This window comes from Bartonella vinsonii subsp. berkhoffii ATCC 51672, assembly GCF_902825225.1.
GTDB classification, from domain to species: Bacteria; Pseudomonadota; Alphaproteobacteria; order Rhizobiales; family Rhizobiaceae; genus Bartonella; species Bartonella berkhoffii.
In genome coordinates, this window is record NZ_CADEAK010000001.1 from 115344 (window position 1) to 173014 (window position 57671).

Sequence of the window (57671 nt, forward strand, 5' to 3'; positions counted from 1 at the left end):
CTATTTCTGCTGTTGAAAAAGGACGCGTTGAGATGATTACGGGTGTTAATTTGCCTATGCTCATTAAACTCATTTCTATTCGGAAATGTCCTGATATTTCATTATCAGAAGCTTTAAAAATAGCGCAAGAAGCAGGGCGTAAATATATTAATGTACCAGTATGATTTTATAGCGGATAATTAACACTGATGCTTTCTAAAAACCCTCTCCCATCTAAACTAAGTCGTCATTTTAATATTTGTAATAAACGTGGGTTGCATGCACGTGCTTCTGCCAAATTTGTCCAAACTGTTGACAATTTCAATGCCACTGTTGAAGTCGAAAAAGATGGAAAAATTGTTGGTGGTTCATCGATTATGGGACTTATGATGTTAGCAGCTTCATCCGGTTGCAACCTTACCATTCGTGTTTCAGGACCAGAAGCAACTGATGCTCTTGATGCTCTTGAAAAACTCATCAATAATAAATTTGGTGAAGAGAATTAGAGTTTCTCACCCAAAAGACGTATGATCATCCTTGTAATGAGGAAAAACGGCTTACCGTTTTATCAGAGTGGACTTTCCTGTTTTCCTTTTTAAAACACCAAAGTTCATATCTGTTACGGCTATAATTGTCATAGACGTCAACACTTGTAGCAATCCTGTTGAGCACAATACTTGCATTTGCTTTTTGTCTCAGCACTCTTTGAATCATTTGAGTGTTGGTTGCATATTATGGATGTACCACTTAACATGTATCGTTAAATATTTACAGAAAGAAAAAATTTTTACCTTTTACTGAATGTTAGTTTTTAAGTTACCTTAGAGAAATATGAAAATGAGCTTGAGAAATCTATCAATTTTCCACTCTTAGGCTTTATTTTTAGTGTTTATAATGAAAATACAAATTACCCTTTACTGCACATATTTTTTTGATGAAACTCACAAAAATACGGCTTTTGTTGGTTTATAACCATTTTCTTAAGATAAATAAGCGTTATGAATTTAAATGTTGTAAACATTTTTTAGCCATTTTTTTTCTACACCATTGTCTTATCCTCAAGGGTGCATGCTTGCCTCTTGTTAGCTGCCATTGTACTTACGGTGGCGTTTTTTGACTGTAAGGAGATACCCATGCAACGCCTGTTTAGTGCTCTCCAGATTCCTCAACAAACAACAGAAGCACTCATATCACTGCAAAATGGCTTGCCAAACGCGCAGTGGATTAATTCGCAAAATTTTCATATCACTTTGTCTTTTTTTGGCGAAGTTGAGAGCTCCGTAGCAGATGCACTTATTCGTGCCTTTGATACAATAAAGCTCCCTCCTTTTGTACTACAACCAAGGGGATTTGACGTTTTTGGTTCAGAAAATGCTCCACATTCTCTTGTTGTTCGTATTGCGCCTTGTGAGACTCTCAGCCTTTTACATGAAAAAATGCAATGCATTCGCAGCAATTTGAATTTAACACCTGATGAAAAACAATTTATCCCACATATTACTCTTGCGCGATTGCTCGATATTAAACCTGAAGATCTTCCTTCTTATTTGTCTTCTCGAAGTGATTTCTCGTTTCCACCTTTTGAGGTTAATCACTTTGTTTTATTATTATCGCCGTCTCCTTTAAGCGATGCCCCATATATTGTGGAAAAAAGTTGGTCACTTAGAGGATAAAAGGGTGTTTTAACACCCTTTAGAGCTCTCTTTGATAAAATATTTCTGAATATGATGAACTACACATAAGAGCACATTCTTGCGCAGAAGGTGTTACTGCTGATGTGTTTTAAGCTGAATCAGATTCCACAGAGGCTTCTTTTGCTCCTCCTTTGGCTACACCCACTATAGCGGGACGTAGAACACGCTCACCAATAATATAACCGGCCTGAACAACTTGCTGAACAGTGTTTTCTGGAACATCAGAGTTAGGAATTTCAAACATCGCTTGGTGAAAGTGAGGATCAAATTTTTGTCCCTCTGGATGAATTTTCTGCACACCATAACGTTCTAACGCTGCCATCATTGCCCGCTCAGTCATTTCTACACCCTCCGCTAATGTCTTCAAACCCGCATCATTCTCCTTTGCTCCTTCTGGAATAGCCTCCAAAGCCCGATTGAGGTTATCAGAAACAGATAACATATCACGTGCAAAATTCGCAATTGAATAAGCCTTCGCATCCGCTATATCCCGTGCGGTACGGCGTCGAAGGTTTTCCATATCTGCAGCAAGACGTAAAATCTGATCTTTCAGCTCTTTATTTTCGCCCTGTAAAGCAGCTAATGGATCGGCAAACTCATTTTCTCCCTCTTCAACCTCCGCACGCGCCTCTGCTTTACGTGTTTTTAAAAACGCATCCGCTGCTTTTTTAAGTGCATCGCGATCAGCTGGATTTTTCAAATCGCAATTTTCAGATGAAGCGTCAGTAAATTTGTTTTTTTCATCAGACATAAAAATTCCATTCCTTCATAAGATTTCTTATCCTCGATATCGAAATTTTACAGACAAAAATCAAGGGGTATTTATGCATCTTCAATATAATAAGCATTTATAATACAAATATTGCCTCTCATCATTTAACGCAACAGTTGCGATACAAGTTGAGCTGTATAATCAACCATAGGTACAATTCTTGCATAATTAAGCCGTGTAGGCCCAATAACGCCTAAAGCGCCAATGACTCTTTGTTTTGAATCACGATAAGGTGCCACCACTAAAGAAGAACCAGAAAGCGAAAACAACTTATTTTCTGAACCAATAAAAATACGAACCCCTGAGCCTTCATCCGTTAAATCAAGTAGTTGCGCCATACTTTCACGCGTTTCAAGGTCATCAAAAAGATGTCGTAACCGCTCTAAATCTTCTTCGGCCTTCACATCTTCAAGCAAATTGCTACGCCCGCGAACAATAAGGTGTATTTTATGATCAGCATCTTCCCCTCCCCACAGCGCTAACCCCGTTTCAACAAGATGATGAGACAAGTGATCAAGCGCAGCCCGTGTTTCTGAACATAAACGGGCAATTTCTTCTTTAGCTTCACTCAATGTGAGCCCCTGAATATGCGCATTGAGAAAATTCGTTGCTTCTGTCAATTGTGCATGGGTAACCCCTTCTGGTAAACGAACAATACGATTTTCAACTTCACCTTGTTGAGTCACTAAAACAGCAAGAGCATGCTCCCCATCAAGGCGCACAAATTCAATATGCTTCAATGTTCCCTCATATTTTGTTGCTAAAACGAGCCCTGCCCCACGTGAGAGATCTGAAAGAATACGGCTCGCTTGGACAAGAAAATGTTCAACGGATTGTGCATGCCCCGCCTCCTTAACTTGCATTTCAATGCTTTCACGCTCCTCGTTTGGCAAATCACCTGCTTCCATAAATGCATCAACAAAAAATCGTAATCCTGATTGTGTTGGCATCCGACCTGCAGAAATATGAGGTGCATAAATCAAACCAAGATGTTCAAGATCACTCATCACATTGCGAATCGTTGCAGGAGATAATGTTTGCCGCAAAAGCCGCGAAAGATTCCGTGATCCTACAGGTTCACCATCATTAAGATAGGCTTCCACAATATGGCGAAAGATATCACGCGAACGTTCATCAAGATATTTTAGTTCATCATCAATAGGTTTGTGCTTCATCACAAATTTTTCACTACTTTAAAAACACTACTTTCCTATATAAGTTTTACCAAGTTTTGGTCAAATAGTCCAAAGTATTGAAGAAGCATATTATATCTTTTACCATAAAAAAAATGCTATCATCAAAAAAAGGGATCTACTATATATCTTTCCAATTATTGCCCACTCAAAATACAAAAGATTTCCTTTGCATGAACTATCATGAATATACAAAACATATCGCGTAAAACCGGAAAAACTCGCATATATGAGTGTTTAAACTGATCTTTAGAGCAACATACCCCTTTTATTTCTGGAGAAATTTCTATGAGAAGTCTAGAATCCAAGAAACTTGTCATTGCAACACATAACGCTGGCAAATTGCATGAAATTACCACTTTGTTTGCTCCCTTCGGTTTTACAATACAATCAGCAAAAGAGCTTGGATTGCCGGAACCAAAAGAAACAGGAACCACATTTGAAGAAAATGCCTACATAAAAGCCTTCGCCGCAGCAAAAAAAACAGGTCTTCCTGCTCTCTCGGATGATTCAGGCTTGGAAGTAGATACATTAGGCGGTGCACCAGGCGTTTATACAGCGGACCTCGCTCTTGAACCCGATGGCACACGTAATTTTCCAAAAGCGATGCAAAGAATAGAAGATGAACTCCAAAAAATTGGAGCACATGAAAAAAAACAACGGAAAAGCCGATTTATATCGGTCATATGCATTGCATGGCCCGATGGCTATTCCGACTATTTCCAAGGCAGTGTTGAAGGCACATTCATTTGGCCACCACGAGGAAATAAAGGTTTTGGTTTTGATCCCATTTTTTTACCAGATGGATATGAAAATACCTTTGGGGAAATGTCAACAGAGCAAAAACATGGCTGGAAACTCAATAATAAAACACCTCTCTCGCATCGCGCACGTGCTTTTAAACTTTTAGCCGAAAACCTTTTGACCCTCCCATGAATGAACCTTTTGGCATTTACATTCATTGGCCCTTTTGTGCAACAAAATGTCCCTATTGTGATTTCAATTCACATGTGCGCGTTCATGGTGTTGATCAACCACGTTTTGTCACCGCCTTTGAACGCGAAATAGAAACGCAGTACCATAAAATAGGTCCACGTCGCATTACGAGTATTTTTATTGGCGGCGGAACACCTTCTCTTATGACGCCTCAGACTGTCGATGCCTTGCTGCAAGCACTTGCAAAAAAATGGACTGTTGATGATAAAGTTGAAATCACATTAGAAGCTAATCCATCAAGTGTAGAAGCAGAACGCTTTCGTGGATATCGTGCAGCAGGCGTTAACCGCTTGTCCTTAGGTGTACAAGCACTCAATAACAAAGCGTTGCGACAACTTGGCCGTCTCCATGACGTGAAACAGGCTCTTCATGCTATTGCTCTCGCGCGGGAAATCTTCCCACGTTTATCTTTTGACCTCATTTATGCCCGCCCCGAACAAACATGCGAACAATGGAAATATGAACTTTCCCAAGCTCTTGATTTGGCAGCAGATCATCTTTCTCTTTACCAATTGACTATCGAAGAAGGAACCGCCTTTAAACGGCTTCATGACGCAGGAAGACTGGTCCTCCCCGCTTCAGAACTCGCAGCAGACTTGTATCATCTCACCCAAGAAATAACGGCACAGCACGGACTTCTAGCCTATGAGATTTCAAATCATGCAATCCCCGGCGCTGAATCGGCGCACAATCTTCTCTATTGGCGTTATCATGAATATGCAGGCTTTGGTCCAGGAGCCCATGGTCGCTTTATTGAGCGCCTACCAAATAATTTTTCTGCCTCTTCAAAAGCCCCTTGCTCTCAAATTGAAAACCGTGAACGTTATGTTACAATAAATGAAAAATATCCTGAGCATTGGCTTGAATTGGTAGAAACGACAGGACATGGCTGTATTGAGACAGAACAATTGACCCCATTACAACAAGCAAATGAAATGCTTCTTATGGGCTTGCGCCTTTCAGAAGGTTTGGATCTTGCGCGTTATGAAACCTTAAATCCCAAAAGTTTACCAATGGAAAAGCTTATTGATTTACAACAACAAGAACTCATAGAAATATTAGGAAACCAACGCTTAAAGGCAACAAGCAAAGGACGTATCCTTCTTGACCACATCATCAGCCAATTAGCAACCTAGAATCTCATGATTTGAACTCGTAATCCTGTCACTTAGAGCATAACATTCACTGTTTTCAATTTAAGAAGCAGGTGCTTAAAAATAAGCTTTTCATTATGCAAAAAAATCAATAATGAAACGTTCATAAATAGCAGTGAGGGTTTCCAATGCATCAAGAGTTACACACTCATCCACCATATGCATGGTTTGCCCCGGTAAACCAAATTCAACCACTGGGCAATAATCCTTAATAAATCGCGCATCCGAAGTTCCCCCCGAAGTAGAACATTCTGGTATATTCCCTGTTATACTTTCAATAGCATTTGATAAAGTCGCAACGAGTTTATCATTTTTGGTTAAAAAAACATCTCCCAAACTTGGAATCCATTCAAGCTGATAATAGGGATATTGATTACTGTTGTTTTTTGATTGCACTAAAGCAAGACGCTTTTCAATTTCTGTCATAAGCGTTTCTTTTGTCCAAAGATCATTGTAGCGTATATTAAAACGAATTATCGCCTGCTCAGGAATAACATTCACTGCACAATTACCCGTATCAATGGATGTCAATTCTAAATGACTTGGTTGAAAATTTTCTGTTCCTTGATCTAAAGTCGTTTGTGTCAACGCTTGAATAAGCTTACTTACTAAAGGTAATGGATTGGCTGCTCGCTCAGGAAAAGCAACATGACCTTGGCGCCCTTTAACTGTAATGCTACCAGAAAGTGATCCTCGACGTCCAATCTTTATCACATCCCCAACAAGCTTTACGCTTGTTGGTTCCCCCACAAGAGCCGCAGTCCATTTTTCATCTTTTTGTGCTGCCCATTTGAGAAGTTTCACTGTACCGTTAAGTGCAGGACCTTCTTCATCACCAGTAATTAAAAGGCTTACCGTTCCTTTAATGGATTGTTTCTTAAGGACTCGCGCCAACGCTGCAATAAAACAAGCAATCCCGCCCTTCATATCAACAGCGCCTCGCCCATATAATTTTCCTTGATTTACAACAGCTTCAAAAGGAGGGTACGTCCAATTTTCCAACGCACCTGGTGGCACAACATCAGTATGACCCGCGAAAATAAGATGCGGTCTACCCTCCCCCATCTTCGCATAAAGATTTTCAATATCTTCTGTATTTTTATCCGTAAAAACAGGGCGTTCAACACAAAACCCCATCTTCTTTAAAAATTGCTCCAAAGTTGATAAAGCACCTGCTTCATGCGGTGTCACAGAAGGACAACGAATAAGTGCCTGTAAGAGCTGAAGTGGATCTGTAAGGACCGGCATAAATGCTTTTCCAATCTGAACTTAAGAATGATGAAAGATTATTAAGCTGAATGACAAAAAAGATAAAGCAAAAACATTGAAGACACTCAGCAAGCCAAGTAGGGGAAGACAATCTTGCTGAAGCTTCAATGCATTGCTTATCATGTGATGAAGCACATACATAATGGAAAGGGAAATAAGAAGTTCCATTGAATATTGTCTTTTTCAAGGTTTTTTTTTTCATATTTCTAACTTATCCAACTCATAAGAATGAAAATTGATCGCTTGCAACGTGTGACCATTTTCTTTCAACCAAGCGCAATGGGTTTTACTCCCTGGGCAAAGTTTTTCACAAAGAGCCCAAAATTTTGGTCCATGATTCATTTCAATAAGATGGGCAACCTCATGCGCAACAACATATTCAACAATTTCTTTTGGTGCCATAATAAGACGCCAAGAAAAAGAAAGGCGTCTGTCTATCGAACAAGATCCCCAACGGCTCTTAGTATCTTTATAGCAAACTGATTTCACTTTACGTTCTACTTTCTCTGCATAATATGCAACCAAGGGTGTTATAACAAGCGCAGCCTGTTTTTTTAAAACATCCGCAACACGCCTTGGCAAATATTCTAATTGACCATAAACGATAATTTGAGGTTCTCGTCCCGCATTCCTTGCAATAATTTCCGTCACCCCACGTCCTTCTTTATGCCTGATAGTATGTGCAACACCTAATAAAGGAATCGTAGTACCTTCTTTGAGATAAGGACTCTTTTGAGAAACGCACACACGAGTAAGACGCGTTTCAATCCAAGAGCGGTTTTTTTCAATAAAAGCTTGAACCGAACAGAGGCTTATCGCTGGTGGTGTTATTACGCAAATTCCCTGCCCATTCGCATCAAAACGTAATGTGAGACGACGCGCATATTTATGCGTGCGTACTTTTAGAGGGACAACACGACCAGAAAAAATAAAAAGCTGTTCATAAATGATCATACATTATGTCTTCATTATCAATGAATGTGACTCTCACCCCGCATTAATTTGTTCAATCAATGATTTCAATACCCTTTCGAGGCAATCCAAATCTTGCGGACGCGAAAAACGATGATCTGCATCACGTACAAGTGTCAATGTTACATCATGTAAAGGCAAATGATTCAGTAAAGTCATTGTATGCTGATAGGGTATCTCCACATCTTCCATCCCTTGTAGGATATGGATAGGACATCCAACATCTATGCATCCCTTCATGACGCAGTTGTCTCGTCCATCTTCAATTAACGCTTTTGTAAAGGGCATCGGTTCCGTATCACCAACTGCAATTCGTTCAATATACTCTTTTTCCTCCAAAATTTTCCATTCTTCTGGACCTAACGCTGGTTCCACCAATGTTTGTGTAAAATCAGGAGCTGGCGCAATCAAGACCATACCAGCAAGCCTCTTGTTTTTTTGCGCTAGCATCAAAGCAAGCTTTAAAGCAATCCATCCCCCCATAGAAGAACCAATCAAAATCTGTGGTCCCTCACAATAAGCTTCAAAAATCGATAAACTTTCTTTAACCCAACGTGAAATCGTTCCTTGAAAAAAATCCCCTTTAGACTCTCCATGGCCAGAATAATCAAAACGTAAACAAGACAAATCATTCTTCTGAGCAAAACTATCAACCAACATCGCTTTGCTTCCCAACATATCAGATTGATAGCCAGGAAGCCAAACTAAACCTGGAGAACGACTGCCTTTGCGATAACGTACTGCGAGAGCAATATCTTCAAATGAAAAAAATTGGCACGGAATATTTTGATCCATTGTTCTTGTCCTCTACAAAACAGTTTACTCATAAAAGAAAAATTTCTCCTCTCAAAATTAAACCTTAAAGTCATCATCAAATAATGAAAAAAGCACGAATTCTAGTTGTTTTTCTGTATATAATTGTATATTAATTTTATGCTGTAGATGAATCAAAATTAAAGGAGCGTAAACCATTCGCAGACCATTTAAAATGACAACTACCCAGAAAGATGGGCCACGTTCAAATCAGGATATTCGAGTTCCTCGTGTTCAACTTATCAATGATGAGGGACAGCATCAGGGAATAGTTGCAATACAAGAAGCGCTTGCTATGGCCGCAGATGCAGGGCTTGATTTGGTTGAAATTGTACCAAATGCCGAACCACCGGTATGTAAAATTATTGATTTGGGCAAATTAAAATACCAGACTCAAAAAAAAGCTGCTGAAACGCGTAAAAAACAAAAGGTCATCGAAATCAAAGAGATTAAGATGCGTCCAAATGTTGATGTCCATGATTATGGTGTCAAGCTTAAAGCTATTCATCGATTTATTGGTAATGGCGATAAAGTAAAGATTACTTTGCGTTTTCGTGGTCGTGAAATGGCACACCAAGATCTTGGATTGAAGCTTCTTAACCGTGTTAAAGAAGATACAAGTGAAATTGCCAAAATCGAGTCTGAACCAAAACTCGAAGGCCGTCAAATGATGATGGTCATAGCGGCTAAATGATTTCTCATTGAGATGATGTACAGAATGCAATTCATTTAGAGTTGAATATGTGGATATGGTTTAAAAGCGCTATGACATCTCTCATGGTGCTTTTAAATGCGTGGCATGTGCATTAATCTCTTTCTTAAGTAACTGCTCTTTTTATCAAAAAAACTAACTGTCTTTTAATAATGCTTCAATCTTGCATAAAACAACGATAGAATATAGAAGCACTTTATGATCAAAAAACAAATTTCCGCTTTTGATAAACATCTTATCATTCGTCTTTTGCGAGAAAATTTTCATAAACATGCACGTTGGTACAGTGCAGCTGTTTTTGCAATGATCATTATTTCTTGCACAACAGCAGCGAGTGCATGGATTATGCGTGATGTTGTCAACTCTATTGTTGATGCGCAGAATTTTGGTATGATTGTTTTGATCTCTAGCATTATTGCTTTTATTTTTATTCTTAAAGGGATTGCAACTTTTGCCCAAACTTACTTTTTAAGCAAAGCAGGTAACAGTATTGTTGCTGAACAACAACGCAAAATTTATGCACGCCTGATGGAACAGGGTGTTTCTTTTTATCACAACAATACTTCCTCTGATCTCCTTGTTCGCGTAACCTATAACGCTACAGCGGTGCGTAATATTATTGATACAATTATCACAACTTTTGTGCGTGATTTGCTATCTGTTAGTGGCTTATTATTGGTCATGTTTATTCAAAATTTTACGTTAATCGCTATCACTTTAGTAGTAGGACCACTAGCTTTTTTAGGGGTACGAATGGCTTTAAAACGTGTTCGCAGTCTTGTGGAAAAAGAACTCCTTTCACTTGGTGAAATTATCAAAATTGTGCAAGAAAGTTCTATTGGTATTCGAGTCATCAAAGCTTTTTCATTAGAAGAACTGATGAAAAAACGGATGAATAAAGCCATTTGTGATGTTGAAAAACAAGCAAACACTATTGCAACACTTCAAGCCATTACAAATCCGATTATGGAAACGCTTTCTGGAGTTGCCATTGCAGGTATTATCTGCTTTTCTGGCTACCTTGCGACCCAACGTGCAGGCGTTCAAGGTGAATTCATGTCCTTTATTGTCGCTTTGCTTCTAGCTTATGAACCAGCAAAAAGACTAGCAAATGTACGTGTCAAAATTGAATCTGGCTTGGTTAATATTCGCACCATGTATGAAATACTTGACCATCCCATTACGCTCATAGAACATGAGCAAGCCAAAGATCTAGATAAAACACAAGGAATTATCCGCTTTGAAGATGTTTCTTTTTCATATGCGGATAACCAAATGGTGTTGAAAAATATCAATCTGGAAATAGAACCCAGAAAAATGACCGCATTGGTAGGACCTTCAGGATCAGGCAAATCAACCCTTATTAATCTGATTATGCGCCTTTATGACCCAACAAAGGGACGCATATTGATTAATGATCAAGACATCAAATATGCTACTTTCCGCTCTCTTCGAAACTTGATAGCCTATGTAGGTCAGGATACTTTTCTCTTTCAGGGAACCGTTAAATATAATATTGGTCTTGGAAAAGAAGGAGCCAGTGATGATGATATTATCAAAGCAGCGAAAACGGCCAATGCTCATGACTTTATTATCAATCTACCAAATGGCTATGATACACAGATAGGTGGTAATGGCCTTAATCTTTCAGGGGGACAAAAACAACGACTGGCTATCGCCAGAGCAATGCTTCATGATAGTGAAATCCTGATTTTTGATGAAGCAACAAGCGCTTTAGACTCACACACTGAAGCACAAATTAATGAAGCCCTTCATCATCTTACCAAGGGACGTACAACAATCGTCATCGCCCATCGCCTTTCAACGATTGCTCGCGCCCACAAAATTGTTGTTATAAAAAATGGAAACTTGATTGAACAAGGGACCCCAAAAGAACTGCTAGCAAAAGAAAATAGTTTTTATAAAAAACTTCATAATATCCAATTTAAAAAGCAAGTATCTTAAATTCTATGTATCTAAGTAAAATTTATAGGGAATCATATTCCTTTACAAAGAACAGGAATATTCCTATGAAGAAGGATTGCATTAAGAGTAGAAATTGGCAGAAGATTTAAAGTTTCTTGAGAAAAATTTATAGAATTTGTATGAGAATAAACTTTACCTGCTGTTTTGTTAAAGAAGCTTATCTCATTTTCAAAACAAAATCCCGATCATGAGAACTTCCTCATCCTCAGGATAAGGAGTGCAGTATCTTTAAATGGGGCATGTGAAAAGGAAGAACCTTAAGTTTTAAAGAACTTGCCAATAGATATGAAGCTGTGATGATTTATACCGCTTTTATCCATACCCATCCCTGTACTGCCTATTATAGATAGCACTGTGAGATGGAATTGAAACAATGAGAGATGCTAAAAGAAATATATCGAATGAGCAATATAATGATATACTTCTTTTTTGAAGAATATGCTCCCATTAAAGGGCATTATCAACAAAACCTAAAATTAGAACTTTAGCGCTTCAATTCTTAATAGTCTTTTTCGTAAAATATACCAACACTAGAATTCTTTTCATTCCCTATGGCGCCTTTAGCTTTGAGATGTCGTGAAATATCCAAATTAATTGTTCCTTTTGTCATTCCATCCGATCCTGCTTCAAAGCCTAAATAAACGTTATTGTGTATATAGCGCCCAACGCGTAAACCCGTATTACCCTTTTCATCAACGATAACATCAAGATCATCAAGACCAATTTTAGCCCGTAGCGCGTTTAATAAGGATGTATTAGAAGCACCAACAAGGTCTGCTGCTGCTGCTGCAAGCTGTGCAATCTGAAATGGTGATAATTCACTAAGAGAGCGGTTAAAAATCAAACGCGCGAGAACCTCGTCCTGTGGTAAATTAGGTTGCGAAGAAAAATGCACATCCAGATTATCAATTGTTCCACTTACAGTAACAGTGACACGAATATCACCAATATTATTGTTGGTCACAAAATAAACTGTAGGATCAAGCTTACCGCTAAAGCTTGCTTGTCCTTGATCAAAATTGAGACGTCGTGAAAGAATATCAAAACGTCCGCGAATCATCTGAAATTCACCAACCGGATGAACATCGTGTAATGGCCCTGCTAGGTTAATGCGTCCTCCCAATTCAGTGTCTAATCCTCGCCCTCGTACAAAAAATTGATTACGTGCAGTAATACGCATATTTAGAACAGTAGATGAAGATTTTTGAGAAACATCACGGTCTTGACTAAAGCTCTTAACATCAGCACGTTCAAGTGTTTTTTGAATCGATTTGGTTAAATTCTTATTTTTAACATCTAGAAATTTAGCATTTCGAAAATGATCAGGAACAACAATTTCTGCTTTTTCAACTGTAATATCACCACCAATAACAAGGTCACTCAAAAAATAACCCGTCATTGTCATCTTGCCTGATAATGTTGCAAAAATCATGGAACCATCATTATAATTGGCGCGATTGAGATTAAATACTAAATCTGCTTGCAAATCATTAGAAATACGACCCGAAGCAGAAAGAGACCCCCCTCCAGACGAAGAAGCAAAAGCTTTTTCTATAAGGATATGGTCACCATTTAATTTGCCTTCAAGCGTTATATTGTTCAATCCTACATTTGTTTGTGAATCAAAAAAACTACCATTGGCTATAGAAAAATGCCCTTTCAGCTGTGGCTGTGATAATCTCCCCTGTAAAGCTGTATCAATTCTTGCTGTACCCGTTACATGTGCACCACGCTTAGCTAACAATAAATCAATAAGGCCAAGAGGCATTGTTCCTTTAACATTCAATTTGGCATCTGAGCCATTAAGAGAAACAGGGCCATTTATAGAAAGATCTAATCCTTTATCTCCAGTTGCTATTATATTCTCAATATGAAAAAGCGATTTTTTATAAGAACCACGAGCACTCATATTGATCGATAGAGGCCCTTTATGGGTCATAGTAGTCAAACTTTGGCTAGAAAGATCAAAATAAGCAGATGGATCTTTTAGTGTTCCACTAACATCAACCTTGCCTACAATTTTTCCTTCAAGTGCTTGTCCTTCAATAAAACTATTCATCAAACGGGCAGGAAAATCACGCAAGTTAATATGGAGATCAAGTTTGTTTTCATTCAAAGACACACCCCCTTGCGCTTGTGCGTGTAATCCTTCTCCCGTTAAGTTTGCATTTAAAGTCAAGTTTTTGTCTACTGTCTTACCTGTAGCAGAAAGCACAAAAGGCATTATTTTTTTATCTCGAAGCGCAATAGTTGTAAGCCCTTCACCTTTTATATTATAGATTAGATTAGGTTTTTTCAAATGACCTCGAATCATCACTTGCCCTGTTAGAGTACCTGCTGCTCCAAGATCGGATTTCCATAAATTAGCTAAAGAAGCAGGAAGAGCATTCATCGTAAGATGCAGATTCAAAGTATCTTGAACATTTCCTGAAAGCAGAACTGCTCCACCATTAATGGCAACTCCTAAGTCATTTACTGTCATACCATCTTTATCAAAAACAATTGTAGCAGGTTTAGACAATTTCGCGTTAAGATTGGATTGTTCAACATCTATCGTTTCAATCTGCACTTCTCGTTTTATACCTACTGGAAGTCCTACCATCGCCACATGTCCAGAAAACTTTGCGTTGGTATTATTAGGCAACACGGTTTGAACAATAAAAACTGTTTGCCCATTCTTCCTATTGGCTTGAGCATTTAAACGATTAACCATTATCAAAGGCGTTTGGATATGCTCCGCATAGATAAAACCCTCAAACTGTGCCGTACCAAAAGGGTCAAAGACATCTGCTTTAACTTCCAACTTTTTAATTTTATTCTTTGCAAAGCTTAAATGGTCAACATGCGCTTTGAAATTGGCTTTTTGTTTGCCATTTTGTTCATCAAAAACAAAGTCCCCTTTTATTTTTCCGCTGCTTTCCTGTAAAAATAATGCAGCAAATTCTGAAATATCATCAGCGTCAATACGTAAAGCTCCCTTCACAAAATCTCCCATTTGAGAAAGGTCACCTGTTATTTTTGCTTTTCCTCCTTTTATCTTGATATTTTCAAGTTTTCGAATCCGATGAGAATCCTTAAAAGAAGCAGATAAATACAACGGCTTCTTAGCAAAAGTTCCTTCCCCTTTTACAGAACCCGTTAAAAAAGGTACAGGCAATGTATTATCCATCAGTGTTTGCATAGTCAGTGTTGTATTTTGGAGCTTCTTGCCCATTAAAAATGCTTCAGCAATTTGGGCATGTGTATTAAATTTTATAAGACTATTGCGTCCTCTAGCAGTACTGCGAATTGTGAGTACACCTTTCATTCTTGAATCCAACCTAGAAAGATCAGATAGTTGAGCATATAAATCCATCTTAGCGCTTTCACTTGAAAAAGTGCCATCAGCCTTTATTCTCGCGTATTGACTTTTCAAATCTAAACGACGCAAAATGAAACCTGTCTTGTTGTGAGCAACACCACCTGAAAGAGTAAAATTTCCCTTCAACAAACGATTGAAAGGTTCCACACCTATTTTCATATTGTCAGTCATTCCTGATAGTTCGAGATCAAAAATGCCATCCATTAAACCAATAACTCCTTTGGCTTTAATATCCGCACTACCAGAGAATGTTTTTTCACTCAACAGATTAAAAGGAGCAAGTGTTTGAGCTTTTAAACCAAGATCGCCTTTAAAAACAAAATGATCTATTTTGCCTTTTAACCAAGCAGAAAAATCTTGACTCGTAATACTAAAATCATGAACCAAAACTGGTTTTTTAGAAACAATATCTGTATCTAAATGCACATTAACTGTTTGGTCTAGACTTTCTACCGACACACCTTTATTTTTTTCAATCCCTCGAAGAGTTCCCTTAACCTGAATACCAACATGACGAGAAGTTGCATCATCAAGATTTTCGCTCACTCCTCCCATAACAAAAATTGCATCACGAATATGAATATTTTTATTGCGCAAATGATGGAGCACAAGCCGTCCATTCCATGATTGTTGCCCTTCGCGGCCATAGTCAATATTTAATGCAAGATTATCCGCACGCACTGGTGCTCCTGATGCTGGTAAATGCGGTGCCCCATTTTCCTTATCCAGAGCCATTTTGCCATCAACAAAAAGCCGCCGCAAAAATCCATCGGCTGCTATTTCAGCATTGGCTACAACATTTATCGCTTTACCCTCAATCACTATATGATCAAGATGTGTCACGCCTTTTGCTGTCATTCTTGCCTCTGCCTTTAACGTGACATCAGATTCAAAGAGGCTATGATATTGAGGAGGCATTAAAGAGCCAAGTGTGCCCACAAGTTTAGTAGAAAAGCTGTGTCCTTCTGCAATACTTGCGAGAACAACATCCCCATCTAAAATAGTATGGTGATCCACTTCTAAGGAAAGTTTGACAGCCAAATCATCAAAAGTACCGTCACCTTTAAGCGCGAACTTTAATGCAGGGCGCTTTTCAATGTTAAAGATATTTGCCAAAATGCCATTTTGTGGTTCATCCGCAAGAATATCAATTTTAGCTGTACGGTCGTTATCGTATATCTTCGTTAGAACAGAAAAAGATCCTAATGCATCTAAACGATGAGCCGCTAACTCAGCATCAAAAACACCATTCGCTAAAGCTAAATTCCCTTTTAAGGATACATCAGCAGAAAAACCTAAAAGGTCCTGTTCAAATATCACATGTTTAGCCGTAAGTGTATCAATAGAGAGAGCAAGTGGTAATTTTGGTAAAGAAAATTTTCCTGACTCAAGAGATGATATAAGAAAAGAATTGCCCTGCGGTTTGCGTAAAAATGTAACCTGTTCCAATGAAAGTTGGTTAACATCCATGCGCCCCCTCAACAATGCTAATCGATTCCAATCCATTTTAGCATTGGCAATTTTAAGCCATATACCTTTTTTATCACTCACAGTAATGACACCGATTGATATCTCAGAAGATAATACCCCTTGGACATTATGTAAACGAACTTGGCGATTAGGCGCTGAAAGTCTACGTTCAATCAAAGAAATAAACCATGAACGATCATCCACTATCGCTTCTCTAGAGAGCAAATTGCTTTTTTGCACAAAAACAAAAACGCTTGCTACAAAAAATAAAAAGCCAAATAAGAAAGCCAATAAACGTACATTTTTTTTCATTAAAATGCTTGCCCTATACCCACATAAAAACCGATACGAGGATCACCTTTTTCCCGCTTAAGAGGAAAGGCTAAATCAACTCGCAAAGGCCCAAGACCTGTCATATAGCGACCTCCAATACCAGCTCCCCATTTAATGTTTTGAGAAAAATCAAAACGTACCTTCTCCCCTATGAGACCTCCATCAAGAAAACTGACAAGCCCTATCTTATCATTTAAAGAAAAACGTAATTCTGCCGTACCCTCCACAAGTGCCCGCCCCCCAACAACAGCATCATTGTCTGTTTTGACACCAATATTACGATAGGCATAACCGCGAACAGATCCACCACCACCAGCAAAAAAGAGCGTATCCGAAGGTACTTGTGCTGTATTGCTTCCAAGAATTGTACCAAGCTTTGCACGCGCGGCAAAAACAAAACGCTCCTTTTCATCCAATGTCCAATAAGAACGACCTTCTACAGTCATTTTTGCTACAAAATTATGAGAGCGCATTTCATAAAAAGGCTCAACAAACACTTCACCATATAAACCTTTAGTTGCGTTAAACTTATTATTACGACTATCGTAAATGACACTACTTGGTAACCCAATTGTTGTAAAATTACGGCTTCCAAAATAGATATCGCGTGAATAACCATTGGAAACTTCTACAGCAACTTGACCCGATAAATTACCATTAAAGATATGCGTTATACCCAGCTTTCCTTTGATGGCTTTTGTCGTGTAATTATCTAGGACATCTTGCTGAATTTTCAGTTCTGACCTAAAATCTGTATCAGGAGTAAATATACCAGGTTTTATAAATGTACCACCGAGAAGATAATCAAAATTTTTCAGATTATAGGCTTCCTCTTTATTGCTCCCAATACCGCTTACTTTCGTCTCAATTTTGAGGTGTTCCGCATGGCCAAAAAGATTGTTATGCATCCAATAAGCTTCAAAACCAGCACCATCTAATGTTGAATAACTACCACCTGCTCCAAAACGACGGGGTTTACGTTCCTCCAAAACAAGCGTAAGCGGTAAACTCCCATCAGAGTTAATTGTATCAGCCTCAAGTATATTCACAGCACGAAAAACATTAAGTCGTGCAAGTCTTTCATTCGCCTTAGCTAACGCATCAGAATCATATTTTTGGCCTATCTTCAATCCTGTCATCCATGCAATATAGGCTGAATCTACACGCGGTTTCTTACTCACATTACGCACACTTAAAGGACCATAATAAGCTTCTTTTCCAGGATTAACGGCAATTCGCGCATCAATAAGGTGCGCAGCATGATCAGCAACGACTTCACTCTTAACAACTTTAGCTTTAGCATAACCTTGTCGACGCCATCCTTCAATCGCCCACCTTTCTGCTTTTAAAATACTTTCAGATTTGGCAACAGTGCCAACCTTATACCCCAATTCTTCCATTGTGGGCATTCTATTGACTTTATATTTTACAGATGGAGCAACTTTATCGATTCCAGCAGCATTAAAAATATATTGTGGACCAGCATTAATCATAATAACAATATTGGATTGTGCTGGGAGTTGAGTTACAGGACTCAAATCTGCAGCTTCTAAGCCATTAATCTTAATACTAATAACACCACCATAACGCCCATCAGCATAAAGAGCAGAAAGAATTGCCCGATAATCTGAGCGGGCTTTAGCTAATAAACCAGAAGAACTAGATGCTTTCCCTTGATCAGCAATAAGAGAAGACACAGCCTTCACGATTTTAACACCTTCTGGTGGTGCACTTGGTGGAGCAATAACATTAACTTTATAAAATTTTTCTGTACCATTATAGGAGGAGGAATTCGTTTTCTTTTGACCGAAAAGAGGAATGCCAAAAAACTCAAATGCTGCCAATGGCTGCGGAAAAGCACAGATGAAGCATAGACTTATCAACACACTGCGCATGGTTCCTGATTTTAACAAAACTCCCGTTTGGTATACCATCAAATCAGATACCTTCAATATACTTTACATCACTTTAGTACTATAAATAACGTAGAACAAGAAAGATAAATATATCTACTGTGTCTATTTCACATGTTTGATCACATCAAATAATGTTCTTTTCTTGCAATGCATAATATTTCCTCCCCTTAATATTCACGAATTCCGGCATTGCTGTGCAACACAAATAGCCTTATTTCCTTTCCCTACCATATTCATTTAGCGCATTATAAATCTTTTATTTCACCGCGTATAATCATGGTTAAATTTTTACAAATTACTCTCCATTACTACACTACAAAAACCTGCGCACCTATATAGATCTCTCTACCCCAAAAACCATAGAGACACTTCTTGATTTTTATGTGTAGATATGATTGTCTTTTTTCATCAACTGGGGGAGGGAGGAAAAAACTGATGATTGCACGTATTACAACTGTTGCTTTTCGCGGTCTAGAAGCTATCCCTGTTGATGTACAGGTTATGATTTCCTCCGGTAAAATAGGAATGGCGATTGTTGGACTAGCCGATAAAGCAATTGGAGAAAGCCGTGAACGTGTGCAAGCCGCTCTCCATGCTTGTGGACTTTCTATGCCTAACAAACGCGTTACTATTAATCTTGCACCAGCGGATTTACCTAAAGAAGGATCACATTATGATTTGCCAATTGCTGTCGGTTTAATGCTTGTTATGGGGCTTATACCTCCCGAAGTGGCACAAGAGTACATCATTTTAGGCGAATTATCACTGGATGGCTCACTTACAGCTGTCAATGGTGTTTTACCAGCTGCAATGACAGCTTTATCACTCGATAAAGGTCTCATTTGTCCTTACCCATGCGGACCTGAAGCAGCATGGGCTAACGCAGAGATGAATATTCTTGCACCTGAAAGCCTTCTGACGATAGTCAATCACTTCAAAGGAACGCAGATTCAAAAACGTCCACAACCACGCCAGTACACAATTCAAACTGAACTTCCAGATCTTTGCGAAATTAAAGGACAAAAAACCGCAAAACGCGCATTAGAAGTTTGTGCCGCTGGACGGCATAATCTCCTATTTGTAGGCCCTCCTGGTGCAGGAAAATCTATGTTGGCACAACGTTTACCTTCTATTTTGCCACCTCTTGATAGCCGTGAGCTTTTAGATGTTTCTTTGATTGCTTCTATCACAGGAGAAACAGTGCATAATACCATTTCACTCCACTGTCCTTTTCGTGCTCCCCATCATTCTGCTTCCATGGCTGCAATGATCGGTGGTGGCCTTAAAGGGCGACCAGGAGAAGTTTCACTTGCACATAATGGTGTGTTATTTCTCGATGAATTGCCTGAATTTTCTCCACAGGTCCTTGATTCTCTTCGTCAACCTTTAGAGAGTGGAGAATGTGTTATCGCCCGCGCTAATCATCATATCAGCTATCCTGCTCGTATCCAACTCATTGCTGCTATGAACCCTTGTCGATGTGGTATGGCGGGAGAAAAAGACTATGTTTGTGCAAAAGGATTACGCTGTCAAATTGATTATCAATCCCGTATTTCTGGTCCTCTGCTCGACCGAATTGATTTGCGGATTGATGTCCCTGCTTTAACAGCTATGGATCTTATGCAACCAGAACAAGCAGAAAAAAGCTGTGATGTTGCAAAACGTGTCGTACGGTGTCGTGCCATTCAAGCCAAACGATTTGCAGCTTTGGGTCTTAACAATATTCGCACCAACGGTGATTGTCCTGCTAAAATCATCGAACAAATTGCCATTCCTGATCAAAATGCTGCTAAACTCTTACGAGACGTGAGTGAAAAAATGCACCTTTCTGCACGCGCCTATCATCGCATTCTCAAAGTTGCACGTACCATCGCTGATCTCGACGAAGCAGAACATCTTTCACGTCATCATCTCGCAGAAGCTATTTCCTACAGACTAAGCACTGAAAGATTAACAACTCTCTCTTAAGAAGAATATTCATCAATAAAAACTCATTGGAAAATAACGCAAATAAAGCTCCGCAAGTTTGCCATCATTTTCGAGAGATTTCAGAGCATAATTGAGTATATCAATTAACTTGTCGTTCTTTTTTGCAACAGCAAGACGCATTCCTTGCCCCAATAACTGGGGACCCATATATGCACCCCCAACAAAATAGCAGCAATCATTGGATTTTGGATCATTGAGCCATAATGATAAAGCAAATCCATCATCAAAAATAAGATCAATTTTATGATCTTGGAGCGCTTTATAGAGTTCTGCTCTATCTTTAAACGCTTGCCATTGAGCTTCGGGAAAATAGTTACGAAAGAGTTTTTCGTGCGCACTCTTGAATAAAACTCCACTGCTTAAGTATGTAAGCTTATCGCTTATTGGTTCATCAAAATTCACAAGTCGAGAAGCAACAAATCGAGCCGGAAAGCGGAGATAAGACTTTGTAAAAACAAGATCTTGATGTGTTTTTGATGTTTCTTTTAAACCAGCAATAATGACTTCTGCACCACCATCTTTAACATGCTCTACAAGCTCTTCCCAAGGAACAACTTCTACCTCACACAGTTTCTCAAGGTTTAATTTTGAGCAAATAGCGCGCAATAAATCGATATGATAACCTGCAAGGTACCCTGTTTTGTCAAGAAAGTTAAAAGGAGGAAAGTCAAAAGTTGTCACAAAACGCAAACGAATGATACCTGTTGTATCAGGTGGTAGCAAATGTTCATGCGAAGCAAAAAAAGAGGGAAGCCCTCCAGCTGTTTTTGCTTCTGCAAAAGAGAAAAACAGAAATCCCCATGCTACACAGAAGACTCCAATAAGAACATGGAATCCCTTTATAAGTTTCCTTGTTTTCAAAATCTTATCCCCCCATTTTCAAAACGAAAATATAACTTTTTCAGTAACAATATCTAATGCACTTCACTGAAATATCTGCTGCTTTCATGAATTAAAATTGTTGCTATTCTTTCAAAAATCAAAAAATAACTGTTTCGCTATAGTTTTCAGAATAAAGGGGAGTGCCAGAATTTTTGCGAAAAACTCTTCACAAAAATGTACAAAAGAAGTGGTTCCTTTAGTTTGAAATGTCAATAAAAAACCTTTGCACTGTCGTCGGTTTTATTTTTTTCTAGGTATTTTTATCAAACAAAGAATATTTTTTGTGTTTTTTTTACAAATGCAAAATTTTTCCCTTAAGAAAACGCATTCTGATTTCTCTTCTCTCAGCAATCAGTTATACATATTTTTGACCTTACTAGATAATTTTATCAAAATCTTTTGCATGACCAAAATATAATGCACAAGCATATCACTCGTTTTTAAACATTACATAAAAGCACACAAATAAATGATATAATTTGATAGAATCACTCACTTACACATCGTCGAACGAACACGCATAAAAGCACAAAAATTGCGCTTTCTCCCTCTCATAAAAAAGCAATATCATTTTACTGCTCGTGTAATCACAAAATCCAGGTCCCTATCCATCTCCATTTAAAATATGCATATCTCATGAACATGAACTTCATGAGATCAATTTTGCGTATTTTTACATCTAATACACAACACAGCAGTACAAAAATGTTTGTGTATGCACAAAGCATTCTCCCTCTATCTGTATCGACAGATGTTGAATATCAAGCTGATATACAGTAAATATCTGATATGGTTATTCCATAAATGATTGGACAGAACGTTAAGTTTCGGAAAAGTTGATGAAATATCGCAAATTGAATACAGAAATGGATTAACTTTATGAGTGATGAAATAACCTCGCCTACACAAAATGGTGACTATGATGCTACTTCTATCAAAGTTCTCAAAGGTCTTGATGCTGTACGCAAACGTCCTGGCATGTATATCGGTGATACAGATGATGGTTCAGGCCTGCACCATATGGTCTATGAGGTTGTAGACAATGCTATTGATGAAGCTTTAGCCGGTCATGCTACTCTTGTAAACGTCACACTCCATGCTGATGGCTCTTGTTCTGTTCGTGATAATGGACGTGGAATTCCAACAGATATTCACCCAACAGAGGGTATTTCAGCAGCTGAAGTTATCATGACACAGCTTCATGCAGGCGGAAAATTTGACCAAAATTCTTATAAAGTTTCAGGTGGGCTACACGGTGTTGGTGTCTCTGTTGTTAATGCATTATCCGTTTGGCTTAAATTGCAAATCAAACGCAACGGCAAAATTCATGAAATGTCATTTACCCACGGCGTTGCTGATTCTCCGCTAAGCATTATTGGCGATTGTGATACAGAAAGTGGAACGGAAATCAGATTTTTACCAAGCCCTCAAACCTTTACGATGATTGAATTTGATTTTGAAACTTTAGAACGTCGTTTGCGGGAACTCGCTTTTTTAAATTCTGGCATCCATATTCTTCTTGTTGATGAACGTCATGCTGATATTCGATCCGTTAAACTCCATTATGAAGGTGGATTAATTGAATTTGTCAAATATATTGACCAAACGAAAAAAGCGCTTCTTGATAATCCTATTTACATTGCAAATGAAAAGGATGGTATGAGCGTCGATGTTGCCCTTTGGTGGAACGATTCCTATCATGAAAAAGTCTTGTGTTTTACAAATAATATTCCGCAGCGTGATGGCGGAACCCACTTAATAGGTTTTCGTAGTGCTTTGACGCGTCAAATTAATGGATATGCTGAGTCCTCAGGCATTGCAAAAAAAGAAAAAGTTAGTTTAACGGGTGATGATTGCCGTGAAGGACTAACCGCTATTCTTTCAGTCAAAGTTCCTGATCCTAAATTTTCTTCACAGACAAAGGACAAATTGGTCTCTTCTGAAGTACGCCCTGTTGTTGAAAATTTAGTGAATGAAGGTCTTTCAGCATGGCTGGAAGAACACCCGAATGAAGCAAAGTTGCTTATTAGTAAAGTGGTGGAAGCTGCAACAGCACGCGAAGCAGCACGCAAAGCACGTGAACTCACAAGACGAAAAGGCGCTCTTGATATCACTTCTCTACCAGGAAAACTTGCCGACTGCCAAGAACGTGATCCAGCAAAATCGGAAATTTTTATTGTCGAGGGAGATTCTGCTGGTGGTTCAGCAAAAAGTGGACGTTCTCGCCAAAATCAAGCGATCTTGCCTCTCCGCGGTAAAATCCTGAATGTTGAACGAGCACGATTTGATCGAATGCTTTCATCGGACATGATTGGAACACTTATCACCGCTCTTGGAACATCCATTGGTAAAGATGAATTTTCACCAGATAAATTACGTTACCATAAAATCATCATTATGACAGACGCGGATGTTGATGGGGCGCATATCCGCACCCTTCTCCTTACCTTCTTTTTTAGACAAATGCCTGAATTGATCGAGCGTGGACACCTCTATATCGCTCAACCACCTCTTTATAAAGTATCACGGGGAAAATCTTCTCAATATATTAAAAATGAAACAGCATTCGAAGAATTTTTAATCAATACGGGTCTAGAAGAAGCAACTCTTGAGTTGTCAACAGGTGAGATGCGCGCAGGTACTGATTTGCGCCAACTTGCTGAAGACGCTTGTATATTACGCCAACTTTTAAATGGTCTTCACACACGCTATGATCGCACGGTTGTTGAGCAAGCAGCTGTTGCTGGTATCTTTAATCCTGAAGCTCTTTCAACACCAGAAAAAGCGCAAGAAACAGCAGATAAAGTCGCAAATCGTCTTGATTTAATTGCTGATGATATAGAGCGTGGTTGGAGCGGTCAATATAGATCAGATGGAAGTTTATGTTTTGAACGTATTTTACGCGGCGTTAAAGATGTTATTATCTTGGATGCAGGACTTATCAATTCAGCGGATGCGCGGCAAATTAATCGTATTTCTAAAAGTTTCGTAGAAATATATAGCCCTCCCCCACTTCTACACCGTAAGGATAAATCAGAGCGTATTTTTGGACCCATGAGTTTATTAGAAAGCATTTTTGCAAATGGTAAAAAAGGTCTTACTCTCCAACGTTATAAAGGTCTTGGAGAAATGAATGCTGAACAGCTTTGGGAAACAACTCTTGATCCTAATGCGCGCTCTCTTTTACAAGTTAAAATCAATGATGCCACCGATGCAGATTCACTCTTTTCTCGTCTCATGGGTGATGAAGTTGAACCTCGGAGAATTTTTATTCAAGATAATGCCTTAAGCGTTGCCAATCTCGATATCTAAAGGTACTCTTTTGTTTCTGGCTGTATAAACATCGTGGTTTTATACGTTGTTTTTCGTATTTGAACATTCCTTCTCATTTCAACTACGATAAAAGAAAAACTAAGGAAGGTCATGCATATGGCAGCTGAAACAGAACGGGTAGGAACCAAAGGTGGTATGGAGCATTCTTTTGGCTTTACAAGAGTCGATGAAGCACAAAAACAATCTATGGTTGATGGTGTGTTCCACTCTGTTGCTGAAAACTATGATAAGATGAATGATATCTTATCATTAGGACTACACCGTGTGTGGAAAAACTCTATGGTAGCATGGCTTTCTCCACCAGCACTTTCCCATTGGAAAGTTCTTGATGTAGCTGGAGGTACTGGTGATATCGCTTTCCGCATTCTTAATGCTTCACGCCAAAAAGCCCATGCTACAGTGCTTGATATTAATGGATCAATGCTCAGTGTTGGTAAAAAACGTGCACAAAAAAACGGTCTCGCCCCTCTGATCAATTTTGTCGAAGCCAATGCAGAACATCTTCCCTTTGAAGATCAAAGCTTTGACGCTTATACTATTGCTTTTGGAATCCGCAATGTGCCTCATATTGACAAAGCTCTTAGAGAAGCTTTTCGCGTTTTAAAACCGGGTGGACGTTTCCTCTGTTTAGAATTTTCAGATGTTGAAATGCCTTTGCTCGACAAACTTTATGACTTTTGGTCTTTTTATGCCATCCCTAGGATTGGTCAAATCATTGCAAATGATAGTGATGCTTATCGTTATTTGGTTGAATCTATTCGCAAATTTCCTAAGCAAAATGATTTTGCCTATATGATCAATCAAGCAGGTTTTTCACGCGTATCCTACCGCAATCTTACAGGTGCGATCGCAGCATTGCATTCAGGTTGGAAAATTTAAAATGGTGCAAATTTCTACTTACTTTCAATTGATGCGCGCAGGATGGGTTTTAGCGCGTGAAGGCGTTTTAAGCGCTCTACCTCACGAGGATCTTCAAGGATTTCCTGCATTATGTCATCGTATAGCAGGCATATTAGCACGACGAAAAACAAAGAAAAAGCAACGCTGTGAAAATATAACTTATGCCATCAATAAGCTCGGTCCCTCTTACATAAAACTTGGTCAATTTCTTGCTACCAGACCCGATATTGTTGGACATGATATTGCAGAAGATTTGTCACAGCTACAAGATCGTGTTCAAACATTTTCTTGCACTGCTGCTATTGCACAAATTGAAAGTTCACTTGGTCGTCCTATCAATGATTTGTTCGTAAACTTTTATCCCCCCATTGCTGCCGCTTCTATTGCCCAAGTTCATCCTGCTGAATACGATGATGAAAACGGTCATATAAAAAAATGTGCGGTTAAAGTCATCCGCCCTAATATTAGAACACGTTTTGCTCAAGATCTTAGAAGTTTCTATCTGGTTGCCCATTTACAAGAGCGTTATATACCAGCTTCTCGACGGCTGCGCCCTATCTGTGTGGTTGACACTTTGGCACAAATCACACGTATTGAAATGGATTTACGATTAGAAGCAGCTGCCATATCAGAAATGGCTGAAAACATTCAACAGGATACAGGCTTCCGGGTTCCCAAAATCGACTGGGAGCGAACAGGACGCAATGTTCTCACAATGGAATGGATTGATGGTATAAAAATATCTGAAATTTCTACCCTCAAAGAAGCTGGTTTTGATTTACAAGCGCTTGCAATTACGCTTATTCAGTCTTTCCTTCGCCATACATTGCGTGATGGTTTTTTTCATGCCGATATGCATCCTGGTAATTTATTTGTAGATCCAAAAGGATGTATCGTTGCTGTTGATTTAGGAATTACAGGGCGATTGGGCAAAAAAGAAAAGCATTTCCTTGCTGAAATCCTTTACGGCTTTATTACCCGCGATTACCATCGCGTAGCACGCGCCCATTTTGAAGCAGGATATGTGCCTCCACACCATAATATTGAGAGCTTTGCTCAAGCCAATCGCGCTATTGGTGAACCAATTCATGGGCAATCCGCGCAAAGCATTTCCATGGCTAAATTGCTCACATTGTTGTTTGAAGTCACTGAATTGTTTGACATGCAAACACGACCTGAACTTTTATTGCTCCAAAAAACTATGGTTGTCGTTGAAGGCGTAGCCCGTACATTGGACCCTCATTTTAATATGTGGAAAGCTTCTGAACCCGTTGTTAGAGAATGGATTAGCAAAAATTTAGGGCCTGTTGGAATTGCAAAAGACTTCAGTGAAGGGGCACAAGCACTCCTTTCTCTGGCACGAAAAACGCCACAATTCATACAAAATTTTCAACGTATGGAAGAAGATCTCAATAAAATGAGAGAAACAGGATTTAACCTTTCACCTCTCACCCTTAAACAACTTGCGCGTGAGCAAAGTCGCACCAACCGTTATGGTCGTTATAGTTTGTTCATCATTGCGCTTTGTTGTGTTTGTCTCACTTTTTACATTTTTCATCTTTTCTAATCTGCTCAATATGCTAAAAAACATCAATTATGAAATCATTGCAATCAATTTATTTCTTGGATATATGTTATGGCTAGTCTTACCATTCGTAATCTTTCCCCTGAAATTAAAGAAGCTTTACGCATACGTGCAGCAAAAAATGGCATCTCTATGGAAGAAGAAGCTCGCCGCCTTTTGAGCAATTCCACTACGCCAGCTATACTTCCTTCTCAAGCAAGTCAATTTGAAACGCAATCATTGCAATCAAAATCACTGCTTCTTATTATTGGTGGGAGTATTGCAGCCTATAAAGCGCTTGATCTGATTCGCCGTTTGCAAGAACGTGGAGCTGATTTAAACATTGTTATGACAAAAGCAGCACAAAAATTTATTACGCCTTTAGCCGCCGAAGCTCTCAGTGGTCGTACTGTGTATAGCGATTTATTTTCACGCGAAGAAGAACATGATATTGGTCATATTCGGCTAGCGCGTGATGCTGATCTCATTATTTTAGCTCCTGCCACAGCCAATCGTATTGCAAAAATAGCCAACGGCATAGGCGATGATCTGGCTGATTGTGTGCTTTTAGCAGCACGCTGTCCACTCTTGATTGCACCAGCCATGAATCCAACAATGTGGACACATCCAGCAACTGTTCGCAATGTGGCAAAATTACGCACAGATGGCGTTCATATCATAGGACCAGAAATGGGCAAAATGGCTGAACGCGATGAAAGTGGCTGTGGACGTATGAGTGAACCCCTAACTATTGTAGCTGCAGTAGAAGCTCTTTTAGATGTACAAGAAAAACCTCTTTCTGGTCGTCATTTTATTGTCACCTCTGGTCCTACCCATGAACCCATTGATCCGGTCCGTTATCTTGCTAATCGTTCTTCGGGTAAACAAGGTCACGCTATTGCAACAGCTCTTGCACATTTAGGTGCCAAAGTGATGCTTATTTGTGGACCAGTTAATCTTGCCGCCCCACAAGAAGTGAAAACCATCCATGTTGAAACAGCATGTCAGATGTTACAAGCCGTTCAAGCCGCATTGCCTGCAGATGGTGCAATTTTTGTCGCTGCTGTTTGCGATTGGCGGAGCCAAACACGCTCTTTGCACAAGATCAAAAAAAGTGCTCATAAAACACCACCATCTTTGCATATGGTCGAAAATCCTGACATCTTAGCAACCATTGGACATGCTCCAAACCGCCCCCCACTGGTAATTGGGTTTGCTGCTGAAACCTTTGACATGATTGCAAATGCGCAAAAAAAATGTGTCGAAAAAGGAGCAAACTTTATTCTTGCTAATGATATTTCTCTTCACGCTGATGGAACAACCGTCATGGGTGCTGACACAAATCAAGTTTGTCTTGTGAGCAAAGACAATATCGAACAGTGGCCGCACATGAGTAAACAACAATTAGCACAAAAATTAGCAAAGGTTATTATATCATTCTTCGAGTCTTATAGCCCTACTCGCCAATGAGTAAAAAACTCTTTATTTCAAATGAAAATTTTACAAAAATGAATCTATTATAAAAAATGCAATACCAAGAAAAAATAAAGCGTATGCATCAAATACGTCAAGCTCTTTCTAGGTATAATCCTATTGATTGAATAATCCCCTTTGTACAAAGAGTAAGCTTCTCCATATTCGAAAGAAATGAAAATCCTTACCTATTTTAGCCTTTTATAACACAGATAGTCTTGACGGTTTTATTGCCATTCACTCTTGCTGCTTCTTTCATGAACATGACAAAAAATTTTATCGGGATTTTTTTTACAATGTATAAAAAATAAAAATATTTTTTCTGGACTGTTTACCCTTAAGCAACAACATTATAAGCTTTACAAAATAAGTTCCTATATAAAGCACATTTCACTCTCTCTTGTTTTCACTTTTTTTCTCTTATTTACTTGGTTATTATGATTTTTACTTCCGCCTATCGCGCTTTACAACGCCTTCTGACCCCAGAATATCGCATTATGATCTTAAAAGCATTGGGGATTACTTTTATTGTACTCATTATTTTATGGTTATGTGTACACCAGCTTTTCGTGTCCTATTTTTGGCCTTGGATTGCGCATTTTTTTCCTGGATTACCCAGTTGGGCAGGATGGTTGGGATTAGGCATGCTTATCATTTTTAATCTTGGTTTAGCTTTGCTGATGGCTTTTTTGATTGCTCCAATTACCGCTATGATCGGGAGTTTTTTCATTGATTCTGCTGCTGAAATTATTGAAAAAGAAGATTATCCAAACGATCCTATTGGACAAGCACTACCGTTTGGACGTTCTCTCATTCTCTCTTTGAAATTTGTTCTTTTAAGCCTTCTCGGCAATGGAATCGCTTTTCTTTTATTTTTCGTTCCAGGTATCAATTTGATCGCTTTTTATGTTATTAATGGCTACTTACTTGGTCGTGAATATTTTGTGTTTGCCGCTTACCGTTTTCGAACTGAATACGAAGCGTATGCCTTTTTACGCGTTCATTACTTGACGGTTTTTGGGGCAGGATTATTAATCGCGCTTTTTGTTTCTATTCCTATACTTAACTTAGCAGCACCACTTTTCGCAGCCGCCTTTATGACACACTTACACAAGATGCTTTCCCAAAAGACCACCGTATGCATTACACAAAAATAACGATGTGTATTCACTTAAAAGCTACAAAATGCATGAATAAAAAAGAGTTTAAAATAGACTCTCTCTTTTAAACAACGGCTTGCATTTCTCTCATCAAAGGAACCCTTTTAAAAAAATCTTGCTCTGATGCTGGTACTTCGTTAACATAGCACTGTCATGTCCATTGTTTTTATGGACTGTTATAGTCTCTATAATTCTAAGGCTTCTTTGCTTCAAAACCGTTGGTATTAATAATGAATCGAATATTCACTTTCATCAAAAGCAAATGAAAAGCTAATCAGTGCAGGGAACAGATTTTGATATCAAAGCAAGTGAACAAATAACATAGGTTATTAAATTACTGAGAGATTTGTTGTAAGGAATACTCCCCATGCAGATGATTGCTGTGACATGGACGAGAAAAATTAAAGGATAATGGAATTAGAACTATACGTATATTTGTAAAAATATTAAAGATATTCGTTTATTCAGCTGTAAAGTGGATTTCATCACTTCAGTCCTAGTATTCTTTTAAATCATGCAAAAAGTGTATAATATTTAAAGAGAGGCTATAAAGATGAACTGGATTACAAATTATGTTCGTCCTAAAATTAACTCTATATTGGGGCGCCGTGAAATTCCAGATAATCTATGGATTAAAGATCCCACCAGTGGTGAAATGGTCTTTCATAAAGATCTGGAAGTGAATCAATATGTCATTCCCAATTCTGGTTATCACATGCGTATTAGCGCCAAAAATCGTCTTATGCATTTTTTTGATGGTGGTGTTTATACGCCACTTGAAAATCCAAAAGTCGTCACAGACCCTTTAAAGTTTCGCGATGAAAAACGCTATATTGATCGGTTAAAAGATTATCGTTCTAAACTTGGAGTTGATGACAATATTTTAAGTGCACGTGGTACTATCGAAGGCTTACCAATTATAGCTACCGTTCAAGACTTTGCTTTTATGGGGGGATCTCTTGGCATGGCTTCAGGAGAAGCTATCATTAAAGCTTTTGAGACCGCCATTGCTGAAAAATGTCCTTTAGTTCTTTTTGCTGCTTCTGGTGGTGCACGCATGCAAGAAGGAACACTCTCATTGATGCAGATGCCCCGTACAACAGTCGCAATTGAAATGCTGAAAGAAGCAAAACTTCCCTATATTGTTGTTCTTACCAATCCAACCACAGGTGGCGTGACTGCTTCTTACGCCATGCTTGGCGATATTCACATTGCCGAACCTGGCGCTATGATTGGTTTTGCAGGACCACGTGTGATTCAACAAACCATACGTGAAACTTTACCAGAAGGTTTTCAAAGTAGTGAATATCTGCTCGAACATGGTATGATTGATATGGTTGTCTCGCGTTTAGAAATGAAAGCAACCATTGCACGTCTTCTACGTTTGATGATCAAACATCCTGCAACTGTTCATCCTTCCCATCCTTCTCCTACGGATTCTCAAGTACCACTTTCTAATACACAAGCTGCTTAAGCGCATGGAAAAAAGCCAAGTACAAGGGATGATAGATGAGTTATTAAAAAACTATCCGAAAAAATTTGATCTTTCTTTAGAGCGTATTCTTCGCCTTTTAGAACGACTTGGCAATCCGCATTTAAAGCTTGCACCTGTTGTTCACATTGCTGGAACAAATGGCAAGGGATCTGCTTGTGCAATTTGTCGTGCTCTTTTAGAAAGTGCCGGCTATCGCGTTCATGTCTATAGCTCACCTCATCTTGTTAATTGGAATGAACGCTGCAGGTTAGGTCAAAAAGGAAGAGGCAAACTTGTTACAGAGAGCCAATTGGCTGAGACAATTCGTGAAATTATAAAAGTGAATCGCCAAAAACCGCTTACTATTTTTGAAATTTTCACAGCAGCAGCCTTTATGCTGTTTAGTACACATCCAGCTGATGTCGTGATTTTAGAAGTTGGATTAGGAGGGCGTTTTGATGCCACCAATGTCATTCATAAGCCAGCTGTATCGCTTATTATGCCCATCGATTATGATCATGAAGCTTTTCTTGGAAACACAATTGCACAAATTGCTTTTCAAAAAGGGGGAATTATCAAACCAGCGGTTCCAGTGGTTATTGGTAAACAAAGTCACGAGGAAACTCTTTCACTTTTAACAACCCTTGCGGATAAAAATAAAGCACCCTCTTTTTTATTTGATCAAGACTATCAAAGCTATACAGAATATGGACGTATGGTTTTCCAAAATAATCAAGGTCTTATGGATCTTCCACTTCCTAATCTCGTTGGCGACCATCAAATTGCCAATGCCGGAGCTTCTCTTGAAGCAATTTACCAAGCGGGTTTTCAACTTTCAGAACAAGCCATAAGTCACGCCTTGCAAAATATTTATTGGCCAGCACGGTTGCAACATCTTACGCATGGGTTTTTGGTTGATCAGCTCTCTCCTAGTATTGATTTATGGTTAGATGGTGGACATAACCCTGCTGCTGGAAAAGTTGTAGCAGCAGAGCTTACCCAATGGAGAAAAAAAACAAATCGTCCTTTTATTATGATCGTTGGCATGCTTAACACCAAAGATGCTGTTGGTTATTTTCGTCCTCTAGCCAATCTTATAGATAAAATCTATACAATCCCTCTGGCCGATAACACGGCAGGTATTTGTCCAACGATTTTAGCTGAATCTGCTCGAAAAGTAGGGCTCTTTGCCTTCCCCGAAACGCATCTACAAGAGGCCTTACAGAGAATTAACTCAGAGTATAAAGATGCAATTGTCCTTATTGGTGGTTCCCTTTACCTTGCCGGCGATATTTTACGTGACAATAAAACACCACCATGTTAGGAATTGGTAATCCATAGAGTTTTAAAGATATACATTTTGACCATGCAACTCGACTGTGCACTTTATCAACATCCTAAACTTATTACTGTTTTTGGCGGATCTGGTTTCGTGGGGCGGTATGTCGTTGAAGCTCTGACCAAACGGGGTTATCGCGTTCGCATCGCTGTTCGTTGTCCACAAAAAGCTTATTATATGCTCCAAATAGGAGAAGTAGGACAAACCCAAATGCTTAAAACTGATATCAAGCACCGTGCCTCTGTTGCACGCGCATTGCTTGGAGCAGAGAGCGCAGTGTTTCTTCCTGGTAGTTTAGCACAAGCAAATCAATCAAGCTTTCAAACAACACAAATTGATGGTACACAAAATGTCTCTGAATTAACCGCTGAAGCTGGTATTCCACTTCTTTATATGTCAGCACTTGTAGCTAATGAAAACGCTTCATTTCTTTATGCACGTGTTAAGTCTATGTGTGAGAAAATTGTTCAAAGCAAGCATCCTCAAGCAATTATTATGCGCCCCTCTGTTATCTTTGGACCAGAAGATTGTTTTTTCAACACCTTAGCGAATTTTTCCTGTTTTTTGCCAATTATGCCCCTTTTTGGAGGGGGACAAAGCAAATTGCAGCCCGTATATATTGGCGATATCGCTGAATTTGTCGTGCGCGCTTTAGAAGGACAGGTTCTCTCTGGAAAAAGCTATGATCTTGGGGGACCCCAGATTGTTACATTCCAAAATACCCTTGAAAATATACTTAAAATTGTTCATCGTAAGAAAACAATTCTCTCCATGCCTCTTTCTGCAGGTTTATTAATTGGGGGTGTTTTGGGAACTATCGGTAAACTGCCTCTCTTACCAACACTCCTTACAGCTCATCAAATACGCTTCCTGCAAGTAGATAACATTGTTTCTCAAGAAGCTATAGAAAATGGATATACTTTAGAAGGAGCTGGGATTTCTCCCAAAACAATGGCTGCTCTCTTGCCAAGTTATCTCTGGCGTTTTCGTCCACAAGGTCAATTCTCAAAAAATCTGCCAGCTTAGCACATATTCTCGCAAAAATGAGTCAAGCTCTTGATTTGTAATGATTCGTTTTTCCTCTCTTGAAATGAGAAGATTGAATAAAGTGATATTTTTTCATTTTAATCTTTCATATTCAAAATCATAAAAAACTATGAGTCCTTTCCTATTTTTTAGGAACACTATTATTTGAGATGTAAATGTGAATTTATGGAACAGATTTATAGAGCTTTAAAAAAGAATTTTTCCACATAAAGAAGTTTTTCTATTAGCTTGCATTTTTTTTTAATTTCTCCTACCGTCTTTTCCAATTTCTCCTACCTTCTGGGGATAAATAATTTTTTAAAGGAATAAAAGAATGGCAACTCCAGATTATGTTGTCAAAGATATTGCGCTAGCTACCTACGGGCGTAAAGAACTTGATATCGCCGAAACAGAAATGCCTGGTTTAATGGCTTGTCGTAAAGAATTTTGTTCCAGCCAACCTTTGCATGGAGCACGTATTTCTGGTTCATTGCATATGACGATTCAAACAGCTGTTTTGATTGAAACATTGAAAGCACTTGGCGCCGATGTACGATGGAGTTCTAGCAATATTTTTTCTACACAAGACCACGCAGCAGCAGCTATTGCAGCTACTGGTACCCCTGTTTTTGCGGTTAAAGGCGAAACTCTTGAAGAATATTGGACTTATATAGATGCCATTTTCCAATGGCCTGATGGCAATCCTTCCAATCTTATTTTAGATGATGGAGCTGATGCTACAAACTATATTTTAGTAGGTTATCAAGCGGAAACAAATAAAAATATTCTTTTTCATCCAAAAACAGAAGAAGAGGGATTTTTTTTCAAACAAATTCAAAAACGTATGACTGCCACACCAGGATTTTTTACACGCCAGCGCGCTGCAATCAAAGGTGTGAGTGAAGAAACCACAACGGGGGTACACCGTCTTTATCAATTACACAAGGAAGGACTTTTGCCTTTTCCTGCTATTAATGTCAATGACAGTGTCACTAAATCAAAATTTGATAACAAATACGGGTGTAGAGAATCATTAGTAGATGGTATCAGACGCGGGACAGATGTGATGATAGCTGGAAAAACAGCTATTGTCTGTGGCTATGGCGATGTAGGAAAAGGTTCAGCAGCCTCTCTTTCCGGTGCTGGAGCCCGTGTTAAAGTGACAGAAATTGACCCAATCTGCGCCCTTCAAGCAGCTATGGACGGTTATGAAGTCGTTGATTTAGATGGTGCAGCCTCTAGTGCCGATATTATCGTCACAACAACAGGCAATAAAGATGTTGTTCGATTAGATCATATGCAGCAAGTGAAAGATATGTGTATTCTTGGAAATATTGGTCACTTTGATAATGAAATCCAAGTCTCCGCTCTTCGAAACTTGCCATGGACAAATATTAAACCGCAAGTTGATATGATTACCTTTCCTGATGGAAAACGTATCATTTTGCTCTCTGAAGGACGTTTGCTTAACCTCGGCAATGCTACAGGACACCCCTCTTTTGTCATGTCGGCATCCTTTACCAATCAAGTTTTAGCGCAAATTGAACTCTTTAACCGTTCAGAACACTACAAAAATGAAGTCACTGTTTTACCTAAACACCTTGATGAAAAAGTTGCGCGTCTTCACCTTGATCGTCTAGGAATAAAATTAAGCGTTTTATCAGAAGAACAAGCCGCATATATTGGAGTCACACCACAAGGACCTTATAAACCAGATCATTATCGTTACTAAAATGTTTCCTTGGGTTAAAAGAAAAAGGAAAAAGTGCCGTGCTCAACTTTGGTGATCATACCCCCAAAGAAAAAGCTCAAAAAATGATCCGAATCTATAAGTATATTTTTTGCTTTTTTTGCTTTTTTTTTCCAGCACGTGTTGTTGCTCAACCTTTGGAAATGTATCTTCCATTCGACTTCACTTTACCAGATGGTCCATGGCTTCTTGTAGCGCTCTGTGGAGGGGTTTTTTGTGCCTTACTTCTCACGTCTATGACAATTATTATGCATGCGAAAAAAACTTCACAAAAACCTCTGCAGATCATTCAAAAAGATTTTTCTGAAAAACTTAAATATTATGAATGGCTTCTGGAAGAAACAGGGCAATTTCTTCTTATTTGGGAAAGTCCAACAGCCGTACCTCGTGTGGTTGGTAATATTCCCTCATTACAAAAAGTAGGAATTCAACAGCAAAATTTTCAATGTTTTGAGCTCTGGCTTGAAGAAAATTCAAGACAAGAATTGGACCACGCGTTAACGCTATTGCGTTACAAATCTCACTCTTTTGAACTTTCCATCACCACCATAAATAATATGCCGTTACAAGTCACAGGAGTCATTGCTGGAACAGCAGCCATTGCGCGTTTTCAAGACATCTCAACACAACAGAGCGAAAATGCGCATTTGCAGAAAGATATTGCCCAAATCCTCACCGAGCTAAGAATGCAGCGCAACCTTCTTGATCATATTCAAGAACCTGTATGGATACGAGATTGTAAAGGGAATGTTCGTTTTATCAATCGTGCCTTTAAAGAGATAACCGGTTTTCGAGAAGGTAGCAATGAAGTAGATGATCTTTTCAAGGACACACCACACCACAAAACAGATGAAATAGAAACGATTTTTCAAGAGCATGTTCATACCGTCATTGATGGAGAACGGCACCGTTTTCATCTCACACGGCTTACAACAGCTGAAGGAACGGCGGCTTTTGCGCATGATGACAGCGCATATGAAAATCTTGCTAATGAATTAAAACGTGTGCTGCAAAACCATTGTGAAACACTTGACCAAATCTCAACAGCTGTATCTATTTTTGATACCAACCAAAAATTAAAATTCTGCAATCATGCTTTTAAAATTTTATGGCCCTTGGAGAATTCTTTTTTAGAAAGTGAACCAAGCCATACATTGCTTCTTGAACGTTTGCGTGAACAAGGACTCATAGCTGAACACCCTGATTGGCGTGCATGGAAAGAAGAACTTTTTAAAGCCTATCGGCAATCAGAATCAAATCAACAAATTTGGAATCTTCCTGATGGGCGCACAGTACGGGTTATTTCTAGCCCTCACCCTCAAGGAGGTGTGACTTGGCTTTATGAAAATCTCACAGAAAAAATTGATCTCGAACGACGCTATAATACACTCATTAAAATACAAGGCGAAACACTTGATAAGCTTTCAGAAGGCGTGGTCGTTTTTGGCAGTGATGGACGTCTTCGTTTATCAAATCCAGCCTTATCAAAATTATGGTCTCTCCCGTATAATTTATTGGTAGAAGGTACGCATATTACAGAATTACAAAGCTATTGTTCAACCTTAACCGTGGGGAAAGAATGGAATGAACTTACTAAATTTATTACAGGTTTTGATGAAAAACGCGATACATATTTAGGTCGTATGGACCTCATAAATGGAACGATCATTGACTATACATTGGTCCCGCTTCCCAATGGGCAGACAATGCTTACTTTCGTTAATGTTACAGACAGTGTCCATGTCGCGCGGGCTCTTCAAGAAAAAAATGAAGCCTTAGAAAGTGCTGATCGTTTGCGTAATGAATTTGTCCAACATGTTTCCTATGAATTACGCACACCTCTTACAAATATTATTGGATTTTCCGATATTTTACGTGACCAAATTTTTGGCTCTGTTAATGAACGCCAAAAGCAATATCTCGGCTATATTCACTCAGAATCAGGCACTCTTTTGAATATTGTTAATGATATTCTTGACCTTGCAACCCTTGATGCGGGCATCATGGAGCTTAACATACAGTCGGTTAATATTGCTGATGCTATGGTGCAAGCAGTAGCACGCGTGGAAGAGCGTCTTAATGGACGTTACATTACACTTTCACAACAAATTTCTCCTTCTTTAAGTTTTATTTCTGCTGATGCAACGCGTTTACATCAAATCTTTGTTAATGTTCTTAGTAATGCCATTAATTTTGCAACAAAGGCAAGCACGATTGAGTTTTGTGCAGACGAACAAGATGATCACATTGTCTTCAGTGTACACAATGAGGGATCTGATATTCCAGAGGATGTCCTTGATCGCGTTTTTAAACGTTTTTCTTCCTATTCACATCATGGTGGACGTGCAGGAGCAGGCCTTGGTCTTTCCCTTGTTAAAAGCTTCGTTGAGCTTCATGGTGGACATGTTGAAATTCTCACCGGTACAGGACAAGGAACAACGGTTAAATGTTTTTTCCCAATTTCTAGAGGAGATAAAGTTTTTTAATCCCAGTGGTATTATTATAATTTTTTTTCATCCATTTCACGGAACTCTTCATGCATTTTAGTTTTTTTCTTAAGAATGAAGAAGCGACTCAAATTTTCGCGCACGATTTAGCCCTTGCTTTAAAACCTGGTGATCTTGTGACGCTGCAAGGCGATCTTGGAACAGGAAAATCAACCATCGCACGTACAATCATCCACACACTTGCAAAGGATGATACTTTAGATGTTCCAAGCCCTACCTTCACACTTGCTCAAAGCTATCAACTTCCACAATTTGAAATTATCCATGCTGATCTGTATCGCCTTTCCATAGCAGAAGAAATTGACGAACTAGGACTTCAAGAAGCACGTGGGCAAAATATTTTACTCGTCGAATGGCCAGAGAAAGGTGAAGATCTTTTAGGACCAGCTACTTTTGCCCTCACTTTACAATATAAGGATCATGGGCGTCATGTGACACTTACATCAGCACAACATTCTACTGAGCGTCTACAGCGATCTTTTGCAAATTCGCGCATTTTTAAAAATCCACAACCGCGGTCATGTTTATCACCATTTTTTGGCTTGTGATGCTTGTACATATACTTAAAAACTTCTCAATGATGGAAATCATCAAAAAGCCCTCATTGATTTACAAATTATGCAAATAGATTCCTTCCCCATGCAACAATGACATATCTTACAACAGGTATCCGTTAAGTTGTAGGGATTAACCAGCTTATTTTAGACAATGGATTTTCTGCCTTCCATATTTTCACAAAGATTTTGAAAAAGATCTTTTTGATTTTAGAAGATTTCTGGCGTGAAAGAGTTGCGGATAAAATCGGTAAGCCTCTGAAAGAGCACTATATCGGTTGTAGCAAATTGCTGGCTGTCTTTTATCAAAAACCTTGATCTTCAAAAAAGCAATTTGCAAAATTTTTACTTCAAATTCCCTGCTATTATTGCCAAGCACTATAATATATGCGTGATTATCATTCATCCAATATTCTTTGGTACACATATAATGAAGGAATTGCCCGCATTGATTTTCTTGATTTTCAAGATAGTTAAAAAAATCCACTGCACAAATAGAGCTTTTTAGTTTTTCCCTGCATGAAAATTGTATACAGTAGAAATCATGCAAATAACTCATAAAATAGAACATTTTCCACACATCCCAAATGAGATTATATGACCTATAAACCACGTGTCTTTTCTATTTCTCCGGGAACTCCTTTTCTACCGCATTTTGTTGATGCACTGCTTTCTGGTGCACTTATTGATAACTTTGCGCCCAATGGGGATATCCAAATGGCCCTTGCCGATACCCTCATTTATGTGCCAACACGTCGTGCTGCCCGCGCTTTACGTACAGTCTTTGTTGAAAGAAGCGATATAAAATCAACCTTTTTGCCAACCATTCGCCCTTTGGGAGATTTGGACGAAGAGAGCTTCCTTTTTGCGGAAAACTATACCAACACTCTGTATCCTCCTATTGGAGAAAGTGAACGCCTGCTGCTTTTAGCGCATCTCATTCGTCCTTGGCGTGAAAACTTACCGGCTCATTTGCGTGCCATGTTTGGTACAGAAGAAGTGCTTATTCCTGCTCATACTGGCGATGCAATTTGGCTTGCTCAGGATTTAGCAAAGTTGATGGATGAAATTGAAACAGAAGCAGCAGATTGGTCAAAACTGAATGAAATTGTTCCTGATATGGTAGCAGAATGGTGGCAAATAACACTTGATTTTCTTACCATTGTCACTCAAAGTTGGCCACAAATTTTACAAGAAAGACAACGAAGCAATCCTGTTGAATGGCGTAATCAAGCTCTCAAAATGCATGCAGAAAATTTACACCGCACACAACCTCATAAACCTATTCTTGCTGCTGGTGTATCAGGCTCTATTCCCGCAGTTTCTCATCTTTTAAAGGTCATTGCTTCTCTACCCAAAGGAGCTGTTGTTCTTCCGGGGCTTGATCTTCATATGGATGAAGAACAATGGAAAGCATTAGGCACAATTAATAAAGAAAAGGCAACTTATCATTCTTTTGATCATGCAGAGAATATTTTTAGCCATCCTCAATACCATTTTAAAAAACTTCTCTCTCTCATGAAATGTCACCGCATTCATGTTCGTGAAATTGGCCAACAAAGTGCTATAAAGAAAAAACGTACAGCGCTTTTATCAGAAGCATTTCGACCAGCCTCTACAACAGATAAGTGGGTGCACATTGTTCGCGATGATTATGAAAACCTTTGTGCAGATTGGTCATTTATTGAAGCTATCAACGAGCGCGAAGAAGCTCTTGCCATCGCCGTTGCTTTACGCAATGCTATTGAAGAGCCCCCCAAAAACGCTGCTCTCATTACAAATGACCGTAATTTAGCGCGCCGTGTATCCGCTGAACTACAGCGATTTGGAATTGAAGCAAATGATTCAGGAGGAATACCACTTGCACAAACGTTGCCTGCAACTCTGCTAAGGCTTCTTTTAGAAAATGTGTTTCAACCTCATGACCCAATTGCTTTTCTTTCTCTTCTCAAACATCCACTCACAACACTTGAACAAAACCGTCACCGCTTACGTGAAATGGCAGAAAATTTTGAACTCTTTGTTCTGAGAGGAAACACGAGCCGTATCAATTTTTGCGAATGTAACCAATTTCTCGAAAAGTGGATAGAAACATATTTCCACAACACTTCTGAAATCAATGTCCTTGATCAACAGAAATGCGAAGAAGCACAGTTCCTTTGTCATCTTTTAAGTCAAGCTATCGAACCTTTAGCATCTCTCATGAAAAAAGAGAAAGAATGCACTGTCAATGAAGCTGCAATAGTAACAGTTGAGGTTTTTGAAAATTTTGGGCGTGATGAAAACAATTCTCTTGAACATCTTTATCAACATGAAGCAGGACAAGCTTTAGCAACTTTTTTGCGTGAATTGGTCAGTGATCAATCAGAATTAACATTTCCTCTTTGCGAATGGCCCGCTATATTTTCAGCTCTGATAGCATCCCGTTCTGTCACACCTTCCCCCGGAGGGCATCCACGTTTATTTATTTGGGGCACGTTGGAAGCACGCTTGCAAACGGTTGATACAGTGGTTATCGGCGGTCTTAATGAAGGATCATGGCCCATAACAACCCGCAATGATGCTTTTTTATCAAGACAGATGAAAATGATGTTAACTCTTGGACCACCAGAACAGCGTATTGGTCTTTCCGCGCATGATTTTCAATGGGCTATGGGAATGAATAAAGTCGTGATGAGCCGAGCGATAAGGGTTAATCATGCTCCTTCACTTCCTTCACGTTGGTTACAACGTTTAGAAACAGTTATAGGAAAACAAGTTTGGAAACAAATCCGTGCACGAGGAGAAAGTTTTCTCCATTGGGCAAAAATGCTCGACAATACAAATATGATTGCCTGTGCAGAACGCCCTTGCCCTGTACCGCCCCTTGATGTACGTCCACGCCATTTTTCGGTCACCGAAATAGCAACCTTGCGATATGATCCTTATGCCATCTATGCTAAAAAAATCTTGCGCTTAAAACCACTTAAGGCGCTTATGCATGATCCTTGCGCTGCTGAACGTGGAACGCTTTATCACGCTATTCTTGCTGCTTTTGGTACACAAATAAAGAATCTAAGTGCCGAAAATGCATTGGATGTATTACTAACTCTTGGACGAAAAGAATTTGATAAGTTCAATTTACCCGCCGATGTTGAAACAATCTGGTGGACAAATTTTGAAAACCTTGCTCCTTTCATTCTTCAGTGGGAACAAAGTTTAGAGCCCCGAGAAAGACATACCGAAGTCGTATCACAAAAAATACCGATAGGTACAACAGGTGTAACTCTTTCAGGACGCGCTGATCGTATTGATGTATTAGCAAACAAAATGGTTGAAATCCTTGATTTTAAAACCAGTACGCCTCCCTCATCAAAACAAGTTCGTCATTTGTTATTTCCACAATTGGCACTGGAAGCAGCTTTGCTCATGAAAGGAGCCTTTACAGATTTTCAAAATCTTACCCCCTCAAATCTATTTTACATCCCCCTCAATGGAAAAGGGGAAATCATTCCTAAATCAATTTTTTCAAAGAAAGGGGAAAAAGAGCACCAAAATGTCATTAGTCTCAGTGAAAAAGCATGGGAACATCTTATCACATTAATGGAGTATTATAACAATCCACAGCAAGGCTACCTTTCACACGCAGTCCCTTTTAAAAAAGACTATGAAGGTGATTATGACCATCTGGCACGCTTATGGGAATGGTCACATGGATTCCATAAAGGAAATCAATCATGACCCTTTTTTCTATTCCTGAAGCAGCCCTTGATGCACAAGCAACAGCAACACATCCCCAAAAAAACGTATGGGTTTCTGCAAATGCGGGTTCTGGAAAAACGCATGTTTTAAGCGAACGTGTTATCCGTTTGCTTTTAAATGGTACCCCTCCAGCACGTATTTTATGCCTCACTTATACGAGAGCCGCTGCCACTGTTATGCAATCGCGAATTTTTCGCACACTTTCCAGTTGGAACGAACTTGATGATAAACAGCTGCAAAAAACCTTATCGCAGCTCGAAAATAAACCCATCAATGCGCAAAAATTAACCTATGCACGCCAACTCTTCGCTCGTGCTCTCGAAACACCAGGTGGCTTAAAAATCCAAACTATTCATGCCTTTTGTGAATCTCTCTTGCATCAATTTATGCTAGAAGCCAATATCGCTGGGCATTTCGAACTCATAGATGATGTCAACCGAAAAAAATTACAACAAGAAGCGCGCTGCCAACTTTTGAAGCATAATGATGCACAATCCGCTTTGAAACAACTGCTTAAGGTTATCAGTGAACACACTTTTAACCAATTGCTGTATGAAGCAACGGAAAAGCAACATAAACTATCTGATTTTTTATCCTCTCTGCTCTCTGAAGATGGAGAGGAACAATTGCGTGCGCTGTTTAATTTAGCGCCTGATGATACAAACCAGCAGCTACTGGAAAAAATTCAACAGATTGCTCGTCTCCCTCTTTACGCTCTCACACATTGCAAAACCCACGGCAACCAGAATCTTAAGGATATGGTTGCGAAATTTTCCCAATTAGCAGAAACTTCTGATGAAACAAAGATTATCAATATTATTTCCGATATTTATTTCAGAGCGACAGGCGCCCCCCGCAATTTTTCACGTTTAGCGCGTAAAAAATCAGATGAAATTTTGCCCTTTATTCAACAAATGATCGAAGAGAAACAAAGCAAACTTTCTGTTCTTTTAGAAAAATATCAATGCGTAAAAATCCTCGCACTCAATATGGCTGCTTTTCAGCTTTGTGCCATCTATCTCAAAATTTATGCAAATTTAAAAAAAGCCAATGGTTTTTTAAATTTTGATGATCTCATTGAGCGTACACTCCATTTGTTGCAACGTGAAGGTGCAAGCCAATGGGTACACTATAAACTTGATCTTGGTCTTGATCATATTTTGCTTGATGAAGCACAAGATACCAACCCTGATCAATGGAAAATTATTCAACTTTTAGCGCAAGAATTTTTCACAGGTCACGGTCAACGTACAAACACTCGTACTCTTTTTGCTGTTGGAGATGAAAAACAATCTATCTATTCTTTTCAAGGTGCTGCTCCAGAAAATTTTGCTGCAAATGGTAGAATGATTCAAAAAAAAGCAGAACAAGCGAAGCAGAAATTTGAAAAAATACAACTGAATTATTCTTTTCGCTCTACTGCTGATGTCCTTAAAAGTGTCGATCTTGTTTTTGAAACACCAGAAAATTACAAAGGGCTTTCAGCAGAAAATACAAAAACAGTGCACGAAGCTATTCGTATTCACAGCCCCGGTGAGGTTATTTTATGGGATGCATTTTCCAAAGAAGCTCATGAATTTCCTGACGATTGGCATTTAACTGTTGATCAGTTAGATACACCAGAAGTACATCTGGCGGAAAAAATTGCTGAAACTATCGCAAACTGGTTACAGAAAGGAGAAATGCTTCCAGCAAAAGGACGCTTAATGCGTGCAAGTGATATCATGGTTTTGGTTCGCAAGCGTGATGAATTTGTCTCTGCGCTTTCTCGTGCACTTAAACAACATAATATTCCTGTAGCTGGTGCTGACCGTTTACAGCTTACCGATCATATTAGTGTGCGTGATTTGATGGCACTTGCACGTTTTGTCTTACAACCACAAGATGATCTTTCTCTTGCTTGTGTTTTAAAAAGTCCACTTTTTTCACTTAATGAAGAAAAACTTTATCAGCTTGCAGCACACCGTACAGGTTCCCTTTGGCAAAGCCTGTGTACATATGCATCATCGCATACATCTTTTCAACATGCCTTTGAAACCTTAAGCCACTATCGCACGCTCGTGGATAAAATACCGGTTTTTGAATTCTATAGCCATATTTTGAACAATGATAAGGGACGGCAAAAAATTCTAACCCGCTTAGGATCTGAAGCAAATGACGTGCTCGATGCTTTTATGGATTACACACTCACGATTCAAAAAACAGGCTTACCAGGATTGCAAGCTTTTTTGGAAACATTAAGTGTAAGCGAACCAGAAATTAAACGTGAGTTTGATCAAAACTACGAAGAAGTCCGTATTATGACGGTTCATGCTGCTAAAGGATTAGAAGCTGCTGTTGTTTTTCTCGTTGATCCAGGGAGTGCTGTTTGGCATTCTCAACATGCACCACATCTTCTGAAAGTTCCCTTAAACAAGAAACAATTAAACGACCAACACGCTTTTATCTGGTGTCCTAACGCAGAATTTCGTAGCCCCCCCTCTGAAAAAGCACTTTCACATTTAAAAGAATGTGCAGAAGAAGAATATAAACGCCTTCTTTATGTAGGCATGACACGCGCTGAAGATCGATTATTTATTTGTGGATATAAAAGTCAGAAATCCTCCTCTCATACATGGTTACAATTGGTAAAAAACGCTCTTGAACCACACGCAGTGCCAATAAAAGGTCCTGCAGAAGATATTGCAGCTTGGCGTTATTCCATCACAGTTTCTTCTGCCCCTATAAACCAAGAAGCATCCTGTGCTAATAGCTTGGCACTCCCACCTTTGCCGGATTTTTTCTTCCATAAAGTCCCCCTAGAACCAGCTCTGCCCAAACCACTAAGACCTTCTGTTGCGAGTCTCTCTATTGAGGCTGATGCAGAGATTTTTTCCAATACAAAACAGTTTAGCATTTCACCTGTTTTAGGAGGAATAAATACTAACAGAGCTTTTTCCATCGAATATGGGAATACTGTGCATCGATTACTGCAGTATCTACCCAATTGTCCTCTCGAAAAACGTCGAGATTATGCCCAACATTATCTCAATACAAAAGCCTCTCATTGGCATGAATCCCAAAGGGAAGAAGCGCTTCACCATGTTTGGCAGATTTTAGATCACATCTACCTCAAACCCCTCTTTTCTGTTGATTCACGTGCTGAAGTCTCCCTCATGGGTCTTGTAAAAATTCGTGGTAAAGAACAATCAATTTCCGGTCAAATTGACCGTCTATACATCACACAAAATAGCATTATCTTTGCTGATTTTAAAACTGGGACCCCACCAGAAAACGAAGATGATATCGCCCCGCGCTATTTGTTGCAAATGGCTCTTTACCGAAAGTTGCTACAGGCTATTTATCCAGATAAAGATATCCAAGCTCTTCTTGTCTATAGTAAAGAAGTAAAGATTTTTAAACTTCCTCCAGAAAAACTTGAGACGCTTCTTGATGAAATTGCTGCATAAATCAAAAAAACCTTTTTCCACAAAGACTCTTATAATTTATTTTTGCAATAACTTGATATGAATTGTTATCGTACCGATGTATAGAATGAGATATAAAGGATAAATTTATGACATGTATAAAAGTTGATAAGAGCAATTTCGAAAATGAAGTTCTGACCTCTTCCACCCCTGTTGTCGTTGATTTTTGGGCAGAATGGTGTGGTCCTTGCAAAATGATTGCTCCCATTTTGGATGAAATTTCAGCAGAAATGCAAAATCAAGTTAAAATTGCTAAAGTGAATATTGATGAAAATCCGGAACTCACTACCCAATATGGAGTACGTTCAATTCCTACCTTATTGATGTTTAAAAATGGAAATGTTTCATCAAATATGGTTGGAGCTGCTTCTAAGGGGCGTGTTTCTGAATGGATCAAAGAAGGGCTTGGTTAAATTTGCCTATGACAGATCTTGCTATAAGGAGAGGAGTTTCACCTCTCCCTTTTTGGGGGGATTTCATTAAAATAACCGCTTTTCCAATAATAAAAGCTGCTGTTTATTCAGAGCGGACTTGATAATCTTTAAAAGCTGAAAATTTTATTTTCGGTGCCCGTTCTGCTTCATAATTCAATGAGAAGTGATTTTCTGCTAAAAAGACTGCATCACCATCCAAATCATGCGCAATAGCAGAACGGTGGTTGATAAGAAATTTTTGTAATTCGTGTTTATCCTCTGAAGAAATCCAACGACATACGCTAAAGCGTGCCGATTCAAAATTCACTGGCATACCATATTCTATTTTCAATCGTTCCTTTAAAACATCAATTTGCAAAGCACCAATCACCCCAATAAGAGAAGGTGATCCGTCATCAGGAATAAAGAGTTGCACAACCCCTTCTTCAGCCATTTGTTGTAAGGCGTCTTTCAGTTTTTTTGCTTTCATCGGATCGCCTAAACAAACACGACGCAAAATTTCTGGTGCAAAATTAGGGACGCCCTTAAAGAGGATGTCTTCTCCTTCAGTCAAAGTATCACCAATGCGTAAAGTTCCATGATTAGGAATCCCTACGATATCACCAGCATAAGTTTGATCAGCAATTTGCCGCGAGCGCGCAAAGAAAAATTGTGGAGCAGAAAGTGTCATTGATTTTCCTGTTCGTACCAACTTTGTCTTCATGCCACGTTCAAGTGTTCCCGAACAAACCCGAAAAAATGCAATACGATCACGGTGATTGGGATCCATATTTGCTTGAATCTTAAAAACAAATCCCGTCATTTTAGATTCCATGGCCATGACATTGCGTTGATCTGCACTCTGATCACGAGGACTTTGACCAAAATCAATGAGCGCATTGATTAAATCACGAACACCAAAATTGCGTAAAGCCGAACCAAAATAAACAGGAGTCATATGTCCTTCACAGAAAGCTTTAAGATCAAAATTTTTGCAAGCATTTCGCGCAAGCTCTACACTCTCGATAAAAGATAAGCGTTGGTTTTCTGGAAGCAAATTTGCAATCTCATCTGGTCCAGAAACCATCCGTTGCCTTACCTCATCATCTTTTTGACGAAAACGATTATGATGAAGATCAAATGTGCCAACAAAATCTTTACCCGTACCGATTGGCCATGTTATTGGTGCTGTATCTAGGGCGAGTTTTTCTTCAATTTCATCTAAAAGCTCTATAGGATCACGTGCTTCTCTATCCATTTTATTGATAAAAGTAACAATAGGAATATCCCGCATCCGACACACTTCAAACAATTTCAGTGTTCTAGGCTCAATTCCCCGTGCACCATCTAGCACCATGATAGCACTATCAACTGCCGTGAGAGTACGATAGGTATCGTCTGCAAAATCCTCATGTCCTGGGGTATCTAACAAATTAAAGATATGATCTTCATATTCAAACGTCATCACCGATGTTACAACCGAAATACCACGATCACGTTCAATATTCATCCAATCAGAGCGAGTTTGAATACGGCCTTTTTTTGCTTTCACCTCACCAGCAAGCTGAATCGCACCACCAAACAATAAAAGCTTTTCTGTTAATGTTGTTTTCCCTGCATCTGGGTGAGCAATGATTGCAAATGTGCGACGCCGTTTTACTTCTTGCGCTCTCTTTTCCATTATTCCACCATAGTTCGAGCAAGCGCTTCAGCAATCAGTGCACGCATTTCATTAATCCCGTACAACGCAATAAATGACCCCCATCGTGGTCCTCGTTCTTGTCCTAAAAGAACCTCATACAACATTTGAAAAAATACATTTGAAACACCAGGGCCCCCTTCAGGACTTTTCTTGCTATGGTCTTGATAACGTTCCGTTAAACGCGCAACATCAAGAAGCACATCTTGAAGCGTGTTTCCATCAACAGTTTCAGGCAAACTGGCTAATTTCGCATCTATTTGCACTAATGTTGCACGTTCACTGTCATCAGGAAGGCGAAATTTTTTATTTGGTTTCACAAAGAGTTCAAAATATTTAATGGCAAATTGCACCAACTGATCAAGTGCTGGATAAGTTTGTGGATTGGCTCCCTTAGCATAGCGAGAAATAAAGCCCCAAAGAACCTCTTTATTTTCAGCATTTGAAGCACTTACCAAATTCAAGAGCATAGCAAAAGATACAGGCAAAACATCTTGTGGAGGGCAACCACTATGGATATGCCATACAGGATTATTCAGCCGCTCTTGCCACCTTTGACGCCCATAGGCTGAAAGATGCGCATAATATTCATCAACCGCTTTTGGGATAACATCAAAATAAAGCCGTTTTGCCGTTTTGGGCTTTGAAAACATATAAAGCCCTAGACTCTCAGTTGGAGCATATGTTAACCACTCATCAATGGTTAAGCCATTTCCTTTAGATTTAGAAATTTTCTGCCCCTTATCATCTAAAAAGAGCTCATAGTTAAATCCTTCTGGTGGATTTCCACCAAGCACTTTACAAACTTTAGAAGAAAGAGTGGTGGAATCGATAAGATCTTTTCCCGCCATTTCATAATCAATGCCAAGTGCTTTCCAACGCATTGCCCAATCCACTTTCCATTGACATTTAACCTTGCCACCTGTGACCTCCGTTTCAATGGTTTCTCCCGTTTCAGGCTCAATATAGGTGACAGTACCTTTTTCAACATTACGAGCAATCATCGGAACTTGTAATACTTTTCCAGAAAATGGAGAAATCGGTAAAAAGAGAGAATAGGTAGCCCGCCGTTCTTCACCCAATGTTGGCAAAACAATTGCCATGACTTTGTCATAACAGCCAAGTATTTTTAAAAGTGTTTCATCAAAATGACCGGAAGTATAATAATCTGTCGCGCTAGCGAATTCATAATCAAAACCAAAACGATCAAGAAAAGCGCGCAAGCGGGCATTATTTGCTGCTCCAAAAGAAGGATAACTATTCCCAAAAGGATCTGGTACACGGCTAAGTGGTTGACCAAGATAGCTTTCCATTTTTTCGCGATCAGGCACATTATCAGGAACCTTACGCAACCCATCCATATCATCAGAAAAACAAAGAAGTTTCGTTTTAACTTTATTCTCTGTCAGAATATGGAAAGCATGGCGCACCATGGTTGTACGTACTACTTCCCCAAAGGTTCCAATATGCGGTAAACCAGAAGGGCCATAGCCTGTTTCGAATATTACACTCTCTGGATACCCTGTTTTTTCATACCGTTTGATAATTTTGCGTGCTTCTTCAAATGGCCAAACTTTCGATTGAGCAGCAGCATCTTTTAATTCTGGTGTAAGGCTAAGGGCATCATACGGATTACGCATCATCATCTTTATCCTAAAATTAAATTCTTTAATGGCTTGGTGTATGGTTATTAAACCTATTCGTCAATAATAGCACACTAAAATCTTCTTAATTATGCTCTTGTTATGACCAGTATCTGCCCTATTCTTTCCATTGCACTCTCTTTTATTTTTATCTTAATGAAGTATAAGTATCATGAACCGTAATTTACTCGTTTTGATCATTGGTATTTTAATTGCCATTATTCTAGGTTTTTCTTATTATACGTATCAGCAAGAAAAAAAATCCTCTAGCATAGAGCTAAAAATAGGACAATTAACCTCTTCGCAGACACCAATAAGTTAGAAAAATGACAAAATTAAATATTTTTATATAAAAAAGCCATTTTACTTATATTTAAAGGTGATTTTATAGGATTGTTTATATACATGCCAAAGAACGCACTGCCAATGTGCGTAAACGTAGGGCATTTAATTTAATGAAGTCAGCAGCATCCTGTTGATCATAGACGCCTTTATCATCCACAAAAGTTACCAATTTACTAGAGTAAAGGGACTTTTTGCTTTGGCGTCCTTCAACAATCACATTGCCCTTATAAAGCTTTAATGTAACTTCACCTTCAACATTTTCTTGGGATAAATCAATCGCAGCTTGCAGCATTTTGCGTTCAAGTGAAAACCAAAAGCCATAATAAATAAACTCTGCGTAACGCGGCATTAATTCATCTTTCAAATACGCTGCTCCCCGACCCAATGTGAGAGATTCCATCACACGATGAGCAGTCAAGAGAATGGTTCTCCCTGGTGTTTCATAAATGCCACGCGATTTCATACCTACAAAGCGGTTTTCTAGCAAATCTAACCGACCAATACCGTTGTCGCGTCCATAATTATTCAATTCAGCAAGTAAGTTCGCAGGAGATAAATTTTGCCCATTAATCGAGATAGCATAACCTTTTTAAAGCCAACCGTGATTATGATTGCTTGATCTGGAGCAGCTTCTGGAGAAAGAGTGCGCATATGAACATATTCAGGAGCAGGAAGTGCTGGATCTTCCAAAACCTTGCCCTCTGATGACGAGTACAATAAATTTGCATCGACGGAAAAAGGCGCTTCGCTTTGATTATCCTTCTCTACTGGAATTTGATGCGCGCGCGCAAATTCAAGCAAATCTGTCCGACTTTTAAAAGACCAATCACGCCATGGAGCAATAATCTTGATATCAGGATTAAGAGCATAAGCAGAAAGTTCAAAGCGAACTTGATCATTACCTTTTCCTGTTGCTCCATGGGCAATTGCATCTGCACCCGTTTCCTTGGCATTTTTAATAAGGCGTTTTGAAATGAGTGGACGAGCAATTGAAGTCTCCAAAAGATAACACCCTTCATAAACTGCATTGGCTCGAAACATTGGAAACACAAAGTCACGTATAAACTCTTCACGTAGATCTTCAATATAAATTTCTTTAACGCCCAGTATTTCAGCTTTACGACGCGCCGTCTCTAATTCTTCTCCTTGCCCTAAATCGGCTAGGTTACAACTTCAACACCCAGTTCACTTTGTAACCATTTAAGAATAATAGACGTATCTAGCCCTCCTGAATAAGCTAGAACAACTTTCTTAACATTTTTCCGTTTTTTCATTTTAAAGCTCTACATTATTTGCTTTCTTTTTACTCAGAAATCAAAACTATACAAACAATGAAAATAAATTCCCTTTAGACAACATTAAACAACAGATGCAAAAAAAAACGAAAAAGCGTAAAAAAGACCGTTTGTGTAAAGACATAAGTCACAAGCAAATCTTTTAAAGAATAAAGGAGATTTATATGTCATTTTTCCCTGAATGGTCTAGCATGATACAATTTTTTTCAGCAGCATTGATTCTAGCACTCATTCCAGGACCTGATATTATGCTATCTGTATCACGCACCATTGCACAAAGCAAAAAAGCTGGAATTATGTGTACGTTAGGGAGTGCAACAGGTTTTGCTATTCAAGTTGTTGCTGTCGCACTCGGCATATCAGCGCTCATTTTTACCTCACCGCGCGCCTTTCTTGTTCTTAAAGTTGTAGGTGCCTTTTACCTTCTATGGCTTGCCTTTCAAGCATTGCGTAAAAATTCGACATTTTCTCTCAAAGAAACATCCCCCAAATATCAAAGTCTTAGACGTAATTATTTTATGGCTATTGGAATTAATCTCTTAAATCCCAAGGTCATCCTTTTTAATGTAACTTTCTTACCACAATTTATCAATGCAAATGACCCTATGGCTATGCAAAAATTGCTCATTTTGGGTCTCTCTTATATTCCTATTGCTTTACCCATTAACATTTTTATAGTTTTTATGGCTCATAAATTTTCTAATGGACTTAAGCGAAATCCTTCTTATATCCGTTTTCTTGATTGGCTTATCGCCGGTATTTTTACCAGTTTTGCTTTACGCATTCTTATTGATAAAAATTAAGATCATTCACTACCAATCACATTTTCAAATTGCAAACATTCTGATTTACGTAAACGTTCTGAGGCAGATTTAAGCTGACCGCACGCAGCTAAAATATCGCGTCCGCGCGGTATTCGAATAGGTGAGGCATAACCTGCTCGATTAACCACATCAGCAAAACGTTCAATTTGTTCCCAATCAGAACATTGATAATTACTTCCAGGCCATGGATTAAAAGGGATCAAATTAATCTTTGCAGGAATCCCTTTCAATAATTGAATTAATCGCTTGGCATCATCCAAACTATCATTGATATCTTTCAGCATAACATATTCAAATGTAATGCGCTTTGCATTAGAAAGACCAGGATAATGACGACAAGCATCCATTAATAAAGCAAGAGGATACTTCTTATTGATAGGAACAAGCATATCCCGTAGTGTATCATGCACTGCGTGAAGTGAAATTGCCAACATAACTCCAATTTCTTCACCAGTTCGGATAATTCCAGGAACAACCCCGCTTGTTGAAAGCGTAATTCGACGTTTTGATAAAGAAAGCCCATCTCCATCAGAAGCAATCAATAAAGCTTTTTTAACTGCTTCAAAATTATAAAGCGGTTCGCCCATCCCCATCATAACGATATTGGTGATTTTACGCCCTTCAACTGGAACAATTGCTCGATCAGGAGTATTTTTATCAGGAAAGTCACCTAAACGATCACGTGCAACCAATAATTGCGCTAAAATTTCTTCTGCTGTCAAATTACGAACAAGCACTTGTGTTCCCGTATGGCAAAAGGAACACGTTAACGTACATCCTACCTGTGATGAAAGACATAAAGTACCACGCCCTTCTTCAGGGATATAAACCGTTTCAATTTCAACGAGCCTTCCTGCACCACGTGCTGGAAAACGCAACAGCCATTTACGCGTTCCATCCTTTGATATTTGTTCTCCAACAATTTCCGGACGTGCAATGGAAAAATGACTTTTAAACATTTCTCGCATGGATTTAGAAATATTCAGCATCTCATCAAAATTTGAAACGCCACGCACATAAAGCCAGTGCCAGAGCTGGCGTACACGCATACGCGTTTGGCGCTCTGGAACACCAATTGTCTTTAAAGTGTGCATCATTTCATCTTGTGATAAGCCAATTAAAGAGAGCTTTGCGCTCCCCTCCACGATAACAGTCTCTGTTTCTCGTGCTCGACACGCACCGACTGGTCTAAGGTCATATGAAACGGCCATTGTTTTCCAATTTATATCACGAATTTAGAGTTACAGAAACCTTAATGACACTTCTGGACCGCGTTTAAGGCAGCAGTTATCCCTTTTAAGGAATAAGTATAGGTAGTATGGGTTCCTCGTTTTGAGAGTGCTTTCACCGTCATACTAATCCCAGAACGCATAGCAGAAACAAGCTGCTTTTCTAACGCTGATGATGCCAACCAAGCTGATGAATCTTTCGTAAAAAAATCAAAATCCATATTTCCAATGGTCACAGTAACTTTTGATCCTTCTTTAAGTGTATATCCAGCCATAAATTGTGGTTCAAACGAGATAGGCGAATCCGAACGCTTGGTAACCAAAAAGAAATTATCTCCATGATTAACCGTCGTTGGAAGTGCTTCTAAGGGTACCGATAACACATAGCAAATTATATTCTTTGGTGATTTATAAGAATAAGCTCCCCACGCTTCAAACTGATTCAAACGGCTTGGCGTTTGCGCACACGCTTGTCCGAAAGTAACCAGAACCATTATAGATGCAGCAATAACCGTCTTTTCAAACATCTTCATTTAGCTCACTTTTTTAGTCTCTACCAAGATTCTCATCATGAGAAAAGCTCGTCAACGCTCTAGTGTAATCGTCTTCATCCTTTCAACAAGCAAAAAAATTTTACTCCAACAAGAAAAGATTTTTACATTTAATTTTGACTCTTTGGTTGTTACTAAATATGGAATTTTTATTCAATAACCAGATTTTGAAAAATAACATATTGATTTTATGCTACAAATTCCATTTCTCGTATAAAAACTCTCTCTTCTTTAAGCAATCAGACTTCAAAATAAAGTGTGAATATAGCATCACCCTGTTAAGAAATAAATGACGCTCCTACACCACGGGCAATTTGTTGTAAAGTGCTGGAAATGCATCCTATAAAGGAATATCCTTCATTTTACAGCCTTTCGGATATCATTTATAAATCAACACACTTAACGCATTTGCGTTAATAAAAATCGCAAAATATTCACCCTTCAACAAATTATAGCGCGTCTATACTTCCTATTCAATACCGTTTAGATACCGCCTTTTCACATTCTTTAAACCATTTTAATTTTAAAAATCCAATTCACGGATAAATTAAAAGACCTAAAAAAATGATGATTCCCTTGCTGGAATTTTTTTTAAATTATATGATATAGTGAGGGTTTTGAAGCTCTTTAAGCACAGATTATCTCATTTTCCAATCCACTATGTGGTGCATTCTCTACCGCACCACGCCATTTTTTTAAGCTGCATTTGATTCTGAATTCTGAATTAATAGAATATAAAGTGCATGAGCATCATGCGTATTACGTAATTTTTGAACGACATCAACATGACGCAACACACGTGCAATCTGCGATAAAGCTTTTAAGTGGTCTGCTCCAGCATTTTCAGGTGCTAAAAGGAGGAAAATAAGATCAATAGGCTCGTCATCAAGAGCTTCAAAATCAACAGGGCTTTCAAGGCGCGCAAATAGACCAATGATTCGATGAATATCAGGTAGTTTTCCATGAGGAATCGCAATACCACCACCAAGACCCGTCGAACCTAGTTTTTCACGTTGCAAAACAATATCAAAAATCACACGTTCATTAAGACCTGTCAGCTCAGCTGCTTTTTCAGACAAAATTTGCAGAACTTGTTTCTTTGAATTCGCTTTAAGAGCCGGAATAATTGCTTCCGGTGCAATTAACTCACTCAAATTCATATTTTAATTTTCCTTTTACACGCTCAAATGATCACCAATAAACCTGTAAACATATATCTTTCACTGTCTTACATCATCGCATGTGACTTTATTTTTCAATTTATAACGGATGATGACTCAATTCATCTCACTATCAGTGCAACAATAAATAGTTACTCAGCTCCTCATTAACAGCATGAGAAAACAAAGAAATGAAATTGTCCGTAAAATTAATCTTCCTACAATAGTCGCAAAGGCATTGTTCGTAAATTTATCAACCTTTTTATCACAAGAGTTTGTGTATCATTTCTCATCAGATCTTCCTCTTCTTTTTAAAACCTAGTTCTTCATAAAATGAGAAGCATATCGCGGTAAAATAGCTTTTTACTTTGGCAAACACAGTGCAGCCTGAACACTGCCCAACTACAACGATCTAAAAAGCTTTAAGTCGTTCAACATTTATTTTAAAGGGATTCACATATCCAGATTAGCACCCGCTCTATGCGCCTGCTTTTAAATGCGCAATGCAAACCAACAAAATATCACAAATCTTATTTGACAACTGTAATATATAACCCATGGTGCCACCCTCAAATATCCTAAACAGCGCTATTGATATGTTGTTTTTTCGACAGAAAAAATATTATTAATACTCTCTCTTTTCCAACAACATGCGCATTTATTATTTATAGCCCCGTTTATCATTCATTATCAGGTTAATCTAGTGATATCTTTTCCATGCTATAGTCAAAAGCGAACAAAATCTATGAATATAGTAAAATCACTTCATTTTGTTGAGGATTTTTCCAACATTTAGCAAAACTTCAATTTAAGGTGATCATCATAAAAAAAGTTTTGGCACAAATAAGGAGCCTCTCAACTCTAACCCAATAAATAGAGCTCCTGTTGTATTAACAAAACTAAAAAACATCCATGCTCTTTTTCAGAGACTGTTTTATCTTCTGTTTTATTTAAAGCGTTTAATAACATAATCATAGCTTCCGCAACGTATTAATAATTGCTCTTGGTTATACAATGAAGACGCATCTTTATAATCGCAGTTAAGAATCAAAATAAAGCTTCATCCCCTCTGTATAATGCGTTTAATTTCCTGAATATTCAAGAATGGTGTTTGTATTCATCATATCCTCTTTAGATTTAAGGTACTCATTGAAACTGTAAAATCAGAGAGAAAACTGATTTCCTAAATAAATTCTGCGCACATCAGCATTGTTGATAATATCGTTGGGACAACCGTGAACCAACACTCGCCCTGCATGAATGATATAAGCACGGTCGACAAGACCCAATGTTTCTCGTACATTATGATCCGTTATCAAAACACCAATTCCGCGCTGAGTTAAATAACGAATAAGCTGCTGAATATCAAAAATAGCTATAGGATCAATTCCTGCAAATGGTTCATCAAGTAACATAAAATGGGGGCGAGAGGCTAGGGCACGTGCAATTTCAAGTCGTCGGCGCTCTCCCCCTGATAAAGAAAGAGCGGACATCTTGCGTAGATGATCAATTTTAAATTCATGTAACAAAGCATCCAATTCTTCACGTCGCTTGAGGGGATCCTTTTCAACACCTTCCAAAACAGCCTTGATATTGTTTTCTACTGAAAGTCCGCGAAAAATCGACGCTTCTTGCGGAAGATACCCAATCCCTAAACGTGCACGTCGATACATTGGAAGATGGGTGACATCAAATCCATCAATTCTAATAGTTCCTCCATCAGATTTAATAAGGCCCGTAACCATATAAAAACAAGTTGTCTTACCCGCACCATTGGGACCTAAAATTCCAACAGATTCTCCGGTACGAATACCAAAAGAAACACCATTAACAACCTGCCTTCCGCGGTAAACCTTAATCAAACGACTGGCAATTAAAGTTCCCTTTAAAGGCTTTCTTAAAGCTTCGCTTGCAAGATCATATCTGTCCGTCTGCTTTTTTCTTTTGATTCCAAACATGAAATCTTAATGGTCATTTTTTTGATTTTGTTTAAAAATAATAGAAACACGGCCCTTTTTCTCAGATGTCTCACAACCTTCTAAAAAAGCCTTTCCGCTTTTCATATCTGCCGTTAGCTTGCATCCCGTTGCCACATTATCACCATCCGTTAATACAACATTATTCCCTGTCAAACGTATTATTTTCGACTTACCATCAAAAACGCCCTTGTCACCCGTAGCGATCTGCGTAGCATTTTTTATATAAACTTTTCCTAAAGCTTCCATTTTCTTAATACCTGTCGAACCAAACCAAGCAGGCGATGCCTTCATGTCTCCTTGATTCTTATTGGTACCTTTATACGCCTTATCATAGTAAACAATCAATTTTGCCGTTCGCAAAAGACGTTCACCTTGAACCACCGAAACATCACCATTAAAAAGCGCTATCCCCTCTTTATCACGTATTTCTAAAGAATTTGCATAAAGTTCTACTGGTTCTTTTTCGTTTGATAAATTAATTCCAAAATGAGCAACTTCAGAATATGCCAAAACGGTTCCAATCCTTAACATCTCCATGCCGAAAGCCAAAATTATACTCAACCATTTTTTGTATGGTTTCTTCGGCTTCATCTCATCATCCCTCATTCTTCTGTCCATATAGATACAGACTTCTTTTTCACAACAGATACTTAAAAAGTCGTATTGAGACTCTCTCATTGCTTGTCAAGTATTAAATACACACCACCATGAAAGTACATGTTTTGTCCTTTTTTTCGAATTTGCAAAGCATTGG

Annotated in this window: 40 protein-coding genes and 1 pseudogene (2 of these 41 cut by a window edge); 24 read left to right on the top strand and 17 right to left on the bottom strand. The window is 38.8% G+C overall.

All coding sequences use genetic code 11. The features are described 5' to 3' along the window. The 3 genes from J7R10_RS00430 to thpR all read left to right on the top strand — a co-directional run. Positions 1 to 164: the 3' end of a PTS sugar transporter subunit IIA gene (locus J7R10_RS00430; RefSeq protein ID WP_010704554.1), read on the top strand. 226 nt of this gene lie to the left of the window's left edge; 164 of the gene's 390 nt are visible here — the last part of the coding sequence; the start codon falls outside the window, past its left edge; it ends in the stop codon at positions 162 to 164. Between the two features lie 24 nt (positions 165 to 188). After that, positions 189 to 485 carry an HPr family phosphocarrier protein gene (locus J7R10_RS00435; RefSeq protein WP_010704553.1) on the top strand — a complete coding sequence of 99 codons (297 nt, stop codon included), beginning with the start codon at positions 189 to 191 and terminating at the stop codon, positions 483 to 485. Between the two features lie 627 nt (positions 486 to 1112). Continuing rightward, positions 1113 to 1652: an RNA 2',3'-cyclic phosphodiesterase gene (gene thpR / locus J7R10_RS00440; RefSeq protein WP_010704552.1), complete on the top strand. Its 540-nt coding sequence runs from the start codon at positions 1113 to 1115 to the stop codon at positions 1650 to 1652. 109 nt (positions 1653 to 1761) lie between these two features. Here the strand turns inward: thpR and grpE are convergent, their stop codons facing one another. Both grpE and hrcA read right to left on the bottom strand, forming a co-directional pair. Beyond that, complete coding sequence (grpE, locus tag J7R10_RS00445; protein WP_010704551.1) at positions 1762 to 2424, bottom strand: nucleotide exchange factor GrpE; 663 nt, start codon at positions 2422 to 2424, stop codon at positions 1762 to 1764. 125 nt (positions 2425 to 2549) lie between these two features. Continuing rightward, positions 2550 to 3620: a heat-inducible transcriptional repressor HrcA gene (gene hrcA, locus J7R10_RS00450; RefSeq protein ID WP_010704550.1), complete on the bottom strand. Its 1071-nt coding sequence runs from the start codon at positions 3618 to 3620 to the stop codon at positions 2550 to 2552. 306 nt (positions 3621 to 3926) lie between these two features. On the opposite strand from hrcA, the gene rdgB reads away from it, so the two are divergent. Together rdgB and hemW are read left to right on the top strand one after the other, a co-directional pair. Continuing rightward, on the top strand, positions 3927 to 4574 hold the full coding sequence (gene rdgB, locus J7R10_RS00455; protein ID WP_010704549.1) for an RdgB/HAM1 family non-canonical purine NTP pyrophosphatase: 648 nt from the start codon (positions 3927 to 3929) through the stop codon (positions 4572 to 4574). Further along, a complete protein-coding gene (gene hemW, locus J7R10_RS00460) occupies positions 4571 to 5770 on the top strand; it encodes a radical SAM family heme chaperone HemW (protein ID WP_010704548.1) in 1200 nt (399 codons plus the stop codon). Before rdgB ends, hemW begins: the two co-directional genes overlap by 4 nt. Before the next feature lie 93 nt (positions 5771 to 5863). Here hemW and dapE read toward each other — a convergent pair whose 3' ends face one another. The 3 genes from dapE to J7R10_RS00475 form a co-directional block, all read right to left on the bottom strand. Next, positions 5864 to 7036, bottom strand: a complete 1173-nt coding sequence (gene dapE / locus J7R10_RS00465; protein WP_010704547.1) for a succinyl-diaminopimelate desuccinylase — start codon at positions 7034 to 7036, stop codon at positions 5864 to 5866. 219 nt (positions 7037 to 7255) lie between these two features. Then, complete coding sequence (locus tag J7R10_RS00470; protein WP_010704546.1) at positions 7256 to 8011, bottom strand: M48 family metallopeptidase; 756 nt, start codon at positions 8009 to 8011, stop codon at positions 7256 to 7258. A 33-nt stretch (positions 8012 to 8044) separates the two neighbouring features. Continuing rightward, the gene (locus J7R10_RS00475) at positions 8045 to 8824 is read right to left on the bottom strand and encodes an alpha/beta hydrolase (protein WP_010704545.1); all 780 of its coding nucleotides are present in this window, start codon (positions 8822 to 8824) and stop codon (positions 8045 to 8047) included. A 193-nt stretch (positions 8825 to 9017) separates the two neighbouring features. On the opposite strand from J7R10_RS00475, the gene infC reads away from it, so the two are divergent. Continuing rightward, positions 9018 to 9536: a translation initiation factor IF-3 gene (gene infC / locus J7R10_RS00480; protein WP_010704544.1), complete on the top strand. Its 519-nt coding sequence runs from the start codon at positions 9018 to 9020 to the stop codon at positions 9534 to 9536. 216 nt (positions 9537 to 9752) lie between these two features. Continuing rightward, entirely contained in the window at positions 9753 to 11519 is a 1767-nt protein-coding gene (locus tag J7R10_RS00485) for an ABC transporter ATP-binding protein (RefSeq protein WP_010704543.1), read from the top strand. Between the two features lie 520 nt (positions 11520 to 12039). Here the strand turns inward: J7R10_RS00485 and J7R10_RS00490 are convergent. Continuing rightward, complete coding sequence (locus J7R10_RS00490; protein WP_010704542.1) at positions 12040 to 16683, bottom strand: translocation/assembly module TamB domain-containing protein; 4644 nt, start codon at positions 16681 to 16683, stop codon at positions 12040 to 12042. After that, positions 16683 to 18638, bottom strand: coding sequence for an autotransporter assembly complex protein TamA (locus J7R10_RS00495; RefSeq protein WP_010704541.1), 1956 nt, complete (start codon positions 18636 to 18638; stop codon positions 16683 to 16685). Before J7R10_RS00495 ends, J7R10_RS00490 begins: the two co-directional genes overlap by 1 nt. A 417-nt stretch (positions 18639 to 19055) precedes the next feature. On the opposite strand from J7R10_RS00495, the gene J7R10_RS00500 reads away from it, so the two are divergent. Beyond that, positions 19056 to 20588 (top strand): YifB family Mg chelatase-like AAA ATPase, encoded by a 1533-nt coding sequence (locus J7R10_RS00500; RefSeq protein WP_010704540.1) that lies wholly within the window; start codon positions 19056 to 19058, stop codon positions 20586 to 20588. Between the two features lie 12 nt (positions 20589 to 20600). Here J7R10_RS00500 and J7R10_RS00505 read toward each other — a convergent pair whose 3' ends face one another. After that, a complete protein-coding gene (locus tag J7R10_RS00505) occupies positions 20601 to 21470 on the bottom strand; it encodes an ABC transporter substrate-binding protein (RefSeq protein WP_010704539.1) in 870 nt (289 codons plus the stop codon). A 900-nt stretch (positions 21471 to 22370) separates the two neighbouring features. On the opposite strand from J7R10_RS00505, the gene gyrB reads away from it, so the two are divergent. The 14 genes from gyrB to trxA all read left to right on the top strand — a co-directional run bounded on the left by gyrB (position 22371) and on the right by trxA (position 46192). Further along, complete coding sequence (gene gyrB / locus J7R10_RS00510) at positions 22371 to 24803, top strand: DNA topoisomerase (ATP-hydrolyzing) subunit B (RefSeq protein ID WP_010704538.1); 2433 nt, start codon at positions 22371 to 22373, stop codon at positions 24801 to 24803. Between the two features lie 117 nt (positions 24804 to 24920). Next, positions 24921 to 25703: a bifunctional demethylmenaquinone methyltransferase/2-methoxy-6-polyprenyl-1,4-benzoquinol methylase UbiE gene (gene ubiE, locus J7R10_RS00515; RefSeq protein ID WP_026501270.1), complete on the top strand. Its 783-nt coding sequence runs from the start codon at positions 24921 to 24923 to the stop codon at positions 25701 to 25703. Position 25704: 1 nt separating this feature from the next. Continuing rightward, positions 25705 to 27291: a 2-polyprenylphenol 6-hydroxylase gene (gene ubiB / locus J7R10_RS00520; RefSeq protein WP_010704536.1), complete on the top strand. Its 1587-nt coding sequence runs from the start codon at positions 25705 to 25707 to the stop codon at positions 27289 to 27291. Positions 27292 to 27360: 69 nt separating this feature from the next. Then, positions 27361 to 28758 carry a bifunctional phosphopantothenoylcysteine decarboxylase/phosphopantothenate--cysteine ligase CoaBC gene (gene coaBC, locus J7R10_RS00525; RefSeq protein WP_010704535.1) on the top strand — a complete coding sequence of 466 codons (1398 nt, stop codon included), beginning with the start codon at positions 27361 to 27363 and terminating at the stop codon, positions 28756 to 28758. Positions 28759 to 29198: 440 nt separating this feature from the next. Beyond that, positions 29199 to 29918, top strand: coding sequence for a sulfate transporter family protein (locus tag J7R10_RS00530; protein WP_010704534.1), 720 nt, complete (start codon positions 29199 to 29201; stop codon positions 29916 to 29918). 556 nt (positions 29919 to 30474) lie between these two features. After that, positions 30475 to 31395, top strand: a complete 921-nt coding sequence (gene accD / locus J7R10_RS00535; protein WP_010704533.1) for an acetyl-CoA carboxylase, carboxyltransferase subunit beta — start codon at positions 30475 to 30477, stop codon at positions 31393 to 31395. Between the two features lie 4 nt (positions 31396 to 31399). Then, complete coding sequence (locus J7R10_RS00540) at positions 31400 to 32719, top strand: bifunctional folylpolyglutamate synthase/dihydrofolate synthase (protein WP_010704532.1); 1320 nt, start codon at positions 31400 to 31402, stop codon at positions 32717 to 32719. A 42-nt stretch (positions 32720 to 32761) separates the two neighbouring features. Further along, the gene (locus J7R10_RS00545; protein ID WP_010704531.1) at positions 32762 to 33760 is read left to right on the top strand and encodes a complex I NDUFA9 subunit family protein; all 999 of its coding nucleotides are present in this window, start codon (positions 32762 to 32764) and stop codon (positions 33758 to 33760) included. 334 nt (positions 33761 to 34094) lie between these two features. Then, on the top strand, positions 34095 to 35492 hold the full coding sequence (gene ahcY / locus J7R10_RS00550; protein WP_010704530.1) for an adenosylhomocysteinase: 1398 nt from the start codon (positions 34095 to 34097) through the stop codon (positions 35490 to 35492). A 38-nt stretch (positions 35493 to 35530) separates the two neighbouring features. Further along, positions 35531 to 37996 (top strand): sensor histidine kinase, encoded by a 2466-nt coding sequence (locus tag J7R10_RS00555; RefSeq protein WP_010704529.1) that lies wholly within the window; start codon positions 35531 to 35533, stop codon positions 37994 to 37996. A 50-nt stretch (positions 37997 to 38046) separates the two neighbouring features. Next, positions 38047 to 38565 carry a tRNA (adenosine(37)-N6)-threonylcarbamoyltransferase complex ATPase subunit type 1 TsaE gene (gene tsaE, locus J7R10_RS10395; protein WP_010704528.1) on the top strand — a complete coding sequence of 173 codons (519 nt, stop codon included), beginning with the start codon at positions 38047 to 38049 and terminating at the stop codon, positions 38563 to 38565. A gap of 603 nt (positions 38566 to 39168) precedes the next feature. Continuing rightward, positions 39169 to 42291: a double-strand break repair protein AddB gene (gene addB / locus J7R10_RS00565; RefSeq protein WP_010704482.1), complete on the top strand. Its 3123-nt coding sequence runs from the start codon at positions 39169 to 39171 to the stop codon at positions 42289 to 42291. Continuing rightward, a complete protein-coding gene (addA, locus tag J7R10_RS00570) occupies positions 42288 to 45761 on the top strand; it encodes a double-strand break repair helicase AddA (RefSeq protein ID WP_010704481.1) in 3474 nt (1157 codons plus the stop codon). The genes addB and addA overlap by 4 nt, the downstream gene beginning before the upstream one ends. A gap of 107 nt (positions 45762 to 45868) precedes the next feature. Next, complete coding sequence (trxA, locus tag J7R10_RS00575; RefSeq protein ID WP_010704480.1) at positions 45869 to 46192, top strand: thioredoxin; 324 nt, start codon at positions 45869 to 45871, stop codon at positions 46190 to 46192. 103 nt (positions 46193 to 46295) lie between these two features. Here trxA and J7R10_RS00580 read toward each other — a convergent pair whose 3' ends face one another. Both J7R10_RS00580 and J7R10_RS00585 read right to left on the bottom strand, forming a co-directional pair. After that, positions 46296 to 47873: a peptide chain release factor 3 gene (locus J7R10_RS00580; protein WP_010704479.1), complete on the bottom strand. Its 1578-nt coding sequence runs from the start codon at positions 47871 to 47873 to the stop codon at positions 46296 to 46298. After that, positions 47873 to 49534, bottom strand: a complete 1662-nt coding sequence (locus tag J7R10_RS00585) for a lysine--tRNA ligase (protein ID WP_010704478.1) — start codon at positions 49532 to 49534, stop codon at positions 47873 to 47875. Before J7R10_RS00585 ends, J7R10_RS00580 begins: the two co-directional genes overlap by 1 nt. Before the next feature lie 172 nt (positions 49535 to 49706). Between J7R10_RS00585 and J7R10_RS00590 the strand changes: the two genes are divergently transcribed. Next, positions 49707 to 49856, top strand: a complete 150-nt coding sequence (locus J7R10_RS00590) for a hypothetical protein (RefSeq protein ID WP_164713717.1) — start codon at positions 49707 to 49709, stop codon at positions 49854 to 49856. A 75-nt stretch (positions 49857 to 49931) separates the two neighbouring features. Here J7R10_RS00590 and J7R10_RS00595 read toward each other — a convergent pair. Continuing rightward, positions 49932 to 51153: pseudogene (locus tag J7R10_RS00595) on the bottom strand (argininosuccinate synthase). Positions 51154 to 51338: 185 nt separating this feature from the next. Between J7R10_RS00595 and J7R10_RS00600 the strand changes: the two are divergent. Then, positions 51339 to 51977, top strand: a complete 639-nt coding sequence (locus J7R10_RS00600) for a LysE family translocator (RefSeq protein WP_010704477.1) — start codon at positions 51339 to 51341, stop codon at positions 51975 to 51977. Between the two features lie 2 nt (positions 51978 to 51979). On the opposite strand, the gene rlmN is transcribed toward J7R10_RS00600, so the two are convergent. The 6 genes from rlmN to lptC all read right to left on the bottom strand — a co-directional run. Continuing rightward, a complete protein-coding gene (gene rlmN / locus J7R10_RS00605; RefSeq protein WP_010704476.1) occupies positions 51980 to 53209 on the bottom strand; it encodes a dual-specificity RNA methyltransferase RlmN in 1230 nt (409 codons plus the stop codon). A gap of 41 nt (positions 53210 to 53250) precedes the next feature. Beyond that, positions 53251 to 53754, bottom strand: a complete 504-nt coding sequence (locus tag J7R10_RS00610; RefSeq protein WP_010704475.1) for an invasion associated locus B family protein — start codon at positions 53752 to 53754, stop codon at positions 53251 to 53253. 719 nt (positions 53755 to 54473) lie between these two features. After that, the gene (gene ptsN, locus J7R10_RS00615; protein ID WP_010704474.1) at positions 54474 to 54938 is read right to left on the bottom strand and encodes a PTS IIA-like nitrogen regulatory protein PtsN; all 465 of its coding nucleotides are present in this window, start codon (positions 54936 to 54938) and stop codon (positions 54474 to 54476) included. A 1163-nt stretch (positions 54939 to 56101) separates the two neighbouring features. Next, complete coding sequence (lptB, locus tag J7R10_RS00620; RefSeq protein WP_010704473.1) at positions 56102 to 56896, bottom strand: LPS export ABC transporter ATP-binding protein; 795 nt, start codon at positions 56894 to 56896, stop codon at positions 56102 to 56104. Between the two features lie 6 nt (positions 56897 to 56902). Then, complete coding sequence (locus J7R10_RS00625) at positions 56903 to 57508, bottom strand: LptA/OstA family protein (protein ID WP_010704472.1); 606 nt, start codon at positions 57506 to 57508, stop codon at positions 56903 to 56905. Positions 57509 to 57591: 83 nt separating this feature from the next. Beyond that, positions 57592 to 57671: the 3' portion of an LPS export ABC transporter periplasmic protein LptC gene (gene lptC, locus J7R10_RS00630; protein WP_010704471.1), read on the bottom strand. Its footprint extends 565 nt past the window's final position; the window shows 80 of its 645 coding nt (coding positions 566-645); its start codon lies off the right edge, out of view; it ends in the stop codon at positions 57592 to 57594.

What these genes read in the sequence shown, in the direction of transcription:
- J7R10_RS00435 (WP_010704553.1), top strand. Translation starts at nt 189, where the DNA reads ATGCTTTCTAAAAACCCTCTCCCATCTAAACTAAGTCGTCATTTTAAT.
- thpR (WP_010704552.1), top strand. Translation starts at nt 1,113, where the DNA reads ATGCAACGCCTGTTTAGTGCTCTCCAGATTCCTCAACAAACAACAGAA.
- grpE (WP_010704551.1), bottom strand. Translation starts at nt 2,424, where the DNA reads ATGTCTGATGAAAAAAACAAATTTACTGACGCTTCATCTGAAAATTGC.
- hrcA (WP_010704550.1), bottom strand. Translation starts at nt 3,620, where the DNA reads ATGAAGCACAAACCTATTGATGATGAACTAAAATATCTTGATGAACGT.
- rdgB (WP_010704549.1), top strand. Translation starts at nt 3,927, where the DNA reads ATGAGAAGTCTAGAATCCAAGAAACTTGTCATTGCAACACATAACGCT.
- hemW (WP_010704548.1), top strand. Translation starts at nt 4,571, where the DNA reads ATGAATGAACCTTTTGGCATTTACATTCATTGGCCCTTTTGTGCAACA.
- dapE (WP_010704547.1), bottom strand. Translation starts at nt 7,036, where the DNA reads ATGCCGGTCCTTACAGATCCACTTCAGCTCTTACAGGCACTTATTCGT.
- J7R10_RS00470 (WP_010704546.1), bottom strand. Translation starts at nt 8,011, where the DNA reads ATGATCATTTATGAACAGCTTTTTATTTTTTCTGGTCGTGTTGTCCCT.
- J7R10_RS00475 (WP_010704545.1), bottom strand. Translation starts at nt 8,824, where the DNA reads ATGGATCAAAATATTCCGTGCCAATTTTTTTCATTTGAAGATATTGCT.
- infC (WP_010704544.1), top strand. Translation starts at nt 9,018, where the DNA reads ATGACAACTACCCAGAAAGATGGGCCACGTTCAAATCAGGATATTCGA.
- J7R10_RS00485 (WP_010704543.1), top strand. Translation starts at nt 9,753, where the DNA reads ATGATCAAAAAACAAATTTCCGCTTTTGATAAACATCTTATCATTCGT.
- J7R10_RS00490 (WP_010704542.1), bottom strand. Translation starts at nt 16,683, where the DNA reads ATGAAAAAAAATGTACGTTTATTGGCTTTCTTATTTGGCTTTTTATTT.
- J7R10_RS00495 (WP_010704541.1), bottom strand. Translation starts at nt 18,638, where the DNA reads ATGGTATACCAAACGGGAGTTTTGTTAAAATCAGGAACCATGCGCAGT.
- J7R10_RS00500 (WP_010704540.1), top strand. Translation starts at nt 19,056, where the DNA reads ATGATTGCACGTATTACAACTGTTGCTTTTCGCGGTCTAGAAGCTATC.
- gyrB (WP_010704538.1), top strand. Translation starts at nt 22,371, where the DNA reads ATGAGTGATGAAATAACCTCGCCTACACAAAATGGTGACTATGATGCT.
- ubiE (WP_026501270.1), top strand. Translation starts at nt 24,921, where the DNA reads ATGGCAGCTGAAACAGAACGGGTAGGAACCAAAGGTGGTATGGAGCAT.
- ubiB (WP_010704536.1), top strand. Translation starts at nt 25,705, where the DNA reads ATGGTGCAAATTTCTACTTACTTTCAATTGATGCGCGCAGGATGGGTT.
- coaBC (WP_010704535.1), top strand. Translation starts at nt 27,361, where the DNA reads ATGGCTAGTCTTACCATTCGTAATCTTTCCCCTGAAATTAAAGAAGCT.
- J7R10_RS00530 (WP_010704534.1), top strand. Translation starts at nt 29,199, where the DNA reads ATGATTTTTACTTCCGCCTATCGCGCTTTACAACGCCTTCTGACCCCA.
- accD (WP_010704533.1), top strand. Translation starts at nt 30,475, where the DNA reads ATGAACTGGATTACAAATTATGTTCGTCCTAAAATTAACTCTATATTG.
- J7R10_RS00540 (WP_010704532.1), top strand. Translation starts at nt 31,400, where the DNA reads ATGGAAAAAAGCCAAGTACAAGGGATGATAGATGAGTTATTAAAAAAC.
- J7R10_RS00545 (WP_010704531.1), top strand. Translation starts at nt 32,762, where the DNA reads ATGCAACTCGACTGTGCACTTTATCAACATCCTAAACTTATTACTGTT.
- ahcY (WP_010704530.1), top strand. Translation starts at nt 34,095, where the DNA reads ATGGCAACTCCAGATTATGTTGTCAAAGATATTGCGCTAGCTACCTAC.
- tsaE (WP_010704528.1), top strand. Translation starts at nt 38,047, where the DNA reads ATGCATTTTAGTTTTTTTCTTAAGAATGAAGAAGCGACTCAAATTTTC.
- addB (WP_010704482.1), top strand. Translation starts at nt 39,169, where the DNA reads ATGACCTATAAACCACGTGTCTTTTCTATTTCTCCGGGAACTCCTTTT.
- addA (WP_010704481.1), top strand. Translation starts at nt 42,288, where the DNA reads ATGACCCTTTTTTCTATTCCTGAAGCAGCCCTTGATGCACAAGCAACA.
- trxA (WP_010704480.1), top strand. Translation starts at nt 45,869, where the DNA reads ATGACATGTATAAAAGTTGATAAGAGCAATTTCGAAAATGAAGTTCTG.
- J7R10_RS00580 (WP_010704479.1), bottom strand. Translation starts at nt 47,873, where the DNA reads ATGGAAAAGAGAGCGCAAGAAGTAAAACGGCGTCGCACATTTGCAATC.
- J7R10_RS00585 (WP_010704478.1), bottom strand. Translation starts at nt 49,534, where the DNA reads ATGATGCGTAATCCGTATGATGCCCTTAGCCTTACACCAGAATTAAAA.
- J7R10_RS00590 (WP_164713717.1), top strand. Translation starts at nt 49,707, where the DNA reads ATGAACCGTAATTTACTCGTTTTGATCATTGGTATTTTAATTGCCATT.
- J7R10_RS00600 (WP_010704477.1), top strand. Translation starts at nt 51,339, where the DNA reads ATGTCATTTTTCCCTGAATGGTCTAGCATGATACAATTTTTTTCAGCA.
- rlmN (WP_010704476.1), bottom strand. Translation starts at nt 53,209, where the DNA reads ATGGCCGTTTCATATGACCTTAGACCAGTCGGTGCGTGTCGAGCACGA.
- J7R10_RS00610 (WP_010704475.1), bottom strand. Translation starts at nt 53,754, where the DNA reads ATGTTTGAAAAGACGGTTATTGCTGCATCTATAATGGTTCTGGTTACT.
- ptsN (WP_010704474.1), bottom strand. Translation starts at nt 54,938, where the DNA reads ATGAATTTGAGTGAGTTAATTGCACCGGAAGCAATTATTCCGGCTCTT.
- lptB (WP_010704473.1), bottom strand. Translation starts at nt 56,896, where the DNA reads ATGTTTGGAATCAAAAGAAAAAAGCAGACGGACAGATATGATCTTGCA.
- J7R10_RS00625 (WP_010704472.1), bottom strand. Translation starts at nt 57,508, where the DNA reads ATGAAGCCGAAGAAACCATACAAAAAATGGTTGAGTATAATTTTGGCT.